Raw genomic sequence first — 57,091 nt, forward strand, 5'->3', positions numbered from 1 at the left:
CGTCCGCAGGTTCAGGCCCGCAGGGATCTCGCGCAAGCCGTGGAGGGCAAACTGGTCCTTTACGTGGGGGCGCTCAAGGTCACCAAAGGTGTGCGCGAGCTGTTCGAGGCCTTCGCGTCACTGGCTGGGGCGCGCCCCGATCTGCGCCTCACCCTGGTAGGGGGAGGTGAGTTGCGCGCAGAAGGAGAGCGTTTAGCTACCCGCCATCCGGGCCGCGTGTACCTGCCCGGCCCGCTTCCGGCGCGCGAAGTTGCGGCGTGGATGGCCGCTGCAGATGTCGTGACGCTACCGAGCTGGAACGAAGGCACCCCCAACGTGCTCATCGAAGCCATGGCTTCGGGACGGCCCGTGGTTGCCACACATGTAGGGGGCATTCCCGATCTGGTTCGTCATCCGGGCCTCGGGTGCCTTGTTCCTCCGCACGACTCCGGCGCGTTGCGGTCCGCCCTCGAACGCGTTCTCTACGGCGCGGGCGAGACCTCCGCCGGGGCGTCCCTCGATCCGCAGGAGATTGCCTCGTTTGCTCCCGGCGATTGGCGGGACAGCGCACGACAGCTGCTGAGTGTTTTGAAGGCGGCCGCCCTCAGCTGAGCGCGAGACGCGCTGAATGCCCTCATTTTGTGACTTTCGCCGAGCCCGAATTAACGTCAAACTTATTCGCCTATGCGCGTACCCAGGTCTTTCGTTGTGGGGAGGTTGTTCAGGTTCGGGCTTGCGGTGGCCGTGCTGGCGAGCGCAGGCGCGAGCTGTCGCACGGATGGCGACGCGAAGAAGGATACCGACACGGACGGCCCGCTCATGCCGGAACCGCCGGGGGATCCGGGCGCACCGAACCGGCCTTCTCGGCTCATCGCCCTCGGGGCCTCCAAAACCGCCGTCGAGCTGGCGTGGACGGATGCATCCACCGATGAAAGTGGCTTCGTCGTCGAGAGGGCTTCCGCGCGCAATGAGGATTGGTCGAGCGTGGGTACGGCTGCGGCGAACGCCACCAGCTTTTCAGACCCATCGCTTGCCCCTGCCACGACCTATCGCTATCGCGTGTTCGCGCAGAACGCCAAGGGCAGGTCAGCGTCATCCAATGTGGCCACGGCCACGACTCAGGTGGATGTAGCGGCACCGCTGTCGATTCCCACGCAACACCCTCGGTTGTGGTTCACGCCCGAGCGCCTGGCCAAGGCCAAGGCCTGGTACGCGAAGAACCCCTTCGAGCCGAAGGACGACGAAAAGGACGAGCTGGCCTTCAAATACCTCATGACGGGGGACAACGCCCTTGCCCGCAAGGCGATCGATTGGCTCAAGACCTTCACGCTCGACGTGGGCCGCAGCGTGAACGACGACGCCCGCTGGTCGGGAGAACGTGCCTTGCTGGTCTTCGACTGGTGCTTCGATGAGATGACCGAGTCCGAGCGGGCCATGCTCATCGAAAGATGGAATGGGTATGTGGAGACGTTGAACGGAAAGGACTGGGGCAGCTCAGCCACCCCCGGACCCGCGAACAACTACTTTTGGGGCTACCTGCGCAACGGCATCGAGTGGGCGATTGCCAGTTGGCACGAAAACGACAAAGCGCCGGCGTTGCTCAATCACGCGATGAACGAACGATGGGAGGCCTTCAAGACCTACGGTGCGGGTGGGGGGGCGGGCGGCGTGCCGGCCGAGGGCTCTCAGTACGGTCGTTACATGTTGGCTTACGCCGCCGTTCCCCTGACCACGGCGATGCTTCTGGGACGCAACATGTGGGAAGAAACGCCGCTGTTCAAGTCCTCGGTGTTCTACCTGGCGCACTCGCTCAGCCCCGATCTCACGACGTCGAAGAGCGGAAAGACCGGCTACGAAACTTTTCCTTATGCGGACGACGACGGTTTCAAGAACGGTAGTTCTGCCTCTTCGATTTACGCCGGGGCGTTCATGGGAACGGCGGTGGATGTATGGCGGGATACGCCCGTGGGCGGTTATGCCCAGCGCTTCTTGGACATCGTGAAGCCGCCGATGCCGCACTATATCGAAGCGGTGATGCCGGCAGTGCCTGCCCGTAGCTTCGACGACATGCCGGTCGACTATTTCGCGCCAGGCATTGGCTTCTTCTATCTGCGGAACAAATGGGACAAGAACGCCATGGTCCTGAACCTCCAGCTCGGGTGGCCCATCGGCGCCGACCACCGTCACCTCGACGCGGGCACGTTCCAGGTCTGGCGCAAAGGGCGATGGCTCTCACGGGAGACGGCGGGCTACGATGCCAGCTGCGCGATGCCGGGGTGGAAGGGCCAAAAGGAGGTCCGTTGTCCCGCGACCGTGCTTCACAATGGCTTGCTGTTCGAGGGTTATGGCCTTGCCAACGCCTATCACAGGGGCGATCCCAAAGTGCTGCGTCTCGAAAGCACGCCCGAGCATGCGTTTGCGGCCGTGGACTTGACCCCCGTCTACCTCGCTGACAGCAACCACCCCGAACGCGACTTGAACCCGCATGCCGAACAGGTGATTCGCGAGTTCGTCTTCATCCGGCCCCTCGAGACCCTGGTGGTGTTCGACCGCATGAAGGCCACGGCGTCCCCCAAGAGCGCCGAGGAGGTCAATAAGACCTTCCTACTACACTTCGAGGCGAAGCCCACGGTGGCGGGCAACGTGGCCGAGATGAAGCTGGGGGGGCAGATCTTTCGTGCCACGACCCTGCTCCCAAAGACCGCTGAGAGCCGCGTGATCGATGAAGGGGAGGCTGGACAGTTCCGCTGGGAGGTCGACGCCCGGGGCGCAAATCCCGGCTTCCTGTTGCACGTCCTGCAGGGCAAGGACGAAGGTGGCGACGATGTCGTGGCCAAGCTGACCGAGACGCCGGACGGCTACGAGGTGTTGCTCAAACACCCCAAAAACGGGCAGGCGAAGGTGGTGTTTCAAAAGGGCATGACCTCAGCGGGGGGCAAGTTTGGCTTCTCCGCGTCGGGAGATCCCGCCGTCACCGATCTGCCGGTCGGCGTGCAGGAACAACTCGTCACGGACGACGGTCCGGTGTGGCGTTGAACGGCGCGGGCGGCGAAGCTTCGTGAGCCGAGAGCCAACCCGGGTCTATTTGACCTTCGACGTCGAGTGCGCCGAGGAGCGGCGGGGCCCGCGCGGCACCGTGCCGGCGATGGACTACGAGCTGCGCGCGTGGGGCTCCTTCAGCAACCAGCCAGAGCCACTCGGCGTACCGCTCGTGATGGACATTCTCGAGCGGGAGGGGTTGCGGGGGACGTTCTTCGTCGAAGCGCTGGGCGCGGCCCACTTCGGAAAGGCGGGGCTTGCCACGATCTGTGGGGCCGTCAGGGAGCGTGGCCACGACCTGCAGCTTCACCTTCACCCCGTCCTGGAGCGACCCCTGTGGGTCTCGGAAGGGCGTGAGCCCGCAGCCGACGATCTCGGCCTGTACCCGGAGGCCGAACAACGGGCGTTCCTCGAGCGCGGGATCGGTTGGTTCGAGGCTTGCGGCGTTCCCCGGTCGTCGATCGTGGCGTTTCGCGCCGGGAACTTCGGCGCGAACAACGATACCTGGAAAGCCATGGCGGCCTGCGGCCTGCGGGTTTCGTCGAACCAAAACTTGTCGTTTCTCAATCGTTCTTGTCACATCAAGGGGCACCCGCATGCGAACGATGCGTTCAACACGGGGCAAGGGGTTCTCGAGGTGCCGATCACCAACATGGAAGAGAACTCTGGTCAGCCGCGCTTGCTGCAGATCTCGGCCATTTCTTTTGCGGAGGCCTGCTGGACGCTCGAAGAGGCGCACCGTCTCGGATTTGCCGCTGTGACCTTCGTCTCACATCCTTTCGAGTACTTTTTCATCGACGATGTGGTCACCCGACGGGCTCGCCCCAACTGGCCGAACGTGCTGCGGCTCAGGCGCCTGGCGCGCTACCTGCATGAAAACGAAGACCGTTTCCAGGTGCAGACCATGAACCAGCTGGCGCAGCGGCCGCTGTCTCAGTTCCCGATGGGAGGCGACCCCAAGGTGCAGCGCTTGCCGAGGGGGCGCAGGCGGCTTCGCTATTCGCGCTTACTCGAGCAGGGTGTAAAACGGCTATTGTCTCGCCCGTTCTTTTGAACACCCCCTCGCGCGGAGACGTTGGCGACATCCCAAGGCGGCCCGAAGGAAGTTTTCCATGATGCACGGTCAGAACATCATCTGTTTCGCGAAAGACTGGACGGAGGATCCGACCAGCAACAATCACGTGATGAAGGGGTTGGCCCGGAACAACAAGGTGCTGTGGCTCAACAGCATCGGCATGCGCACCCCGAACTTGGCGAACAAGGGAGATGTTCAGAAGATCCTCCGCAAGCTGAAGAGCTTTTCCCAGGGACCGGTCGAGGTCGAACCCAACCTGTGGGTGTACACACCGATCGTTTTGCCGTTGCCTCATTCGCCCTGGGCCACGCGCGTCAACCGCGAGATCCTGCGGGGGACCCTGAAGGCGCTTCGCTACAAGCTGGGCATGAACGAGTTTCAGCTGTGGACGTTCCTGCCAAATGCCGTCAGGCACGTGGGTCGCCTGGGAGAGTCCTCGGTGGTCTACTATTGCACCGACGAGTTTTCGCAGTTCTCTTACCTCGATGGTGCCCGTCTTGCCGAGATGGAGCGGGAGCTGTGCGCTAAGGCCGACGTCGTCTTCACCACGGCCCGCAGTCTGTGGGAGGCGAAGAGGGGGATGAACCCCGAAACGCACTTGGCCCTTCACGGTGTGGACCAAGGTCACTTTGCGAAGGCCCTCGCGCCGGCGACGGAGGTCCCCGCAGAGCTGCGCGATGTCAAAACGCCCATTCTCGGGTTCTTTGGCCTGATTCACGATTGGATCGACCAGGACTTACTTGCCTTCGTCGCGCAGAAGCGCCCGGATTGGACCTTGGCGATCATCGGCAAGGCCCAAGTGGACACGAGCCGCCTGCAACGCTTGCCGAACGTGCGGCTGTTGGGGCGCAAGGCTTACGAGGAGCTGCCGGCCTACTGCAAGGCTTTCTCCCTGGGTTTGCTCCCCTTCGCCATCAACGAACTCACACGCAACGTGAACCCGATCAAGCTGCGCGAGTACCTGTCCGCAGGGCTTCCCGTGGTGTCGACGGACTTGCCCGAGGTACACACCTTCAGCCGGTGGGCGGCCATCGCGCACACGAAAGAGGAGTTCCTTCAGGCGTGCGAGGCGGCCCTGGCGACCGATGGAGCCGCGCTTCGCGAGGAGCGGTCGCGGGCCATGACGGAGGAGACGTGGGACGCCAAGGTGGCAGAGATCGGTCGCGTCGTCATGGACGCGCTGGCCCGTCGCCCGGCGGCAGGCGCGGCGGCGTGAGCCTTTACCGGCAAACGCCTCGAGGCTCGAGGGTGGCAGCCCGCCCATGACGGAACGAAAGACAGACCCGGTGATTGACGACGCAAGCCCCGAGGTGCGCATGCGGGACGTGTTCGAGACGCCTTTGCCTTCCGGTCGGGTCGTGGGCAGCCACACGACGCGGGGCCAGCGGCGCAGCGGAGCGGATCGAGAGAGCACCCTCTCGGTCGACGGAGGCGCTTTGCGGATCGCCCCTCTCATCGACGCGGGCTGGGGTCGGTCCTGTCTGGCCTACCCGGCGCACGCAGCGACCCCGGGACTCATGTTCGCGGTGTCCGTGCTCGATGGGCACAACACCTCGCAAGCCGAGCCTTTGTCGGAGCGCTTCGGTCGGCGCTTGATCCGCTGGCTGCGGGGGCCCTACGAAAAACCCGATCTCGCCACACGGCTGCAGCGGCTGCGCAGGTTCATGGACCCCGCGAAGGCGCCTCGGCTCACCCGCCAGATGCTGTGGTGGCTTCGCACCGATGAACGGACCCGCAGCGTGCGCGTGCTCGATGAGAACCTCGCCGTGGGCCTGCATCCCTTCGACGTGGTGAACGATCCCCGGCTGGGGGCTCACTTCGTCATGCGGGCGCTCGGGCCCGACAACGGCGGTTTGTGCGTCAATCTCGGCGCCGAAACACCAACGCAGGTGGTGGCCGGGGTTCAGAACTTGCCGCTGCTGCTCGTCGTGGCGCTTCGCGAAGGCTCGTGCGTGTACTACGCAGGATCCCTTACGGGCGCGCGGGGGCTTGGGCCGGGGTGGCCGTGGCTTCGCCCGCTCGGCATTGGCCCCTTGCCCGCGTCACCCACGCTTCATCCCGTGCTGGCGCAGGCTGTGCTTGGGCAGATCGGCTTTCGGGCGGACACTCGTGTCTTCGGTGCCGAGGTGGCTCACGACCCTCGCTTTCGGCCCTGGTGGGGCGGGGCGCTGTGGGCCGATTCCTGCGCGGAGACCACCGCCCGCCGGACCGAAACGCTTGCGCCGCCTGCGCTGTTCTCGGAGGCCCCCCTCGGCTTCGTGCGGGGCCCCGAGGGCTTGGCCGTCAAAACCCAGGAGGCCGCCTCCGCCTGGCGTTCGGCGTGTGACCGGGCGCCAGGTCTCGTGTCGTTCATGCTGCGAACCGATGCCGATGCGCAGGGAGCCGTGGGGGTGTCGTTCCGAGGCGTTCACGCTTCGTCGTTCGCGCTCATCTGCGAACCCCGGAGGTGGCGTTTGCAGCAAAGCGTACCGGGCGGCGGAGCGGTGACGCGTCTCGAGGGCACGCGCCCTCCCGCCGGGGGGGATCGGTGGTCGCGGCTTCAGATGCTGGACGACGGCCGCCGCATCACCCTCGTCGAGAACGCAACGGTCCTGGGCACCCTCGAGGACGACGCGCAGGCCGAGGCCGCCGCCTTGTCCCTCGAGGCCCACCCACACACTCATGGCTTCGTGGTGGCCGGCTTCGAGGTCCATGCCCGCGCCTTGCGCCTGGAAACGGCGACGCACCTGCCCTGGCCTGTCACCGTGGCCACGACCGGCGAACGAGGGCCGCTCCATGTGCGCGATGCGCTCGAGGGCCACGGGCCGCTCGAACGACATCGAACGCTCGAGGGTCTGCGCTGGCGGCGTACCTTGGGTCAGGGGCGTATCCATCTCGAGGGCGGGGCCGGTGCACGGGTCGATGCCTCGCCCACTCGGCCGAGTCCGGATCGTATGATCTACGCGGTGCCGTGGCGGGTGCCCGGTGCCGATCTCGCCGTGGAGATCCTGGCGCCTGGCTCCGGCCGTGACGAGGGCGAGAAGACCCGCGGGGGCTTTGCGTTTTGGCAGGACCATCGCAACTACCTCACGGTCTCCGTTTACCTCGACGACCACTACGGTGGTGCGTCCGTCTCGTCGTTCCTTCACCTCGATGGCTACGAAGATCTTTACGACGCCATCTGGACGAACGTGGGAAGCCGCATCACCTGGGGGCGGCCTTTCAAGTTTCGGGTGGCCTTCGACGGCCAGACGTATCAGGCCTTCGTCAACGACGAACCCGTGTTGTTCCGGCGGCTCTCGGACGTCTACCCCGAGCAATCTGCCCTGCGCTTGACCCGCGTGGGTTTGGTGGCGAACTGGGAGTGGGGCAGAGACACGGGCACACGCTTTCGCCACTTCGAGGGCCGCGAGCTCGTGGCGGGGGCGCATCCGCCGTCAGTCGCGTCGTCCTGATCCGTGGCAGGTGTGTGTCCGTGTAGGACTTGTCGCCTTTTTCCCTCCCAATCGCGCCTGTCCCTGCGAGTTGTCATATCCCTCGGCGCGTTTGCTCGATACCTTTCAGAGGGTCTGGAGCGCGAAAGTCCCCGTGAGCAGACCCCCGAAAGCTACGCCGCCGCCTCGAAGTACCCGCGCCGGAACGTTCGACGGTTTGGAAAAGCTCTTTTTCGAGAAGGCTCGCGCCATCGAGTCGGGGGAGATGGCCGCACCGCCCGAGGCAACAAAAGTGCCCCGCAACGCGCTCGAGGCGGGGTGGGCGGGCTGGCGGCAGCTCGAGCGGTACCAAAAGGTGGGTCTCGGTGCCGGGGCGGGCTTCCTCGTCCTGGTCGCCGCGGTGATGATCTTCGGCGGTGGCGGGCCTGCGGCACCTACCCCAACGGGCGCGGTGGTGGCCCCGCCACCGGTTGAAGCGCCCCTTGCGCCGGCTCAGCCCGTTCCGCAGGTGCCCGCACCCACCGCCCCGCTTCCCTTGGCCACGCCGCCGGGCGCCCCGGTCGCCGCGCAACCGGCGCCTCTCAACGCCAAGTCCAGAGCCGATCACTCACCCCCACGACGAAAAGGGGCGAAGGCCACGACGCCCAAGCGGCGTGCAGGGACCAAGCGGGCGGCCCCCCCGAAGTCACGCCCGTCCCAGCACCGCGCGAGGCGCTAGCGCGCGTCTCTGGTGAGCCCAGGGCTCAGCTCGAAAACGGGCCATCCCGGCGTGGGGGCGCCTTGGACGCTGGGTCGCGGGATCTGCGCGTCCGAAGGGTCCGCAGGAGCAGCGAGAACATGGACTCCTTGCTCGAACTCCACATGGCGGGACCCATGAACAGAAGCACCACCAGCACGAATCCCAAGGCGTAGAGCAGGATTTCGAGGTCCCAGCTGCTCGAGGCGTTTCGCATCGAGGCTCAGTGTGCGCCAGAGCTCGGCGAAATCAAGGTGGCGTAGGGCGCTCAACCGGGCGAGGCTGGGGCCGGGGCCGGCGTGATCCAATGCAGCGCCCTCATGTAGGGCTTCCGGATGACGGAGGGCAGTCGCCCCTGCATCTTGGTGAGAAACTCGGCGTCGTCAGGCGCCAAGGTGCGCGTGAGTTTGACGAGCACGAGGAAGACGGCGGCGCCCACCGGGATGCCCACACACAATCCGGCCACGGGATGAAGCGGCGCCACAACGGCTTCCACGGCGAGGAACATGCCGACACCCGACGCTGCCAGGCGCGCGAAGCGCCCCAGCGGAACGACCAGACCCGTGTGGCGTACAGCGAAGTACCACAGGCCGATCACGGTGAAGAGCTGCGTGACGCCCTTGACCCAGGCCGCCGCGACGGCGCCCCCGCCAGGAATCCACCAAAATCCAAGCGCCAGATTGACCACCAACATGGCCAGGCTCCAGCGCACCACGAAGAGCTGCTTTTCGGTGGCGAAGAGGATCTCGAGCAAGGGAAAGCTGAGGGCGCGCGCCAGGCCGAACAAGCCCAGGATCGTGAGCGGTGCGATCGAGTCCACGTAGCGGATGCCGTAGAGCGTTCGCAGCGCCGGGCTGGCAAGGGCGGCGAGGCCGAAGGTGGCGGGCAGGGCCACCACGGCCACCACCCAGACCGCTTTGCCACCCAGGTGCCCCACCTCTTTGGGAGAGGCGCCCTGCTTGACCATCAACGTGGCTCCTGCGGCTGCTGACAAGAGCCGCGGCAACAGCATCAGGTTCTGTACGAGATTGAAGCCCTGGGAGAAAAAACCAACCTGCGCGATCGTGGAGTAGTACTGGAGAAAGAGCATCTCGCTGCGGTTCCAGATCACCACCTCGATCGCCAGAAGTAAGCTCTGATGCCAGCAAAAGCGCACCAAGCGGCGGCGCAGCTCCGGGTCCATCCGAGGCGCGTTTTTCGGCAAGCGCGCCACTTCGTCGCGGTAGTAGTGCCGCCGCACCAGGTAGTCGGCCGTGCGTCCCAGGAGCAGGGCTGCCGCAATGCCGGGAAGCTCAAGGTGCAGCACGAAGAGCGCCGTCATGAGAGCGATGAAGTTCACGGCGAGGCCGATGAGAGATGCCTTTGTGGCGAAAGAAAGGTTCTCGGTGCTCCACAAGAGGGACGTGGGCACCCCCATCAAAAACGCCGGCGCCAGGCTCAGCGACGCCAAGGCCGCGTAAAGCCTGTGTTCGGGGGCCACGACGGAGAAAACGAGGCCGAGACCCGCCGCCGGGATCAGCACGGCCATGGCAACCTGGAAGCGGTGGGTGGCGCGAATGATCGAGGCCACGCGCTCCATGTCGCCGCGCCCCCGCGCTTCCGAGGCAAATTTTCGGGCGGCGAGGGGCACACCCATCTCGCCCACGATCTTGGCCATCGCCGCGACCCAGAGGACGTACTGGAGGTGGCCGTATTTTTCAGGACCCAGGAGCCGTGCCACCGCGACGGAGGTCACGAGCGAAATCACGGTGCCCCCGACGTTGTCGAGCAGCAGCCACAGGCTGTTCCGGGCGATGGTGGTACCTGCGCTCCGTGGCATCAGCGGACGAGCTCCCGATAAGCCCGGGTGACCTGCCTGGTCACATGGCTCCAGTCGTAGGTGTGCCGCACGTGCGCCGCGGCGGCGCGGACCCAGGGGCGCACCCGGGCAGGTTCGCGAAGCGTTTCGATGAGGGCGTCGGCCAAGGCCCTGGGATCATCGGCGGGCACCAGCCGCCCTGTGCCTCCGTCGCTGACGATCTCCGGCATGCCCCCGACCTTCGTGGCCACCACCGGGACCTCGGCGGCCATGGCTTCCACCAAACTCATTCCGAAGGACTCGCTGAGGGAGGGATTCACGAGCACGTCCGACGCGGCGTAGATTCGGGGCAATCGGGCGGGAGGCACTTCGCCCGCGAAGGTGACCCGCGTCTTCAAGGCGGAAGGAACCAGGCGTGTGAGCGCGCCGAGGTAATCGTCGTTCCCCGGCTCGTAAAACCGGCCGAGAGCCCTGACCTCGGGGGCTTCGTCGAGCTTTGCCAGGAAGTCGAGGGGCGTCGGCGCATGGGGGCCCACCAGCTTCAGAGTGGCCCCGGGGAGGACGTGGGCCACGCGGGTGAAGGCCTCGACCAGCGTGTGAACACCTTTTTCGGGTGACAGACGTCCGACGAAGAGGATGCGTTGCCCCGCGGGGCGCCGGGTGGAAGGCGCGAACTCAGCCACGTCGACGCCGTTGGGCACCACCCGGCAGCGGGTGCCGAGCGGAGGAAACCGCGCGACGACAGGGTCCATCAGGTGTGCGCTGCAGCCCCAGATCCCGTCGGCCTGTGCGATGCGAGGTTCGATGAGGGCAGCAGGCAGCTGCGCCAGCCACGAACAGTGCATGTGAAGCACGATGCGCGCCTCGGGAAGCACGCGACGCACGATTGGCACGAATTGAGAGAAGTTATGCACGTGCACGACCTCGGCGCCATCGCGCCGGGCCCACGTGCCCGCCCAGGCGGCGAAGCCCCGATGAAAGGCGTCGTGATCGAAGGGGACGTCTTGCCAGCCAAGGGCATCGAGCCCCCGACGCAGCCACGTGTAGCCGCGCCTCTTCGGCCAGTAAGGCAGGCGGCGGAACGTGAGGCCGTCTCGTACCTCGAAGGAGGGCTGTCCGGCGTCGTTGCGTGACAGGAACGTGACGGACCCCTGGCCCGAGGCCACGAAACGACGGGCCGTCTGGTAGGACCAGATGGCGATCGAGTCGGCCCGGTCGACGGGAGGCCGAAAGCGGCTCCAGGGCTGATTGACCAGGGCGATGCGCATCGGTGACAGTGTTTGCAGGGTAGTGGCACAGTGCAACGTGGGCAAGAGCTCTGCGAAATCCGTGCCTCGGCAGAGGCGCGAGGCACCTCGGCCATGCATGACGGCGTTCAGTTGCGAACGCGGCCTGGTTTCTGCTTACATCACGAAGGACGCCATGACACCAAAGCTCAGCGTGGGATTGCCGGTCTATAACGGCGAGACGTTCCTGGGGGCCGCACTCGATTCGTTGCTGGGACAGACGTTCGGTGATTTCGAACTCATCGTCTCCGACAACGCCTCGACCGATGGCACGCAAGACCTGATCGCTGGATACGCTCGCAAAGACGCCCGGATAAAGCATCACCGCAACGCAAAGAACATCGGTGCGGCGCCGAACTTCAACCGCGTTCTCGAACTGGCACGTGCGCCCCTTTTCAAGTGGGCCGCTCACGACGACCGTCTCGAACCCGGCTTCCTGGCCGCCTGCGTGGCTGCCCTCGATGCCGACCCGGGTGTGGTTTTGGCGTACACCGAGGTCAAGCTGACCGGAGAGTCTGGTGATGAAGGTATTTACCGGAATCAGCTACCTACGGACCACGACGACCCGGTGGTGCGGTTCGAGGCGTTGCTAGCGTCGCACGAGTGCTACGAGATCTTCGGTGTGATTCGCCGTGAAGCGCTGGAGCGGGCGGGCGCCATGGGAGCTTACGCGCACGGCGACGGCGTGCTGCTGGGCCGCCTTGCCTTGCGGGGGCGCTTCTTCCAGGTGCCCGAACCGCTCTTCATCTGGCGCCGGCATGCCGCGCAGTCGATGTCGCGCTTCAAGGGCGATTACCGTTCGTACGCCGTCTGGTTCAACCCCTCCCTCAAAGGCAAGCGCGTGTTTCCCTATTGGAAGCTCTATTGGGAGCAGGTCCGCTCGGTAGACCAGGCACCGCTTTCACCGCGGGATCGCCTGCGCTGCTACCGGCGGCTCGCGCGCTCTGCCCGTCACCGGCGTCATCGCTTGATAGGCGACGTGAAGTTCCACGCACAAGATCTCCTCAGGGCCACGTTGGGCACGGGCAAGCCTCCCGCAGCTCCCATGATGTAGGTCCGAGGGGCGGCGCGTGTCACCACCCTTTCGGTGCGTGTGCTGCCGATGTTTTCGGTGGGCAACGCCTGAAAGGGTCACGAAGATCCGCTACCCTTTCCGCTGCCCCGGGGGCGAGGTGGTCAATGCAAGCGCGAAAAGTTCTCCTGCTCGAGTTCAACGAAATCAACTGGATGGTCGTGGATCGGCTCCTCGAACAGCGCGGGGCTTCGGCTTTTCCCAACTTCGTTCGCCTGCGCCGCGAGGGCGCCTGGGCAGCGCCGGTGGCGCAGGAGGTTTCGCCCCACCTCGACCCTTGGATTACCTGGGTCTCGGTGCATACGGGTGTCCCCAGGGAAGTTCATGGGGCCACGGTTCTCGAACAAGACGGCGCTACCATCAACGCGCGCCGCATCTGGGACTACGCCGTTGAAGCGGGTCGCTCCGTGGGGATCTTCGGCAGCATCGGGGCTTATCCCCCGCGACCCGTTCCTGGCTTCGTGGTGCCGGGGCCCTTTGCGCCGGGAAACGAAACCTTCCCGGCATTCCTCGAGCCCGTTCAAGCCCTGAACCGCAGGTATACGCAGGTGCACAACAAAACCGGGGAAGAGGGTGGCCTCGTGGACATGGCCAGGCAAGGGCTCGAGCTATTCGGACTGGGGCTGCGTCCGAAGACCTGCGCCCAGGCGGCCTGGCAGCTGGCGCGCGAGCGCACCAAGCCCCATTCGAAATGGAAGCGCGTCAGCCTGCAGCCACTGGTCAATTTCGACTTCTTTTCTCAGCTCTACCGGCGCTACCGGCCCGAGTTTGCCACGTGGCACACGAATCACGCTGCGCACTACATGCACCATTACTGGCGCGCGTGGGACGACTCGCAGTTCCTGACGAAGAGCTCTCCTGAAGAAAAGGAACGGTACGGTGAAGCCGTCGAATACGGCTACCGCGTGTGCGACGAGCTTCTCGGCCGCTTCCTCGAGCTCATCGACGACGATACGGTGATGGTTCTGGCTTCGAGCATGGGACAAAAGCCCTTCGTGACCGAGCGCTACAAATCCGGAAAAGTCGTGGTCAGGCTCAAGCATACGGAGACCTTTTTGCGCCGCATCGGCGCCGAAGGGGTGACCGAGATCGTGCCCACCATGATTCCGCAAGTGAACGTTCGTGTGCCGGATCCCGAACGCCGTGAGCGCTGCAAGATGCTCGTCACCCAGGTGGAGCGCATCGTGGGGGGAAAGGTCGAGCCTGCCATCAATTTCGCGGAAGCCGCCGACATCCTCACGCTCACGCCGCGGGGATTGACCGAGGTGCCCGACCAGGTCACCGTGCGGCTGCCCACGCCCGAAGGGCATGTCCAGGAAGTACCCCTCGAGGAGGTTTTTGCCTGTGATACCCCCACGCCCAAGCAGGGCATGCATGACCCGCGCGGCCTTCTCGTTTTTTTTGGCCGGGGCATCAAGCCTGGTCTTCATCTTCCGGACACCACCAACCTCGACATCGCGCCCACCTTGCTCGAACTGATGGGTGTTCCCGTGCCTCAGATCATGACGGGGCGGGTGCTGAGGGAAGCCTGGGAGAGCCGGGCGGCTGCGACCGCCGCCGCCTGAGTCCCGCGCTGACCGGCGTACGGGACACTAAACGACGCGCACGTCGACTTGGTGTCCCAAGGCCCGGAGCTGGCTCCTGATTTCGGCTTCGTAGACGGGGTTCATGACCAGGACCGTGTCCAGACTACCGGCTGCGTGCGCGGTGGGTGACGTCACGACATGCCCGGTCCCTGGAACGTGCCGGCCGTGCTTGTTGGGATTGAGGTCGATGATGGCGGCAAGCTGCCGTGCCTCCGGAATCACGTTGATGAACGTAACTCCCTTCGAGCCCGTGCCCCACAATGCCACGCGCTTGCCCTCAGAGTGCCATGCGGCCAGTGCCGAACGCCAGGCGGCGATCTTGGCAGCATGGTGCCTGGCGAATCCGTCCACCAAGCCTGACAGGGCAGCAAGTTCAGGCCCCGGGAGGGTAGCCACCAGATCCGGACCTTCGGCCCGGGCCTCCACGCACAGGAACTGATCCCCGTACGCGGTGTAGAGGCGCGCGAGCGAAAACCCACAGCGGCGGAAGAGCCGCGCGAGTGAGTGGGGAGAGAAGTACGAGCAGTGCTCGTAGATCAGGTCCCAAATCCCAAGGTCTTCGAGCGTGAAGAGCACATTGGGCACCTCGAAATACACCGCAGATCCGGAGCGCAGTCCTGCCGCCTCGCGTACCCAGTTGGTGAAGGGCAAGGGCTCGTCGATGTGTTCGAGCACGTGTCGACACACGATGAGGTCGGCCAGCCTGTCCCGGTGAGCGCGTGAGTAGTGGTCGCGGATGACCTCGAGCCCCTCCGGGGCGGGACCAAGCCGCGCGGGATCGAAGCTGGCGTCGAAGCCAAGACCTCGGTTGCCCCCGGCCCGGCAGAGCAGCGCCAGGAACTCTCCTTTCCCACAGCCAATCTCGATCACGTCTTTTTCGTGAACGTCGTAGGTCTCGACCAGCCGGTGAGCGAGCGCCTCGGCATAACTTTGGAAGTGCGGCGAGAAGTGCAGAGAGTTTTCGTAGTGGGGGCTGTAGGCGACCCGCCGCGGGTCGAAGGCCGTATTGTAGACGTGACCGCATCCCGCACAGAATCCGAGCACGATGTCGCCCCGGGGCGCGGCCTTGGCCTTTGCTTCGCTGTCCCACAGCACGTTGCAGAACACCGGGACGTCCGGCATCTCGCAGAAGACCCGCAGAGGCCCTGCTTCGCAGGCGGGACAGATGACAGGGGCGGTGAGCTTCACGGGCTGCCCCCCCCTACGCAGGTACGATCTGTGGCGAAAGGCCCATGTCCGAAAGCGAGGCTGCGATCTCTTCGCAGTAGATCGGATTCATCACGAGCACGACGTCAGGCTTGTATTCGGCCATCTTCGCGGGAGGCACGATCTCGTGCCCGGTTCCTGGCATAAACTTTCCCTGGCGAAAAGGGTTGATGTCCACGACGTAGCCGATCTCGTCGCCCAGCCCCAAGGTGGTCAAAAAGGAAACGCCCTTCGAACTCGAACCCCAGATCACGACGCGTTTGCCTTCCTTGGCATAGCCGCCGATCTGTCGTTTCCAACGGGCCAGGGTGTCCCGGGCGATGGTCTTGAAGCGATCGACCGTCGCCGCAAGCTGCTTCAAATCGTCCTCGCCGGGAAACAGCTGCGGTGCCGCCTCAGGCGTCGCGATCGGACGGGCCTCGATGACCAGGTACTGATCCTCGAAGTCCTTTTGCAGGTTCAGGACCTTGAACCCACACGCCCGGAACAGGCGCCCCAGGGATCCCAGGCTGAAATACGAGCAATGTTCGTAATAGATATCCCAAAAGGCCACTTCGCTGAGCACGCGCTCCACGTCGGGAATCTCGAAGAACACGATGGTGTCCGGGTGCTTGTCGATGGCCCGGCGCACGATGTTCACGAACGCCTTGACCGGTTGGATGTGCTCCAGCGTGTGCCGGCACGCCATGAACTCTCCGGTCAGCTCCCCGTAGGCCTCGGAGTAGAAGTCCTGGATGAAGCGGATGCGTTCCCAGGCCTCGCTATGTTGTTGCCGTTCGGGAATGATGCCCGGATCGATGCCGATGCCGCTGTTGTGCCCGAGGGCACAAATCAGCTCGAGAAAGTCTCCCTTGCCGCACCCGATCTCCACCACCTTCTTGTTGCGGACGTCGTAGGTCTCTATGAGGCGCAGGGTGAGCGCTCTCAAGAAGGCGTTGAAGCGGGGCGAGAACCCCTGGGACTCCTCGCACTTTGTCGAGTACTCGTGGACCGAAGCGTCGAAGACAACGTTCTGCACGAAGCCGCACGTCCGACAAAAGCCCAGCTTCAGGCTGCCTTGAGGGTAGCGCTGCGCTTCCTCGCGAGAGTCCATCAGCAAGGTGCTGTGGACCGGGACGTCATCGACTTCGAAGAAGATCTCGGGCTCGGGCTCACCGCAGGCCTGACAGAAAAAGGGTGCCTGGCTTTGCGAGTTCATACGATCACCGGGGAGGGGATGGGAACGATGAACTTGCCGCCCCGAGCACGATACTCCGCTTGTTGCCCAAGAATTTCGTCCTTGAAGTTCCAGGGGAGAATCAGTGTGTAGTCGGGCTGTTCCTGGAGCAGCGTTTCGACGGGCTTGATCGGAACGTGCACACCCGGCATGTAGCGGCCGTGCTTGTGAACGTTGCGATCCACCACGAACGCGATCAGGTCCGTTCCAAGCCCCACATAGTTGAGGAGAATGGTGCCCTTGGCGGCGGCGCCGTAGGCTGCCAGCCGTTTGCCTTCGCCCTTGAGGCGCTTGACCAGGGTCAGCAGGGTCTCCTTCACTTCACGCACGCGGCCTGCAAAGTCCGCGAAGTGACTGGGCCGGTCGAGTCCTTCATGCTGTTCACGGGTCAAAAAGGCCTCTACGGAGGGCCCCGGGCTCTCCTGTTTGCCCACGTAGACGCGAAGACTACCACCGTGAATGTCGACGTGTTTCACCTCGTTGAGGTAAAGCCCGTGACGCCTGAACAGCGGGATGAGTGCGGTGACCGAGAAGTAACAGAGGTGTTCATGGTAGATCGTGTCGAATTCGCACTTCTGGACCAGGTCGCGCAGGTAGGGGAACTCGAGCACGCCCACGCCGTCGTCCTTGAGGATGTGTGCGAGGCCCGCCACGAAGCCGTTCGTGTCAGCCACGTGCGCCAGAACGTTGTTGGCATGAACCACGTCAGCAACCCGTCCTTGCGCGCGCAGCGACTTGCCGAGCGCCTCTCCGAAGAAGTCGCAGAGCGTCGGAATGCCGCGTTCGTTGGCCGTCTTCGCCTGACCTTCCGCCGGATCGATCCCCTGCACGGGGATTCCCCGCTTTTGGTAGAACTGCAAGAGATAGCCGTCGTTCGAGGCCAGCTCGATGACGAGGCTCTGCGGGCCGAGCGCCCGCGAAGCGATGAGAGCCTCCACGTTCTTGCGGGAATGCGCGAGCAGGGCATCCGAGAACGACGAGTAGTAAACGTAGTCCTTCGAGAAGAGCTCTTCAGGAGGCACCGTCTGCGTGATCTGTACGAGCGCACAGTCGTGGCAGATTGCCGTGTCGAGGGGATATTTGTTTTCCGGCTGATCCAGCTGGTCAGGCCGCCGGAGCGCATCTGAGGGGGGCATCAGGCCCAGGTCCAGGAAAACACCTACACGCTCTGAACCACACGAGCGGCAGCGAAAGCCTTCCGGAGGCTTCGTGAACCGCGCAAATGCCGCGTCCTCCGTGGCCGAGGCGTGAAGACCGCTGGGCTGCATCGTCATGAGAGGTCCCCCTTGAAGCGCAAGTCGGCGTCGAGCTTTCCGGCATCCTGAAGCTCTTTGACCCGCTTGATGCGCAGAAATCGAGACGTAAAGAAGGTCTCTTCGGTGATGCCATGCGCTCGGTAGGCCTCGAGGCACTCTTCGACGCCCTTGCGCACGGTCCACACGGGGTTGAATCCGGGGAGAACGCGGCGAATTTTGTCGCAGTTGACGCGGTAGTTCCTCTTGTCGGGACTGGCGTCGGCGGCGTAGGTGACTTTGCTGTTCGGGACGACCTCTTGCACGATGTCGCCCACGTCACGGATGCGATAGTTCTCCTCCGTGCGCCCGACGTTGAAGGCTTCGTTGTGGATCTTCTCGCGAGGCGCTTCGAGGACGGCCAGAAACGCCCGGCTGATGTCCTCGATGTGGACGAGCGGACGCCAGGGCGTTCCGTCACTCTTGAGGAACACTTTGCCGGTCGTATACGCATAGGCGGTGAGGTTGTTGACGACCAGATCCCCCCGAAGCTTCGCCGAGATGCCGTAAGCCGTGGCGTTGCGAAGGAAGGTGGGGGAGAAGCGCTCGTCCGCCAGCTTGGCCACGTCCACTTCGACCTTGACCTTCGACTCGCCGTAGGGGGTTACGGGGTTGAAGGCCGCCTGCTCGTCCAGCATGTGGTCGCCCGCGGCCCCGTAGTTGCTACACGAGGACGAAAAGATGTACCGAGGTACACCGGCCTCCTTGGACAGGGCGGCGAGGCGAACCGACGCGCGGTGGTTGATGTCGTAGGTGCACGCGGGATTCAGGTCTCCGAGGGGATCGTTCGAGATTCCGGCAAGATGCATCACACAGTCGAAGCCCACCAGCTTTTCGAGGGGCACGTCCCTGACGTCCATTTTCAAGGCCGGTACGTCCGGGGGAGGCGTGTCCAAGAGGCAGTCCTCGAAAAGGTAGTTGTCGAGGCCCACGACCTCATGCCCCGCCTTCTCCAGCATTGGCACGAGCGTGGTGCCGATGTACCCACGGTGTCCGGTAACCAGTACTTTCACGTCTTCATCTCCATCTCGTGCGAGGGTGCGTGGCAAGCCTCACTCTTGCCAGGTCTTCCAGGGCGCGCGGCCTTCGTTCCACAGCGTCTCGAGCAGATGCTTTTCTCTCAGAGTGTCCATGCACTGCCAGAAGCCGTCGTGCTGGTACGCCATGAGCTGTCCGTCGGCGGCCAGCCGCTCCATCGGCTGACGCTCGAACATCACGTCGTCGCCAGAGATGTACTCCATGACGCCCGGTTCGAGCACGAAGAACGCTCCGTTGATCCAGCCTTCACCGAGCTGGGGCTTTTCCGTGAACTCGACCACCCGACCTCCTTCCATGACCATGTGCCCGTACCGCGCGGGCGGTCTCACCACCGTGACGGTGGCGAGTTTACCGTGTTTGCGGTGATAGGCGAGCAGGGCCTCCAAGTTTACATCCGAAACCCCATCTCCCCACGTCAGCATGAAGGTCTCGTTGCCGATGAGGGAGGCCAGCCGCTTGATGCGTCCCCCTGTGAGCGTCGGCAAGCCCGTGTCGATGAGATGAACCTTCCAGTCGTGCTGGCAGCGCCCGTGCGTCGTCACCTCGCCCGAGCTCAGGTTCACGGTGAGGTTCGTGCTGAGCGTGGCGTACTCTGTCATGAAGCGCTTGATGTACTCGCCCTTGTATCCGAGGGCCACGAGGAACTCCTTGTGACCGTAGCGGGCGTAGTGGTTCATGATGTGCATCAAGATCGGAATGCCCCCAATCTCGACCATCGGTTTGGGCTTCACCACCGTTTCCTCAGAAAGGCGGCTTCCGAGTCCTCCCGCTAAGATGGCAACCTTCATCGCTCCCCCCTATCTAACCCTGCAGTTTCCGACGATAAGAACAGGTAACTAGTTAACAATGTCTTTGCGCGTCGTCAAGCCAACGCTTCGCAAGCACGCCGAGCGTCTCGCGGTGAAAATCGCGCGAAATCTGCCGGGGCGCCCCGCGCTGCGGAGCCTTCTGCTCGCACGCTGGCAGCGGCGCCTGGTTCCCTTCGATCTTCACGAGTTGGCGCAGACCACGTTGGTGGTTGCGCCTCACCCCGACGACGAGACTCTGGGGTGTGGTGGCACGATTGCCCTCAAACGCCGACACGGAGCTCGGGTGGTCGTGGTGGTCCTGACGGACGGCGCCCGCTCTCACACCCGCACCACACCCGCGGCCGAAATGAAACGACGCCGAGGCCACGAATGTGAGGATGCCACCTCGACGCTGGGGGTGCCCGCCCGGGATGTGATCCAGCTCGATTTTCCCGACGGTGCGCTCTGGTCTCACCGCGCCGAAGCGTCTCGGCGCTTGGGCGCCGTGATTGCGGATCTCGCGCCGACCCAGATCTTCCTACCCCACGCCGACGAGCCGCCCGTCGATCACAGGGCGGCTCATGACGTGGGCCTTGCCGCCTTGACCTCTGCGCAGTTGGCGAGGTCCCCGGCCGTGTTTGCCTACCCCGTTTGGCTTTGGTGGCAATGGCCGTGGGTCTCCCTTAGCGCCGACGAAGCCACGGGACACGAGATCTTGCTGGCTTCGTGGCGCTCCCGGTTGGGCACCACGTGGCTGCGCACCTTCGACCGAGCGGTCCTCACGGACGAGGTCCTCGAGGTCAAGCGGGCTGCCCTCGGCGCCTACGTGTCTCAAATGACCCAGCCCGCGGGCGCACACGATTGGCCCACGCTGGGTGCCGTGTCCGACGGCACGTTCTTGCAGTGCTTTTTCGAGCGCTGCGAGCCTTTCGCCACGTTGTCCCCGGGCGCCTCGGGAAAGCCATGGGGTGCCCTGGCCGCGTCGGCCTCGATCGTCCTGTAGACTTCGGCGCTCATGACCATCGTCGGCAAGACACGCCTGACGGCAACCGTTGGGATTTGGGGACTGTGGGTGGCCACCGGCGAGGCGAACGCCGTCACCCTTGGCGCCGAAGCCGCGGCCACCGTGGGTGCCACGGACAACGCCAACGCTTCGCTTTCGGGAGAAGCCAAGGCCGATGCGTTCATCTCGGGCCGCGTGGGGGGGCGGGCGTTGTGGGTCTTGCCAAGCGGCTCCCACGCACTCACCGCCTCGGCAGACGTCAGCACGTTTTTGCGGGGCACGCGCGGCACCTTCACGCAAGAGCAGGTGGGGTGGACCACGAAGATCGAGCCCACCGGCCGAAGCACGTTGGCTCTCTCGGCGGGGTTGCTTCACGGCCGTTTGGGGTTTCTCGACGCCGCCCCGTCGGTCAACGCCGCGCAGCCCGATTCGCAGGCGCGCCCCGCGGGCGCGATCAGCTACGGGGCCCTGCTGCTGCGCGAGGAATTTGCGTGGGCGCCCACGCCGAAGTGGCGGAGTTCTCAGGCGTTGTCCGCGGCCGGCTTCACCCCGCTCGAGGAGAACGCGGGCCGTCCGCACAGCTGGGCCGTCGACAACGAACTCGGGTTGTTTCGGGTTTTTGGCCTCAACCAGTTCGGCGCCAACGCGCGCGCGGGCTACGCACGGAACTCCGGGGTCGAGCGCAACGGCGTTCAGCTAACGCCCGAACGGGGGCTCACCTACGGCGACGCGAACGGCGTGTGGAAGCGTTCGTGGACGGAGCAGTGGAGCTCGGATGTGGGGGCCGGGCTCTTTTTGGCCAAGGCCGACGGACAAGACGTGATCGGGGGACCGGGAGGGCGTGTGCAAGGGCAGTACCGTGATCCCGATCTCATCACCGTGACGGCCAGCGCAGAGCGCAGGGTGCAGGCGAACGTTTATCTGGGTGACGCCCTCGTAACGGAAGGCGTGAATCTGCAGCTACAAAGAAGTATCGGAAAGTTCCAAGAGTGGTCGTTGACGCTCTTCGGCGGCTACCAACGCTCGCGCGCCGTTTCGGAGGACAGCTTGTACGGCAACCTTGCCGTGCTTTATGCCCGTGCGGGCCTTGCCTACGATAACCAAGGCTCGTTCCGCTGGTCGATCGATTACCTGCTCTCCGACCAGAGCATCGATCGCAACACGCCGGAGGCGATGGCCGCGGTGAGCTTCTCGCGTAACATCCTCTCGGCCACGCTCGTGTATCGATGGCCTGCGCCCCGTTCCGTTCGCGGGGTGCCCCCTTGAAGTGACTGAGGCCTCGTCCTACGCTTCCCCTCATGTGGATGGGTATGTTGGTGAGTGGGAAGGGGAGATCTCGGGCGGCGTGGGCCATGGCCTTGTCGTTGGGGATGACGGTGTGGACAGCGTGCGGTGGCGGCGACGAAGACCCTGCGCCCCGGGATGGCTCGGCGGTCAACCCCGACGGGAGCCCCGGCGATGCTAGCAACCTGCCCGGGACGGGAGGCTTGGCGGGCGGTGCAGACGGCGCGCCTGATGGTCTCGGTCTGCCTGACACGGGTGGGGTCGCACTTGATGGAGGGGGCGTTGGGGGCGGAGGGGGCAACGTCGTCAACACCTGCCAGGGCACGGGGCTGGCGATCAGCAATCAACCGGGCGCTTCGCGGGCTCCCGCCCTTTCTTGGGACGGCACACAGTACGCGGTGGTTTGGGGTGATGCCCGCGCCGATGCGCCGGGTGTTTATTTGGCCCGGTTGACGGCGGCCGGAGTCCCCGTGGGTGGCAGCGTCCCCCTTCTGGTGGGCGCGGGCAGCGTGCTGACCAAAAATGCGGAGATCGCCGCCTTGCCAGCAGGGGGCTTCGTCATCGTGTGGGAGGATTGTGAGGCGCCGACCAACGATCCCAACATGCCGTGCGCGGCTTGGAGCGTGAAGAGCCGCACGCTCGACGCCAGCTATGCCCCACAAGGGGCCGTGGCGAACACCTTGAGCGCAGGTAAAGCGGTGGAGCGACGGCCGTACGTGCACACGGCGCTCGGTCGCACGTTCGTGACGTACCGGGACGCCCAGCCGATGGGCGGACTCACGCTCGAGGTGGTGCACGTGGCGGTGCTCGATGCCGCGGGTGCCGAAGCCACCACACCCGCACCGGTGGTGCTCAGCAATCCCGGAAGAAACACGGCCTTCCCGTATCTGAGCGGGAACGACAGCGCCCTGGCCCTTGCGTACGTGGTGGGCGGCGCCTCGGCCGACGTGAAAGTGGCGCTTTACGATGCCAACCTGACGAACACAGCCGATGTCTTCGTCCGGCAGGGTATGCCCGGCGACGCCACGAACGTGCAGGCGGCCTGGGCCGGTGACGCCTGGGTTTTGGCCTGGGAAGACCGGCGCAGCGGAACCGAGGTGGTGTGGGCCGCCCAGGTCTCGGGTGATGGCGCCACCGTGAGCCCCGCAGTGGCGTTGTCAAATGGCAACAGCAACTGGCCGTCTGTTGCATCGGACGGTATGAATGCCGTGGTCTTGTTTTACAACTTTCCAGACGGGGCGCAGGTGGTCAGGCAGTCACTCGACGCCAACGGTGCCCTGGCGGGCCCTGCGCAAGGCATCACCGTGGCGGGCAGCCAGGACGCGCGCTTTCCAGACGTGATCTTCAACGGCACCACGCAAACCTATGCGGTGGTGTACGAAGACCGAAGGTGCGGCGAGGTTGTCTTCCAGCCCCTCTGAAACGCAGGCCGTGCCGGTGCGTCTCGCGAGGCCGCGGGGGCGCGTGTGGTGGATTCGTCTGCTGCTCGCGCTCACGGTGCTGAACGTTGTCGCGCTGTCTTTCGTGGGGCTTTTCGTGTCGCGGTTTTCAGACGCGCACTGGCTGGGTACCGTGCTTTCCTTCGCACCGAAGTGGCCCTGGCTGTTGCCCACGGTGGGGTTGTTGGTCGTCTGGTCGTTGTCGGCTTGGTTTGCCCCCCGACGCTTGCTCTTCGTGGGGGGATCGGGGCTCTTGCTCTCGGGCGCTTTGTGGCTGTTCGCGGTGGCTGGCTTCGTGGTGCCTTTTGGGGGCGGAGGCCGCGGACCCCGGGTCCGCATTCTCACGTACAACCTCGGCGCGAAGCCTCCTATCCCCTCGGCGTCTATCGTGCGGATGCTGGACCAAGAGCGCGTGTTCGCGGCCACTTTCCAGGAGTGCACGCTTCCTTTCGAGGACCCTGCCTGGCAGGGGTGGTTCACGCAAAAGGCCTTCAGCCAGTGTTTCGTGGCGCGCAAGGCGCCTTTTGCGGTCAACGTGCGCGATCCGAAGAACTTCTGGGACGTGGGGGGCAGCGGCCTGATGAGCCGCTTCGACTTGGATACGCCCGCGGGACCTCTTGGCCTGGTCAACGTTCACCTCGAAACGCCGCGGGACGGGTTCGAGGCCCTGTACACCAAGCGTCGGGCGGGCATCCCCGACCTCGAGGCGGTCAACCGTGCACGCCGGACCGAGGCGCTCACGGTGCGAGACTGGATAGGCCCGCAAACGGACCGGGTGGTGATTGCGGGAGATTTCAACGCCACGGCACGCAGTGACATCTTGCGGGAGGCCTTCGCTGGCTTTACCAATGCATTTTCCGCGGTGGGGTTCGGCTTTGGCAGCAGCAAGCACACACGCTGGCATGCCGTGCGTATCGATCACGTTCTTGTGGGGCCCGCGCTTGCCCCCGTGGATGTCGAAGTGCTCGCCTCCCTCGGGGGAGACCATCGGCCTTTGCTGGTCGAGCTGTCTGCCGCGAAGTAGGGCTCTCGGCCGTTTGCAACTTACGAAGGCCTCGCCACGAAGTGCCGCACGAACCAACCGCTGTGCGGATAGCTATCTTCGAGCGGGTACGTGGTGTAGCCGACCGCGAAGAACGCTGCCTCCAGCGCGCGTACTTTGGCCTTGGCGTCTTCATCCGTGGCCGCATCGACCTCGACGAGCCAGGTGCAGCGCTTCGCCTCGCGCAGGCGCGCCGCTCCTGCCAGAACCGCGGCCTCGGCGCCCTCCACGTCGAGTTTGACGAAATCCGGGGCCTGCCAGCCGTACTCGTACACGAGCGCGTCGAGCGTCGTGGTGGTCACCGTGAGCGCGTCTGTGGCGTCGGGAGGCCGCCCGAAGCGGGTGAGCATCGCGCCCCCGGCATGTTCCGCCAGGGCGAGCACAGCCTGCCCCGGCGTGTCCGAGAGCGCGGCCTCCACCACCTTGACGTTCCCAAAACCGTTCGCCCGGGCGCTGTCACGCAGGCGTTGGGCGTTGGCCGGCACGGGCTCGAATGCAAACACGGCGCCTCCCGCACCCACGAGGCGCGCGGCCAACAGGCTGAGAAAGCCCATGTTGGCGCCGATGTCGTAAACCACCTGGTCGTGCCGCAAGAGCTCCGTGAACGCGTCCTGCACAGCTCTTTCGTTGTGACCTGCGCTGTAGCCGGGGTCGCTTGGACCCGGCTTGATGAAGAGACCCTGCGCGGGCCCGGCCCCGATGCGCACCAGACGGTCTGCCGAAGCCGCCCACCGGGCGAGCCCCGGCACCTGGGCCGCGTGAGCCCGCACCCGCGCGCGCCCGGCGCGCACCCCCTTCGCCAACAACGTAAGCATGCGGAATGACCGTACCGCGTCCTCTCCCGGCGCTCAACGCACCTTGCGGCCCCGGCGCCCCTGACAAATGTCAGGTGTTGCGGCTGCCGAGGCGTGCTTCCGAACGGCCCGTTGCCGGGTTTCAATTGCCCCTCAGATCCCCAAACCCATACTAACAAGTCATCTTTCACCTATTCAGAGGGAATTGCCGCATGTCGTTTTTCGGTCCCCGTACGAAGCCGTTAGGGAAACTCGCATTTTTCGGGGCGCTGGGTGTCGTGGTGAATTTGTGGGCGCCCCCGCCTGCACAGGCCAAGCCGAACGGAGTCGGCGCGCTCACCTGCTCCAGCTGCCACCCAGGGGGCCAAGAAGCCACGGTCAAGGTGGTGCCCAACACGATGGCGCCTGCCTTGGGCGAAAAGGTGCGCCTTACCGTCACGGTTGAGAAGTCGGGCTCTCGAGCCGGTGGCTTTTTCCTGGAGAACGAACGAGACATTGGGAGCTTCGCGCTGGTGTCAGGGCAGGGCACACGTACCGAACGGACCGGGGTAACGCACGCGTCACCGAAGTCGGCGACCGGTGGCAAAACCACGTTCCTCATCGACTGGGTCGCACCGAACACCACTGACTACGTGGTCTTCGAGGTCGCGGGCACGTCCTCAAACCTGGACAACAGAGCGGCCGGAGAAGCCACGGGCACCGATCGCCTCGCCTTGGCCGTGGGCTGCAACGGCGGAACTCAGTTCTGGCGCGACTTCGATGGAGACGGGTTTGGTCTCGACGATGCCGACACGATCGCGGCCTGCACCCGGCCCGAGGGCTACGCCGACAAAAAAGGCGACTGCGACGACAACGAGCCGGAATCGTCGCCCGAAGGCATGGAAGTCTGCAACGGCCGAGACGACGACTGCGACGGCGAAATCGACGTGGGCCCCAACCTCTGCGCCACAGGGCAGGTCTGTCGCGACCGTCGCTGTGAGGGTGGCAGCGGCACCGGGGGACAAGGCGCGGGTGGCAGCACGGGCCAAGGCGGTGCTGGTGGCCAGAGCTCGGGGGGAAGCGGAGGCCAAGGCGGCGCAACCGGACAGAACATGGGGGGCAGCGGCGGCAGGGGCGGTACCGGTGGCCAGACCGCGGGCAGCGGCGGCCGGGGTGGGTCCGGCGGCTCCAACGTGGGGGGCCGCGGCGGCGCTGGCGGCGGCATGGGGAGCGATGACATGGGATCCGACGACGAAGAGAACGAGCCCGAGGACGAGGGGTCTCGGGGCGGATGCCAGTTCGGCGGCGGCGGTGCACCTCCGGCGAGTCTTCTCTTGACCGTGGGCCTGACAGGCTTGCTGCTCAGGCGCCGCCGTCGTTCACTCCTCTAACGAAGCCACCCGAAGGGCCGCCCCAACGAGGGCGGCCCGCCCACGCCCGAACGCCGCCCCAACGAGGGCGGCTCGCCCACGCCCGGATCGAGATGAAGAGCGCGCGCTCAGGGGTAGATGCCGCGGTCGATGTACGTCTTCGAGACGCGGTCGAGGGCGATGCAAAACGCCGCCGTGCGCCAGTCGCAGCGCCTGCGGTTGGCATATTCCATGACCGACAGGTACGTGCGGCGCATCCGTTTTGCCAGACGCTCCTCGACGTCTTCCAAGTCCCACAGCTCCGAGCGTTTGTTCTGCAGCCACTCGTAATAGCTGACAGCCACGCCGCCCGAGTTTGCAAGCACGTCGGGAATCACGTCGATGCCCCGGTCGTGCAAGATCTCATCAGCCTCCATGTCCGTAGGGCCGTTGGCGGCCTCGACGATCACCTTGCAGCGGACCGCGCGGGCTTCTCGTTCACCGATCTCGAGTTCCAACGCCGCGGGCACCAGAATATCGGTTTCGAGCGCGAAGAAGTCCTCTCGCGAAAGGGGTTCGCTGCCGGGATAATCGGCCACCGATCCCGTTTTGGCCACGTACTCGGACAGCTTGAAGGGGTTGATCCCCTGCATGTTCACGATGTAGCCCTTCCAGTCGCCCACGGCGACCATCGCGGGCCCCCGTGCGCGCCAGGATTTTGGCCGTGTTCGAGCCCACGTTTCCGAAACCCTGAACGGTATAGGTCGCGCCGTTGAGCTCGAAGCGCTTGTCGCGGGCCCATTCGGTGATGCAGTGGACAACCCCCTGGCCCGTGGCCGCTGCCCGGCCGTGAGAGCCTCCGCAGGCCAACGGCTTTCCCGTCACCACGCCTCGGTTGGCCTGCCGGCTCGCCGCTGCCGTGAAGCTGAGGTAGGTGTCCATCATCCAGGCCATCGTCTGGGCATTCGTACCCACATCGGGCGCAGGAATGTCGTGTTCGGGGCCGATGTTGCTGCCCAGCTCGAAGGTGAAGCGCCGGGTGATCCGTTCGAGCTCGGCCACGGAGTAGGTGCTGGGGTTGAACTTGATGCCCCCTTTGGCTCCACCGAAGGGAATGTCGTGCAGGGCGCACTTGAAGGTCATCCAGGAGGCGAGCGCCTTCACTTCGTCGAGCGAGACGTCGTGGTGATAGCGGATGCCGCCCTTGTAGGGCCCGAGCGCGTTGTTGTGCTGCACGCGGTAGCCCTTGAAGAGCTGGAAACTTCCGTCGTCCATGCGGATGGGGAAGTTCACGATCAGCTCGCTCTTCGGCTGCGAGAGGATCAGCCGAATTTCGTCGGCCAGCCCACTGAAAGCCGCGGCTTTCTCGAATTGGGCCTTGGCAACTGAGTAGGGATTCGGTTTCACGACCTTGGCGTCGGTCGCCGGGTGGCTCATATAAGCAAGGTAGCACAGGCCGCTCATGACAACACAATCGCCCGATTTCTCCGCCGCCCCTTCCTCGTCTTTTGCCCCACGACTCGGGGGTGAAGCCAGGACGTTGGCGCTTCAGATCGCCGCGGAGGTCCGCTCCGAGTGGTCCTACGCAACCGACATCATCAGCCGTGCGTTCAGGACCCACCGCGGCCTACCCAGCCGAGATCGGCGTTTGGTGGCGGAAACCGTTTATGCCCTTTTGCGCCTGGATCGCTGGCTGGAAGCCCAGGTCGACGAACTCCCCACGTTCAACCGCGGCCCGACCCGGACGATGTCGCCGGTGACCCGGGACCAGGCAAAGCTTCTTCTGTGGGAGCTTTCGCAGGGCGTTCCGGTCGAGCTCGTGGCCACCGAGCTGAAGAAGCTTCTGGGGTATACCGTTTCCGTCGAGCGGCTCGCCGATCCCGAACTTGGCCTGGCTCGCAAAACGGGCCTCGACCGGGAGGCGGTGCGCCTCTCGTTTCCCACGTGGCTGCTCGAACGGTTTGTGCTGGACCTCGGTGAGGAGAAGGCGTTTGCGCTGGCCGCCTCCATGAACGAGCGTGCACCGCTTACCCTCATGACCAACACCCGCAGCGTGGAACGCCAGGCTTTGGTCGAGCGGCTCGCCACGGAGGGCGTGGTGGCGGAACCCACGCCTTTGTCATCCACGGGACTGTCGCTGCGCACACGGGTCAACGCCTTTGGCTTGCCCTCTTTCCAGGAGGGTCTCTTTGAGGTCATGGATGAGGGAAGCCAGCTCGTGGCCGAGGTGGTCGCGCCTCCGCCGGGTGGTCGTGTGTTGGATGCCTGCGCGGGGGCGGGCGGAAAAACTTTGGCCCTGGGCGCGCTCATGGAAGGCAAAGGGCGCCTCTTCGCCATGGACGTCTCGGGCAAAAAACTCGAAGAGCTGCGCCGGCGCGCACGCCGGGCAGGCTTGTCGAACGTGGCCGCCCGCCCGATCGAGAACAATCAGCTCCCCGAAGAAGCACGACCCGCTGCCTGGGACCGCGTGCTGGTCGATGCACCTTGTTCGGGGTTGGGCACGCTTCGTCGCAATCCCGAAGCCCGCTGGCGCACGTCGCCGGCCGAGCTCGCCCGCTTTCCCAGCCTGCAGCTGTCTCTGCTCGTGCAGTACGCGCCCCTGGTGGCCGTGGGAGGACGCCTCGTCTACGCCACGTGTACGGTCCTCCGTGACGAGAACGAAATGGTGATCGAGCGGTTCCTGAAAGAGCGACCCGAGTTTGCTCCCGTACCCCTAAAGGAGGTGCTCGGAAAACCCAGGGCCGAAGGCCTCGGCGACGGCGACACGCTCAGGTTGTTTCCTCACCAGCACGGCACAGACGGTTTTTTTGCCGCCGTTCTTCGGCGCACCCGCTAGCCGCTCAAAAGCAAAAAAGCGGAGCCGCAGGTGCGTTCCGCTTTGCCGGCGAAGCCAGCTCCGCCAATCTGAAAGCGGCGACGTGGGGTTTGGAGCCCCTCCCCCTCGAACCTGCCCCCGCACCTCACCCGCGCGTCGCGCTCTCACCGTCGTCGTTTCGCCAATTGGCTCCGTCCTCCCTCTCGGTTGTCCTCCCCTCTCCGCGAATCTGCACCCGCCTTTCCTTCCCTTTCCCTTTCCCTTTCCCTTCCTTCCGCCGCCTTCGCTCCTCTTCGCCCGCTCCCTGCCGTCCGCCAACCCTGCGCCCGCCGCCTCACCACCCTGGCCTCGCGCCTCACCCCTCGACCGCGTCGCCCCAGCCCTCCCCGCACCACCTCGCTTGGCTCATTTCACCTGCCCGACCTACCTGCATCGCCGCCCCGCGCTTCCCCCTCACAAGTATGAAGATACCTTGTGTTTGTTTCGGACGTATGGCGGTCTGGGAACAACTAAGTAAAACGCAACCCTTTGAAAGCATTGCATTTTGTGTTTTCGAGGGGTGACAGTGTGGGTTTTTGAAGGTGAATTATTGCCGTATATGCCGACCGGGCTCCTGTTGTCCTTCAGGGGCATACATGTACGTCCGAGGGCGGATGTTCGGAGCTCAGATCGGTCAGGGTGTGTCGAATTGCACTTCGGCCCCCATGAGCGCTTCGAGAGTGCCGAGTCCTCGGGACAGCCCTGCGTCGGCGTCATGAGAGGCAAAGCCGAGTGTGCTTCCGAGCTCGACCCCGAAGCCGAGCCAGTCGTAGACGAAATAGCGGGCGGCCACCGATGGCCTCACTGCCAATCCCATGGCGCTCGGGGCGGAGTCGGGGAATACGAACACGAAGCCGCCCGCCAGCGTGCCTGAAAGCACAACCGGCACATCCATGCGCAGCCTGTACGTGAGCCCCGCCATGGAGCTGGCGGCGCGGCCGCACGATGTGCAGCGCCGGGTGTCCGCGGGCTCGTCCGAGCCGTCGACAAAGGCCATCTGCAGGTTCAGCCAGAAGCTGCCCAGGAGCTCGTACTCGTAGGCTCCCTTGAGAAGAAGCCCGCCCATGGTGCCTCCCGTCGCCGTGGCGTAGCCGCCTGTCAGTGCCAATGCGTTCGGTTTCAAGAAGGGGTGGGGACCGCGTAGCACGCCTCCGTCCTGGGCCTGCGCTGCACGTCCTCCTCCCGCCGTCGAACCGAAGATGAGCGACAGGACCACGAGCCCGGTTCCTAGTTGTGCGCGCACGGCGCGAGAATAACCGAAACCCTGCATGGGCGCGGCTTTTGCGGCAGAATCGGCGCCCATGCTCCCTGATCCCAGGTGCCCCGCGCCCTCGCCCCCGAAGGCGTCGTCGCGCCGGACGAGCAAACTCGGTTGCAAACTCGGTCGGGTGCTCACCCTGTGGGGGCTTCTCACCGGCTGCGCGTCCCCCTATCGGACTGCACGCACCGTGGGCGCCACGGGGGGGGGACTGGCCGCCGTGGGGGGCGCCCTCTGGGTCGTGGGAGACGACGTCGATCGTGACGCCGTAAGGCTTCCTGGGGTGACAGCCGCCATCGTGGGTGCGGCGTGCATCGCGACGGCCGCCGCCCTGTTCGCGGCGCAGACCTCTTGCCAAGCTGACGCCGACTGCCCTAACGGCTACGTGTGCAAGGAATTGCCTGCCCCGGCAGGACTTCAGCCCTACCGGCAATGTGTACCGCGGTGAGGATTTAGCGCTTCGCCTCAGTCGCACGTGTTGGCACAGCGGCCAACCGTCGCATTGCCGATCTCGAGGCGACAGCACCTCCGCCCCGGTCCACACTGCACGCTGTTGGCGCAAAGGACGATGGTATCGTCGTCGTCGAGATCGCAGCCGTTGAGCGGTTCGCACGTCGACGCGAAGGTACCGTCGCGGCGCACACCGCAGCAGATCCGGTTCAAGTTGCAATCACTGCGGTCGTCGCAGGTGCGCACGCGTTCGCCACCTGCGCAGGGACGGAGCCGCTCGACACAACGTTCCCCTTCCTGCTTATCGACGCAGCAGCGGGCGTTACCGTCACAGGTCGCGTTCCCACAGGTGACTTCGTCGACGGTCGGAATCCTCTCGTACGTAGAGGACGAGGCGCCTCCCATGCCCCCCATCCCGGTCCCTCCTTCGTTGCCCCCCCCTCCTGCATTGGTGTTGCCGCCCATGTTGGTGCTGCCACCCATGTTGGTGTTGCCGCCCACGTTGGTGTTGCCACCCATGTTGGTGTTGCCACCCGTGTTGGTGTTGCCACCCGTGTTGGTGTTGGCACCCATGTTGGTGCTGCCACCCATGTTGGTGCTGCCACCCATGTTGGTGCTGCCACCCGTGTTGGTGTTGCCACCCATGTTGGTGTTGCCACCCATGTTGGTGTTGCCGCCCATGCCTGTGCCCGCATCCGCGGTCCGTCCCCCGCTCCCCGGGGCCCCACCCGTTCCGGGCGGGCGGCCCGCATCCCCACCTCCCGTTACGGGGCCGGCGGGTTGGTCACCAGGCCCATCGAAGAATTCGATCCCCGTCGAGGATACGCCGCAGCCGAAGCTGCTCACGAGGGTGCCGAGCCCTGCAAGACACACGAGCGAGACCACGGGATGCTTCCGAAACTGCATGATTCCTCCTGGAACGCCGCGTGTTGTCACGCGGGCAAGTCAATGCCTTCCCTCCCGCCCGTCCGTTCCCAACGCCGACCTCCCCTTGCCATGGTACGTGCCGCCGGGGTGGAGATCTCGTCGATCTTTTTTCGCCCTCTTTTGGGGATGGGTGGGCGTGGGTGGGTCAGGGGGGGGTTAGGGGCCTTACGTGCCTAACTCTCAAGTCATCGATCGTCGTGGGGTTTGTTGGGATCCGGCGCCGCCGGGGCGCGTCCCGTCGGAGCAGGGGTGTAGGGCCAAGTCTGGTGCCGCTCTGGGGACGATCCGAGTGCCTCGGGCGCGGGGGTGTTTGCGCCAAAGGGCAGGGTGCGGTGCCCCTTTTTTTTCGTGAGCAGCAAAGGGCGGCCCTCTCCGGCAGACGGCGCGCTGACGGCGGCGTTGCCGCGAGGCATCGAGGGACCTGCCAGGGCGGGGGTGTGTCGTGGCTCTGGGGGCTTCGCGGTGGGGGTCTTGGGATGCACGAGAAGGCGGGGGCGCATGATCTCGGCCTCGGGGGTGAACTCTTCGGGGATGGCTTCGCCGATACGGCGAAAGCGCACACTGCCGTAGCAGCGCTGAAGGTCTGCGTAGAAGGACTCCATGCGCTGGTGGCGTCCATCGGGCTCTTTTTCGAGCGCCTTCATGATGACCCGCTCTGCCTCGGGCGTGATCTCCACCGCGTGGTTGCGGCGGGTTGGCGGCTCGACGGGGTCGTGCACGTGGGCGAGCATGATCTGCGCCGGATCCTGTCCATCGAAGGGCAACGTCCCCGTGAGTGCACGATAAAGAATCACGCCCAGGGCGTAGATGTCTGAGCGCTGATCGGCCACGCCGATGCGCGCTGTTTCAGGTGCCATGTACTGGGGCGTTCCGATTACGACATCGCCTTCGCAGTTGTGATCGTCCAGGGCGCCCCAGAACACGGCGGCGCCGAAGTCGAGCACGGTGGCGAAGTCGAAATGGCGCTCGGGCTCGACCACCTCGAGACTGCCGTGGGCGTCCCGGGTGGTGCGTACCAGCTCGCGACGGCCGGCACGCGTCTCAATCATGATGTTTTCAGGCTTGAGGTCCCGGTGAATGACGCCCTTTCCGTGTGCGGCGCCCAGGGCCCGGGCGACCTGGCCCAGGATGACCAGTGTCCGGAACAAGGGTAGCGGGCCCTCGCGGACCAAGAGCTGTTCCATGGACTCGCCCTCGACGTGCGACATCACGAGGTAGACCGTGCCGTCCTCGGCTTCGCCGAAATCGGTTACCCCTACGATGTTCGGGTGGTCGACGAGGCTGGCGGCGCGGGCTTCCTGGAGAAAACGTTCGCGCGCGTCCTTGTCGTGAAAAAAGCGCCCGTCGAGCACCTTCACTGCCACTCTCTTGCGGATGTAGAGGTGCTCCGCCTCGTAAACCACACCCATGCCACCGCGTCCGAGCACCGCCTTCAGCGCGAAATTGCCGAGGCGTGTTCCCAAACGGGCTTCGGGGTCGTCGGACGGCCGATCAGAGGACAAGCGCTTCATGGTCGCACGGCCCCACGCTGCGGACAACTCGAGCCCGCTTTGACGCTTCGTGCTTCGCGTCCGCCCGCCCGAGGGCCTGGCTGGCGGCCCGCCGTTGACACGGCGCCGCGCTTCGCCCATTTTCGCCGGATGCGACCCGACGGACGTCGACCCGAAGAGCTGCGCGAGGTGCGCATCACCCCTGACGTGAACCGCTACGCCGAGGGCTCGGCCCTCATCGAGTTCGGCCACACAAAGGTGCATTGCACCGCCAGTGTCGACAACCGCGTTCCGCCTTTTCTCGAGGGCAAGGGTGTGGGGTGGGTGACGGCCGAGTACGCGATGCTGCCACGTGCGACGCATGCGCGATCGGGGCGAAACCCCGGAGGGCGTGGCACGGAGATCCAGCGCCTGGTAGGCCGGGCGCTCCGGGCGGCCGTGGACACGCGCGCCTTGGGGCCGCGCCAGATCACGGTCGATTGCGACGTGATTCAGGCCGACGGCGGGACACGCACCGCCGCGATCACAGGAGGCTGGGTTGCCCTGGCGCTGGCGGTGCGGCGTTTGCGGGCCCAGGCCGGGTTGGCCAAGGATCCGATCGTGCGTGGGATCTGCGCCATCTCGACGGGTATCGTTGCCGGCGAGGCCCGCCTGGATCTTGCTTACGAAGAAGACGCAAAAGCCGACACGGATTTCAACTTCGTGATGACCAGCGACGGCCGCTTCGTCGAGCTGCAGGGCACGGCCGAGGCGGAGCCGTTTTCGCAAGAAGAGTTCGAGCAACTGAGCGTTTTGGCCCGCGCGGGTGGCAAGACCTTGTTTTACCTGCAACAGCAGGCGCTTCTGTCTGCGCGACCCTGAGGTGTGCCATGAAGATCGTGGTCGCTAGCCGCAACGGGCACAAAGTGAAGGAGATCGCCGCGCTCTGGGCCGATCTCGGCGTGGAGCTCGTGTCCATCGACGTGGTGGCGCCTGGCACCCCGCTGGTGGAAGACGAGGACACCTTCGAGGACAACGCGCGCGTCAAGGCCGAGCAAGCCGCGCGCGCTACGGGCCTTCCGGCGATCGCCGACGATTCGGGGCTCGAGGTCGACGCGCTCGACGGCGCGCCAGGCGTGCGCTCTGCCCGCTACGCGGGCGAGCCGTGTGACGACGGCCGCAACAATCAGAAGCTGCTCGCCGCGCTCGCGGGCGTGGCCGCGCCGCGCCCGGCGCGTTACCGCTGTTGCGCCGCTTTCGTGGATGGCGCGCGGGGGCTTTGCCTGGTCCGGGCGGGGGCCTGCGAGGGGGAGATCCTCACGGCGCCTCGAGGTGAGGGTGGCTTCGGCTACGATCCTCTTTTTTGGCTGCCTGCTTTGGGCAAGACCATGGCGGACATCGATCTCGAGATGAAAAACCAGCTGTCGCACCGGGCGTCGGCCTTCCAGGCGCTGGGCGCGGCGCTGCACGCGCAGGGGCTCGTCAGTCGTTGAGGGCTGGCGGCGGCTCGCGGGGTGTAGTATCAACCGTGTCCCCGGTCGTCACGGCTGGGGGATCGGGGTGTAGCGCAGTCTGGTAGCGCGCCTGCTTTGGGAGCAGGATGCCGGCGGTTCGAATCCGTCCACCCCGACCCACGGGTCCTTCCGTACGCAGATTTCGATACCTGCGCGGGCTCCTTTCCTTGGAGGAAGCTAGCGCTCGATGCGCAGCAGCTCCACCTCGAACACCAAGACCGCGTTCGGGGGGATGTCGGGAGGGCTTCCTCGGGTTCCGTAGGCGGTTGCTGCAGGGCACACGAGGCGGGCTTTTTCCCCCACCTTCATGACCGCAACCCCTTGAGTCCAGCACGGAATGACATCGCTGAGCGCGAAGGTGGCGGGCTCGTCGCGGTTGTAACTACTGTCGAACTCCGTTCCGTCGGTCAGCGTTCCTCGGTAGTGGACACGGACCGTGTCCGTCGTGCGTGGAGAGCGCCCGTGCTTGACCTTGCTGAGACTCTTGAAGACGACGCCCGAGAGTAGCTTGCGGGCACCCTCTTCCTTGGCAGCGCGGTTCAGGAAGTCCTCACCGGAGCGGTCCGATCCGTCGCGCGGAGCGGACGTCCCTTCGGCCGTCGCGAAAACCGGCGACCCACCGAGCGCCAGCGCGAGGGCCGCCGCCGTGGTCAGCTTGGGGGAGTGCCTCGAGTTCCTGTGCATGAGGGGAGGATAGTTCGTCAGAGCCCATGAATCCAACTGTGGCGGCGGGCGCTCGATCGACTCGTCAATTGTCTGACAGTGAGATTGCTGACGAACGACTCATATAGAGCACTTCGAAAGCGTGTGTTCATCTCGTCGTGATGAACCCTTGAAAGGCAACGAGCCTGTGTCTTCAACCTAGGCTTTTTGTCTGCAAGTAAACGTAGGAACGCTTGTTCGTGTCCTTTGTGATGCCAGGTGAGCTCGCGTGAGAGAATTGCGCGACAAATTGCGAGTTCGGGTTGCGCCTTGGTTCATGAAGGTCCACGGTCTTGGCCACTGAAGTTCGACGTCGCGGTGTCTTCCGCACGAACCAAGTCAATCATCATCGAGGCAAAGCTTGTTCAAATCGCCTTCAATGTTTTTCCCCGTGGCTGGCTCGCGAGGGGCCGTGCCCCGTGCAAGCGCACCGCTCGTGCGCGGGGTCTTGGTCTTCGTCATGCTCGTGGCGCCCTTGGGGTGCGAAGGGGAGATCGTCACCACGACTGACGATGCACCTGCAGGCGAGCCCGGCGCGGCGGTCGACGAAGCCGGTGGCGCCGCAGGGACGGGCGGTCAGGGCGGAAAGCCTTGGGGAGGAGCAGGTGGTGGTGGGGGGCGGGGAGGTTCGGGCGGCGTTGGGGCAGCCGGGCAGGCCGGGGCAGGTGGCCGCCCCGCAACCACGCCCGCGAGCGGGGGCGCGGCAGGCAGCGTGCAGGAGCCTGACAACGCCGGCGGTGGTGCGGGAACGAGCGCGCCCGACCTCGACGACCAGGACGAGGCGGCGCGGGTGGTGCCTGTGTTCGTCGCGATTGGTGCAGGGCGCCGGATCGCCGTGTCGTGTGACGACGGCCGAAGCTGGTTCGACGCCCAAGAGGGCGGCGCCGGGGATGAGCACCACAGCGATGGCGTGCCTCAAGGGCTCGCCGCCGGGAACAACCGCTTCGTGGCCGCGTTCGGCTGGGGCGCCAAGGGGCGCGTCCTGACGAGTGCGGATGCGGTCGCGTGGAAGGAGGTGGCCACCAACACCGAGGGATACGCGGGAGCGGGCTTCGATGGCACGGCCTTCCTGACGGTCGACTCACGTCGGCCGATGCGCTCGGCGGACGGGGTGACGTGGGAGTCTGTTGCGATGCCTCCCTGGACAGTGCATGTGCGGCGCATCGTCGGGCTGCCTGCCCCCGCGGGGCGCGGCGATGTGTTCATCGTGGGTTACGCGGGCGCGGGAGGAAGCGCCGAAGAGCGCCAACTCGCACGCTCCGACAATGGGGGGGCGTCGTGGGCCGTCACCAACCTTCCCGACTGTGTTTTTGCGCAGCAGCGGGAAGGTGGGCTCGCGTGCAACGGAAGCACCTGCGTGGCGGTAGGCCGCGACGGTAAAACCTGCCGATCCGTCGATCGTGGCCGCAGCTGGCGTTCCTCAGGCGCCACTGGCTCCGATGCGCGGTCGCTCCTCTGGACGGGAAACGCGTTCGTGGTCTACGAAGGCGATCGTATGCATGAGAGCGCTGATGGCCTCACGTGGGCTGAAAAGCGCTTGGAAGGGGGCGAAGGCAAAGTGGACCGCGTGGTGCGCGCCCCCGACGGAACCTTCGTCGCCGTGGCGGCGGACGGGACGCGCTTTTTCAGGAGCACCGACGGGCGAGCGTGGATCAGGGCGAACGGTCCCGAGGGCCGCTGGCTGCGCCACCTCAGCTTCGGGCTCGTGCGCCCCTCGACCCGCTGTCCGTGAAAAAGGGAGGCTTCAATCAGCACCCGGCTTCGGCTATAGTAGACGCCGCAACGGGGCGTCGCGTGCCCCGACAACCCGAGACGGAGGAACGACGCCATGGGACTGCTGGGACGATTGATGGGGGCTACACCCACGAAAAAGCCAACCGACGACCTGCTCTTGCTTCACAGCATGATGCTGATGGCCGGCGTCGATGGTGTCGTCGAAGGGTCAGAGGGCGCGACGTTGACGGCCTTCGTCAACACCCTGCCCGAGTTCCGGAAGCTGGACGAGAACGGCTTCGACCGCTTGATGGGCGATGCCCAGAAACTGCGCGCGAAATTCACCTCGGCAAAGGAGGCCGTGGGGGCTCTGCGGGAGATCTCCAGCGAGGCGGTGCGGAAAAAGGCCTTCGTGCTGGCGGCGGACATCGCCATGTCGAGCGGTGACATCGACGAGGCCGAAGAGGAGCTTTTGGAGGCCATGCAACGAATCCTGGGGATCGACGACGCGTTGGCGCAAAAGTCGCTCGAAGTGCTCGCCATCAAGTACCAAACCTGATGGGTTTCGAGGTCACCGAGATCCGCGCCCGGCGCGACCGCGAGCTCTTCGAGGCGCTGCGCCGCGATCGGGGCGTGGAGAAAGCGCTGGCTCGCTACGAGGAGAAGGCGAGCGGGTACGGGTTTCGTCACAGGCGGGCCTTGCTCGCCGAGTCGATTCGTTTGTCGCGCCACATGGCGCCCCAGGTGAGTGCGGCCCTGGCCGATTGTCGGGACGCGCTGGGCTTTCGCGAACCGGTCGAGGTGTTTTTGCGCCCAGAGCCCGTCTACGGCGCGTTCTGCGCGCGCGGGCGCTCGGGTCCCCTGGTCGTGGGGCTCACGGCGCGCCTGCTCGACGAGTTTAGCCCCGAGGAGCTTCGCTTCGTGATGGGGCATGAGCTTGGGCATGCGCTGTTTCGCCATCACGACCTTCCGATGCCCATCACGGCAACCATCGAAGACATCGGAGGGACGTTGGTCTCACGAGCGGCGCAGTTGAAACTTTACGTGTGGTGCCGCGCGGCCGAGGTCTCGGCCGATCGCGCGGGGCTTTTGTGCTGCAGGGATGCCGACGTGGCAGCCACTGCCTTCTTCAAGCTGGCGAGCGGGCTGGCACGGCCCTCCCTTCAGGTGGATTTGCAGGCCTTCGCGAGCCAAATCGAAGCCATCGCTTCAGCCCCCTCCGCCACCATCCGCGAGCACGATGACGACACCCTGGACTGCTTTTCCACGCACCCCTACACCCCGGTGCGCGTACGGGCGCTGTTGGCCTTCGCGCGTTCGGCCGTGCTGGCCCGGGCTTTGGGGCGCACGGGGGGCGATATGGAGATGGAGGAGGTCGAGCGTGTGGTCGAAGCCGATCTGGCGCTCATGGAGCCGTCTTACCTGGAAGAAACCACGCCCGAATCCGAACGGCTGCGGCGTGCGCTCTACCTCGGGGGCGTGGCCGTGGCCCAAGCCCACGAGGGGGCGTCACCCACGGAGCTGCACGCGCTGCGGGCGTTGCTGGGCGCGCGCGCGGTGGCCGCGTCTTCCGGAACTGACGCCCGCCCGGGCGAGCTCGAGATCGTGTTGGCCGAGGTCAGAGGTTTTCCCCTGGCCAAGCGGGCGCAGCTGGTTCAGCACCTGACCGTGATCGCGGGCGCGGATGGCCAGGTCGACGACGCGGAGTACGAAGTCATGGCGGGTGTGGCGAGCGCGCTTGACGTCCCTCAAGAGGTGATCGATCAGACCTTGCGGGCAGCGGCAGCGCCGATGGATTGAAGGCCGCCGCCTGAGGGAGCCGGCCGCTGCCCCCGGGCAAGCGTCACGCCTGGGCGCGCGCGCCTCCTCGAAAATCTGAAGCGGCAAGCCCTGGCCTCTCAAAAACCCGAGGCCGCCGCCTGCGTTTCCAAGCGGAGCCCCGGCCCTGCGGCGGCCCTGACGTGACTGGCGCCCTCTTTGCAGACTAAAGTGGACTTTCGCAGGGGGAGTTCTCATGCACCAGACCGAGACGTTCGTTTTGCCTTTGTTCCGATCTTTGTGCCCGCCCGTTCGTGGCGGCGGCCTGCTCGCGCTCGCCGCCTTGGGCGTGTTCGGGGCGTTGGCCTCAGCGTGCACGCCGCCCGCCGATCCGGTGTGCGTGCTGCGGGGAAAGCTCTACCCGAATGGTGGCGCCCCCTTCGCTGCCGAGGACGGCTGCAACACCTGTGAGTGCGTGGGCGGAAGCCTGGTTTGTACGCGGAAGGCCTGTAGCACTGATGCGTGCTCCTTGAACGGGGTGCACTACCCGAACGGCAGCCGCGGGATCCCGGCGCCCGACGGCTGCAACGCGTGTTCGTGCACCTCAGGGGCGCTCGCGTGTACGGAGAAGGCCTGCTTGCCCCCCACGGGCTGTCTCGTCGATGGCGTGGTTTACGGCGCAGGTCAGACGGTCCCCACGAAGGAAGTTTGTCAGGCCTGCCGTTGCGAGGACGGCGTGGTCACCTGCTTGGCAACGCCCTGTGCGCCGCCCCGTACGTGCGGCGGGATCGCGGGGCTTTCCTGCGAGGACAACGAGTACTGTGATTATCATCAAGGCGAGGTGGGGGCGTGCCGCCTACCTGACGCCGGTGGAACGTGCCGCGTTCGTCCCGAGCGCTGCCCCCAGGTGTACGCGCCCGTGTGTGGCTGCGATGGCAAGACGTATGGCAACGCCTGCGAGGCCCACGCCCGTGGCGCGGCTGTTGCCGCCGAAGGCGCGTGCCAGGCAGAGCCGAAGGGCTGCGGTGCACGCCTCGGCAACACGTGCAGCCCCAGCGAGTATTGTGCGTACGAAGAGGAGGGCATCTGCGGCTTTGCCGATGCCACTGCGGTTTGTAAACCGCGTCCATCGGGCTGCCCTGATGTGTGGGACCCCGTGTGTGGCTGCGACGGCCAGACCTATGGCAACGCCTGCGATGCCGCAGCCGCGGGCACGGGGTACCTGGCGCGTGGCGCCTGCAAGGGGCCGTAGACCTTTGCCCCTCAGTCCCGCTTGAACTTGAACTCGGCCGCGTGACTCAACTTGCGGTTTTCGGGGTTGAGGCGCGGCGAGACCAGGAAGAGGCGGGGTGCGAGCTCGGGCGCTTGCTTGGTCATGGTTTGCTTGACGGCAAGCGCCCTGCGGGTGGCGAGCCGCTCCAGCTCTCCGTCGTCGATGCGGATGTGGTCGGCGATCGCCTTCTCCATGACGTCGACGGGCGCCTCTTTCACCCCTCCCCAGAAGGTCTTTGGTTTGGTGAAGGGCTCCTTGACGTAGACGCGGCGAACGAGCTCCGTGTGTTCGGGGCCGGCCAGCACGACCTCATCCGCCGTCTTCGGGGCCTCGCCCTGTTTTTCGAGGTCCTCGAACTTCGCTTGCTTCAACTTCAGCTCGACCAGGCGCTGCCGCAAGGCGGAACGGTCTTTGGCGGCGTCCGCGTGGCCTTCGAGCTCGAGTGAAACGCCGGGCCTGTCTTGCAAGGCCTTCGAGAGCATCGACAGCTTTTGGATCGCCTTGGCCGTCAAGACATCCGCGCCGGGGTCGAAGACCACGAACGAAGATTCGTCGTCTCCCTCGAACGCCGAGGCGATGAGCGAAAACGGGGAAACCGCCGCTTTGACGATCAGGTTGCCGAGAACCTTGAAGATCGCCGCGCCTATCTTGAAGTTGGGGTCGTCGAGGGACCCCGAGATGGGAACGCTGAGATCGATGACGCCGTGGCGATCCTTCAGCAGCGCCACGGCGAAGCGCACCGGCAGGTTGGTGGCATCAGGACTTTCGACCTTCTCCCCGAACGAGAGCTGGTCGACGATCAAGTTGTTTTGGGCCTCGAGCTGCTTGTCCGCAAGAGTGTAGGCCAGCTTCAGCCCGAGCTTTCCCTTTGCGATCGTATAGCCGACGTACTTTCCCGAAAACGGGCTGGCAGGAGGCAGCTCGACTTCCTTGACCTCAACCTGCAGGTCGAGCGAAGGCGCTTTGGCGAGAGGCGTGGCGACGCCGCGCACCTCGAGCGTTCCCGACTTGTCGATGACGCCGAAGAGGGTAAGGCGGGTGCGTGCTTCGGGGCTGGTCGACAGGTTCTCGAGCGTGGCGTTCAGGTTGGTGAGCTCGGTGGCGTAGGCGGGGCGGACGCTGCTGTCCGTGTACCTAATCTTTGCGTTGGTGAGGGCGAAGCGCGCTACGGAGAGGGGCATCGGCGCTGCGGACGCTTCGGGGCTGGGTTTGGTGGGTGCCGCCGGGGCCGGGGTTGTCGGCGCGTCGGGCTTGGCCTCGGCGGGGGTCAAGGCGGTGACGTTCAAGGTGCCCTCGGGCGAAAGCTCCACGTTGGCGGAAAGCCCGGAGAGCACCCCTTCGGCCATGGTCAGCCGGAGGGGAGGCTGTGCGCTTTCGTCGAAGGAGGCGTCGATGCGGCGCAGGTCGAGTCCGAAAAAGCTGAGAAGCTCGCGTGTACCGCTCGGGTCGACCGTGGCAACCTCGGCAATGTTCACGTCGCCCGTGAAGCGAAGTTTGGGCCCCGTCTCGGGCACTTGCAGCTGAACCCTGCCCTTGACGCCCAGGGCGCCTTCGGTGAGCTTCAGGTTCACCGCCTGGGCGGCGTAGGGGAAAAACGGCACCAAGGCCAGATCGCTCAGGGTCAGCCTGGCATCGAGCGCGAGGGGCTGAATCGCGGCGTCGCCGGACACCTGGAGCCGGCCTCGCTTGTTCAAGGCCAACTGGACCTCGAAGCGGCCCTTGCGGTTGGCTTCGGTCGAAAAGCCGCGGGCCGAGGCCTCACGCAGGTCGAGCACCAGCCGCGCGGCAGGGCGCGTGGTTTTGTCGACGAGGCGCACGTTCCAGTCCGACACGAGCGCTTCACCAAGCGCAAGCGACCAGGCGGGCTCGGCGGGTGGTGCGGGCTCTGTCGCGGGGGCAGGCGGGCCTGCACCGGCTGTGCTTCCCGCGCCCTGTGGTGGTGCCTTGATGAGCGCGAGCAGGCTCGAGGTTCCGTCCGCGGCCCGCTCGGCATCGAGGCGGAGGGATTTCGAGGCCAGCTTTCCCACCGACAAGCTGCGGGCTTTCGGGTCGAGTTTGACCTGCTCGATGGCCAGCGTCTCGAGCTCGAAGAAGTTTGCCTTGGCGCCGTCCGCCTGCAGCGCCACGTCTGAGAGCGTGAAGAAGGCTCCCTCGAGCCCGAGCGCCGGCGCGCCGCCTTGGTTCATGAGCTGGTAGGTGGCGCCCGCTCGCACTGCGCCCCGGCGCACTGTGAGCGCTGCGAGAGGGGTCACGTAGGGCGCGAAGGCTGCAAGGCGAAGCGCTTCGAGCGTGACACGGCCCTCGAGCGCCAAAGGCTCGAGCTGAATCGAGGTGCTGCTCGCCAAAGAGACGCCCACGCTCGATGCCAGCTGGGCTTCGAGACGGCCCCGCTCTCCCGGGATCGTGGACAGATTGTGCACGGTCAGGGTGGGCGCGAGGTCGACCTCGAAGGCAGGTGTGACCGTGCGATCGCGAAAGTGAATCTTGGCATCGGCGAGCGCCCCGCGTGCGACGGTGATGCGAGCAAGCGCGGCTGTGGGCGTTCGGGAGGGCGCTCGTGGCGGCGCGGCGGGGGGCTTCAGCGTCTCCAGGTTGAGGCGTCCGTCAACGCCCCGTTCGACCTCGAGCCCTAGACCTGTGATGTTGACTTGGTCGACCACGACGTCGAGCGCCCCCACGTCCGCCTTGCCCACGACCACTTCCAGCTGGGAGAGATCGAGCAGGGGCGCGCCCCGCTGGTCGCGGACCGCGATACGCTCGAGGGCCACGCGGCCCTTGACTACGAACGTGGGCGTCTTCGTGCGTGCGAAGGCCGCGTGAAGATCGAGATCGAGAAACGCCGAAGCGACCACGGCAGGTAGGGGCAGGGGCACATAGGCGAGGTACTGGGTGAGGTCGAGATCGTCGATGCGCAGGTCCACGTTACTCTCCTGGGTTTCCTTGAAGGGCTTCGTTTGACCCTTGATCGCGAACGGCGCCCCGTCGACGCGCACCCGCAGGCCAGGCTGAACGAGGTTCTCGACGTGAACCGGCAGATTCGAGACGAAGGGGATCGCCAGGTTGAGCTCGGTGAGGCCGTGGCGCTTGCCCGTGGGCCGATCCTCGAAGGTCAAGGCGGCGTCGACGAGCTCGATGTTGTTGAACGAAAAGCGCGCGGCGGGCTCTGCGGCGCGCGTTGGGGCGACTGCGTCCGCCTCGTGCGGTGAAGTTTTGGGTAGGGCGGCGCCGTCAACCGGGGCAAGGCGGCGGAAGAGGTCGGAGACGTTGTACGCATCGAGGTCAGCGTAGGCTCCGGGGGTCGCGTGGAGGCGCGCCACGTGAAGGCGCAGCCCGTCGAGGCGGATCTGCCGCAGGACGGGCGCCAAGCGAAAAGCCGAGGACAGTTCGGCGTTGACGTAAAGCTGCCTCCATTCCACGAAGGGGGACTGCCCATCGGCTTCGAGCACCCTGAACCCTTCGATCGTGACGGAAAGCGCGAAGGGGTTCATGCGCAGGTGGTCGATTTGGACCGTTCTTCCCAGGCGCTTCGAGAGCTGTGACGAGGCCAACCGTCGGGCGACGAGGGGCACGAGCCCAAAGCCCACGGCCCCGTATGCGGCGGTGGCGAGTACCAGGATTTTGGCCAGCCTGATGATGACGTGGCGGCGACCAAGCTTGGAGAAGCGCGTGACGATCGACATGATGGTGCGGGGATGGCCACCCGGTATATCGCTCCCGAGGGGCGCCGTCATCGGTCGTGATGAGGCGAAACCCGTCGGAAACCAGTCTGCCGTGCACGTCTCAGCGGGCGAGCGGACGCACCGTCGGAGGGGAATTCCGCGCGTCTGCGGGCGCCGCCGGCGGAGGCTTTGGGGCGTACGGGCGCAACTCCAATGCCTGTTCGTCGAAGAGTCGTCTGCCCTTGGCGGTGAAGGGCCACGCCGCAAGACCCGCCACCACGAGCGCTGCCAGGCACAGCGTCAGCCTGATGCCCCGCCGCGCCGAGGCGGCGCCAAAGGAGGTGTGGCCGTCGCGTGCGGGTGGAAGGCATGCGGCTGCGCGTCGTGGGTCCCCCTCTGCCAAGGCGGGGGCTGCCTCGGTAAGGGGCGCGCCTTCGATCGTCTTGTGGAGCTGTTGCGCATCCAGAGGGTGAGCGATCAAGATCGCCTCGAGGTCTTTGACCATTGCGTGCGCGCTTTGGTATCGCCGCCCGAGAGATCGGGACAACGCGCGCTGCACCACCACCTCGAGCGTGGGAAACACGGTGGGGGCAAAACGAGAGACGGGGGGGATCTCCGCGCGCATGAGCCGCGAAACGGTGGTGGCATGATCGCCTCCTCCGAAGAGCCGCTGCCCCGTGAGCATCTCCCACATGACGACCCCCAAAGAAAAAACGTCCGAGCGGTCGTCGATGATGTCGCCTGCCACTTGTTCGGGAGAGCTGTACGCCGCTTTTCCCTTGAAGGTTTTCGCTTGCGTGATCGAGCGCGGCGACCTTTGATCGAAAAGAGCGATGCCGAAGTCGAGCAGCTTCACCCGGCCATCGCGCAAAAGCATGATGTTTTCGGGGCTGACGTCGCGGTGAATGAGGTTCATCGGCTCCCCCGATTCGTCACAGAGCTTGTGAGCGTAGGCGAGGGCACGGGCCACTTCACAGGCGATGAAGGCCGCAACGGAGGGAGGCACCTTCCCGTTGAGGCGTCGCAAACGCACCAGGATCGTGCCGAGGTCGACCCCGTCCAGATGCTCCATCGCAAGGTAGTCGATGCCACCGATGACCCCGCGGCCGTACACGCGCACGACATTGGGATGGGTGAGCCGCGCGCTCAGCCGGGATTCGTCCCGAAATAGACTGACGAAGTAGGCGGAACGGGCGAACTGGGGAAGGATCTTCTTGATGACGAGAAAGCCCTCGGGATTTTTGACGTCTCCCACACAGGCCTTCCACACCTCCGCCATGCCGCCCCGGCCAAGCCGTTCGAGGAGCCAGTAGCGCCCGAACTGAGAGGCGAAGCTGCCGGAGGCGGGCGCGGCCGCCGTGGGGGCGAGATCCTTAACGAAGACCGTACGGGCCCGCTCGTCGTCCACCGATGTCTCTGTGTCAGCCTGGGGCATACGTCTCGCGCTCCGAATGACCCTTAGTGCCCGCAATAGCCCCACAGGCATCATCTTTCGCAGGCCGCCCCCCCCAAAACACCCCGGGTGGGTTGCCCGAGGGCTTTTGGGGGGCACAGAGTTTCGACCGGGCTTCCACCCGGGGTTTTGTCGGGTGCCTCCGCCGCGGTTTAGGGCACGATGCCCGCGCAGGTCGTGGCGCACGAGAACGTGGCGGAGGTGCACGACTCGTCGTCGATGCAGGACTCGCAGGCGTTGACCTTCTCTTCGAATCCAGCTTCCTCATCTGACTGCGTCTCGCAGCGAGAGCGGCACGCGCCCACGTCGTAGTCGTCGTCGAAACATGATTCGTAGCGGGCGCACACACGCTGGCAATTGATGAGTTCCTCCGTCTCGCCACAAGACGCCAAGGCCCATCCCCCAAGACCCACCAATCCCACGAACATCATCCCCAGAGCTTTTTTCATGTCGCCTTCTTTCTGTGTTGTTGCCGGACGCCGGGGCGGCTTCAAACGACGTGCCAGCGGCGCGAGGCCCTGCGGGTGCCGTTCTCGGCCTTGTGCCGACGCACGCGGGGTTACCCCTGCGTGCCTGCAGCCACGGCCCGGTGACCCCCGGGGCGCCGCCCCGAGCGGGGCTTTGCCGGTCAGCCTTTGGCATTTCGCCTGCAGGGTGACCATGCGGGGCGCCGCAGGGCGCGCAGAGAGATACAGATGGAAACTTCCCGTGACACGAGGTCTCGCGATCGCGCCGAACGCACGCAGGCGAGGCGGGCGCGATGGCCGAGATGGCTCGCGGTGGCCGGGCTGCTCGTCCTGTCGCTGCTCATCGTCGTTCGTATCGTTCTCGATCCCCTCGCCAGCTGGGCGACCCGCAAGGCGCTGCGGGATGCCCGGGGGATCGACGGGGCCTTCGCAGACGTTTCGGTGGGGCTCTTTCCTCCCCGCTACGAGATCACAAGGCTTAAGGTCGTGAACGCCGCCCGCGAAGACTGGGACGAGCCCTGGGTGTTCGCCGAGCAGGTACGCGCGACTTTGGACGGAAGCGCGCTCTTGCGAGGCAAGCTGAGGGTGACGGCGGAGGTGCGAGGCCCAAAACTTCGTGTGCCTGGCGGGCCTGTGGCACAAGTCGAGCCGGACGCGAGCGACAAGCCCCTTGGGGAGGTGCTGGAAGCGCTGCCGCCGGTCAGTCTCACGCGGCTCGAGGTCCATGATGCGGAGGTCCTGGCGAAGGTCCCCGCTCGGCCGGAGGAGGACAGGGCGAAGGCGCGTCGAGATGCAGGGGGGCAGCGCGAGGTCGCTCGCATCTGGGTGCATGACGTCGACGTGGTTGTGGAGAACGTGACGACGCACGCCGCTTTGGCCGATGGTCAACCCGTCAATGTGTCGATGGCGGGAACGATTGAACGCTCGGGGCAGATCCAGGGCTTCGGAACGATCGACTTGTTCAGTGAAAAGCCGCGCTTTGCGGGACGCTTCGAGATGCGCGAGCTCGCCCTGACGCGCCTCTTCGATCTGCTGGCGCCGCGCACCGGTATGCAAGCCAGCCAGGGCACGCTGGACCTCTTCGTGCAAGTCAAGGCTGCAGACGGACGCATCGAAGGCGGTATCAAGCCTGTGCTGAAGAACGTCGAGGTGGAGCAAGCCGAAGAGGGGTGGACGAACGCGCTCAAGGCGTGGCTCGTCGACCAGGGGATCGACCTTGCGTCCGATCGGGTTCCCGGTCGAAACGCCGTGGCCACCACGATCCCGATTCGGGGCTCGCTCGAGCGCCCTGACCTTCAAGTGTGGCCTGCCGTGCTGGGTGTCGTCCGGAATGCGTTCGTTTCGGCGCTTGCGTCGGGCTACTTCAACGTGCCCCCGGACGTCGCCAAGGAAGACCAGGGGCCCTTGGAACAAACCGTGGATGCCGTGACGGGGCAAGACCCTCCGAAGGCGCAACCGAAAGCCAAATGATGCTGACGAATACGCACCGTACGCGCGGGCCCGTGCCCCACGACCCTGACCGAGCCAGGCGAGGGGGAAGTCCAGGGAGGCTGCTCGTGCAGGGGGGCGTCTGCGCGGCGATGCTCCTTGGATGCGGCCACACGGAACGTGTGAAGGCCCCAGAACGCACGACGACGTCCTCGAAAGAGGCCCCTGAGCCCGGGCGTGAGGGTGGGCGTACCGAAGAGTCGAAAGCCTCGTCGCCCGAACAGGGAGAGCGGAGCCAGCCGCCGTCCGAGCCCCGTGTCCCTCTCGCGGCATCACCGGGGGCGCTGATGCAGAAGGAGGCGGTGATGGCTCTGCAAAAGAGCCTGAAGAGCGCAGGCTTTCTCGAGGGCCCGGAGCAAAGCCTGTCCGGCCGCCTCGACGCAAAGACAGAACAGGCCCTTCGCGCGTATCAGCGCGCACACGATCTCCCCGCGACGGGCCTCCCCGACAGGGCCACCGCGGCGTCTCTCGGACTCGACCCCGAGCAGCTCTTCAAGTCCGCTCCCACCGACGAGTAGGTCGCTGGGCGCACCTTTGGTTACGAATGCGTCTCTTTCGGCCTAATTGGGCACCTGACGAATAGCAAGTTGCCGTGAGGTCGGTGACGATTTGTTAACCCGAACGGTGATCGCCTCGCCTCCTACCTCTTCATGACAACTCGGCTCCTTGCTGTTCACCGGCGCCGCCTCGCGCGTCACGCCTCGTGGTTGGGCCTGGCCGCGCTCTTGGGCCTGGCATCCCTCAACCCCCCTGCCGCCCAGGCCACCGTCATGGTGGACGTTCCCCTGGACGACCTCATCGTCCGTGCCGACTTGGTCGTGCGCGGTAAAGTCCAAAGGATCGGCAGCCGTGTGCATGTGGTCGATGGCGCTCTCGAGGCGAGGACCCATGTGTGGCTCGAGGTGAAGGAAGTGTTGGGCGGTAAGGCCGAAGGGCGGCAGCTCGTTCACTTGTGGGAGCTCGGCGGGCGGTACGCCGACACCGAGACCATCGTGGCCGGCGCTCCCCACTACACGGTAGGCGAAGAGGTGGTCGTGTTCCTCCAGCGCGATGCGGAGGGCAAGGATGTCTTCCGCACGCTCGAGATGACTCAGGGCAAGTACCACATCCTGGCTGATGGCGCGGGCCGAGACACGATGGCCATCAGAGACCTTTCCGAGATCGCCGTGGCCAGATGGAACCGACGAGGCGCCATGCGCGTGGTCGAGCCGCCGGCGGAAAAGGCCGTGAGCCTCGACAAGCTTCGTACCCGCATCAAGGCGCTGCGCCTGACGGAGCCGGGTGTGAAGGCTCCCGCTGTCAACAAGCTGGGCGCGGAGGGGGTCCGATGAAAACGTCTCGCATGGCCGTGGGACTCTCGCTGGTGATGGGTGCAGCCCTCACGTTGACGTCAGCCAACAGCTGGGCGTATTCCTGCATCACGAACAGCTGCTCGCGCTATTGCGACAACCCCGTGCCTTACAAGCTCGGAACCCCCTCCGCGGACCTTGGTGCCCAGAGCTCGGAGGCCGAAGTCAAAAAGGCGATGGAGCTTTGGACGAAGCCCGCGTGCTCGAGCCTCAAAGTCCAGTACGGCGGCACCACGAGCGAAGCCGCCGGCAACGCCAACGCGGTGGTTGCGTGGGTAGAGTCGGGCTGGTCAGGTGGCAATGGCACCATCGGCACCACCACCTCGCGCATCTCCGGGGGATGCTTGCGGGCCCACATGCGGCTCAACGGCGTCAACTTCCGCTGGGTCCCTGGCAACACGGCCAGCCGGTCCGAGGTGAACGCCGTCACGATTTTGGCCCACGAAGGCGGGCACTACTTCGGCCTGGGGCACTCGAGCGTCAATGGGGCCTTGATGGAAGCTAGTTACGGTGGCGGCATCATTCCCTTGAGCGCCGACGATGAAGCTGGCATTTGCAAGATCTACCCCGGTGGGGGCGGCGCTCCCACGCCGGATGTGCCCGGTACGGGGGGGGCTCCGGGCAGTGGGGGTGGGAACGGGGCCGGTGGGTCTCCCGGGACCGGCGGCTCGAACGGCGGGGGCACGGGCGATGGCACCCTCTGCGCGCCTTGCCAACGGAAGGCCGATTGCTCCACGGGCTTCTGCCTGTCGAACAATCAGACGGGAGAGCGCTTCTGCAGCGTCGCTTGCGGAGGCGGATGTCCCAGCGGATGGAACTGCGTTCCCGCCGACAACACGGGCGGCGTCGACGTGTGTGTGCCTCCTTCGCTGACTTGCTCCGGGTACATGCCGCCGCCTGCGCCGAACCCAGGCTCGGGCGGCTCGAGCGGTTCGGGCGGCTCGGGAGGGGGTATGGGTGCAGGAGGATCGTCCGGCGGGGCAGCTCCCATGCCGGGCGGGGGCGGCATGACCGCAAATCCGTGTGACAACGACGACGATTGCGGTTCGGGGCAAAGTTGCAACGCCTCGGGCCAGTGCGTTGCAAACGACGGCGGCGAGATCATCGCGCCGGATGGCGAAGCATGTGACGTCAATACGGACTGCCAATCCCGGCTGTGCGTGGAGGCCGATGGCAAGTCCTTTTGCACCCGCGTGTGCGCCTCGAACGCAGACTGCGTAAGTGGCTTTGCTTGCCGGCAACGTGGAAACGAGCGCGTGTGTTTGCCCGTCGACGAAGAGGCCGGCAGCGGGGGCGCAAGTGGCACGGCTGGTCAAAGTGGCGGTGGGGGTCAAAGTGCAGGCGCGCAGGGGGGCGCGGGTCAGCCTTCGGCTTCGGCAGGAGACGAGGGCGGCTCGGGCTGTACGATGGCCGGTCGATCGAAGCCTGTGGGGGGCGCGTGGATTTTGTTCTTCGCGTTGGTGAGTGGCGCTCTGGTGTATCGACGCCTTCGCCGCAGCGGCTTGGCGGCGCGCGTTTAGCAGCGGCTCACTGTCGAGGCGGGGGTCGCTTTCAAGAAGAAGCGACCCCCGTTTCCTTTTCGAAGCTTGTGACCGTCGCGAGGACCACCATTTCCAGAGCCACCTGGAAGTCTGGAAGGTGGGTACGGCCGCCTCGAGACGAGTTGCAGCGTAGGCAAACATGGGACAAAAAAAGCCCAGCGCCCGTGTGGGGCGCTGGGCCTTGGGGGACTAGGGTGGTCCTCAGGGGGTGCAGGTCACGCTGACCGTGCGGCTATCCACGCACTTGCCGTCCGAGACCGTGAAGGTCAGCTCGTGCGTTCCGGCGACCGCGCAAGCAAAGGACGTGCTGCCCACGTTCGTGGCTGCGAACGTGCCACCGCCCGAGGCGGTCCAGGCGTAGGTGAGCGTGTCCGCGGCGTCGCTGTCGGACGCAGCGCCGGAGACCATGAGCTTGCCGCCCACGCCCACCGTGCGAGGCGCCACGACGAGGTCGGAGGCCACGGGGCAGTTGTTGAAGACCGCCTCGACGGCGACAGAGCCTGCGCCCTCTTCCCCTTGGCATTGCAGGACGATGGCGAGCGAGGTCGTTTGCCCCGCGACCACGTCGAAGCCCGCCTCACCCAGACAGGTCGTGCCGAGGTCGGTGGAGACGGCCGCCAGCTCGATGGTGTATCCGACGCCTGCGGGCACGTCGATGAGGGCGCTGATGGTGGCGCCGGGATCGCTCACCTCGATGTTGCCCTCGAGCGGTGCCAGCGAAGCACCGGTGATCGAGTAGCGCACGGTGTTCACCGTCACCGTCTCCGACAGCTTGATGGCAAGGCCCACCGCGCCGAGGTCTCCCGGACGCCGTGGCTTCTCTCCAGAGCAGGCACCCAGCGTGGCGATCACCACCAGGGCGGCAAGGGCTCGAAACATAGACATGCGAATCATGGCATTTCTCCTGTAGTCGCTCAGCTGCCGATCTTGCGATTGGCGAGGTGCCGCACGGCCACGACGGCCGGACGAGGGGGGGTGTTGGTGTTGTCGGGCCAGGACGAAAGGGTATTGGGCAAGCCCCCGCCTTCTCCTGGGTGCTGGATGCAAGCGAACAAGGTGCGGTCATCGGTCGAGTGTTTGAGGCTGGCCACCTCGGCGCCGGGAACGCTGCTCAAGAACTGGCGCACGTACCCGCGGTCGGGCCCCTCCACCGGCACCGCGAAGATGCCGTCGTTCAGGCCCGTGAAGCCTGGGCTGTTCGGCATGCCGTCGGTGGCGATCCAGAGGTTTCCGTCCTGATCGAAGTCCAGGTTGTCCGGGCAGGAGATCTTGCTGACCCGGCTCGGATCGAACCCGGCGAAGTAGCTGCCCTGGCTGGCGATGGCGGGGTCGCCACAGAGCAGCAGGATCTCCCAGCTGAACGTCTGGGAGCCGTTGTCGGCGTTCGCCTCGCTGATCTCAATCACGTGGCCCCAGCGGTTGCCGAGGCGCGGGTTGGCCTTCACCTCGCCCGCATCGGCAGCCACGGCGTTGCGCGCCGAGTTGTTGGTGCACGCCATGTACACCTTGCCTGTGACGGGGCTGACGTCCACGTCTTCCGGGCGGTCCATCTTGGTCGCGCCCATGAGATCCGCGGCCTTCCGCGTGTTCACACACACCTCGGCCTGGGTCGGGAACCCAGCGGCCGCGGTGAGCGGGCCCTGTCCGGCCACGAGCGGCAGCCACACACCAGAGCCATCCGCGTTGAACTTCGCCACGTAGAGCGTGCCCTCGGAGAGCAAGCTCATGTTGGCGTCGCGATCGGTGGGGTTGAACTGCCCGGCCGAGACGAACTTGTAGAGGTACTCGAAGCGGGCGTCGTCGCCGCTATAGACCACGGCGTTTCCGGCCTTGCTGAGCGTGGAGCTTGCGGCTTCGTGCTTGGTGCGGCCAAGGGCCGTGTGTTTGACCGGCGTCGACGTGGGGTCGTAAGGATCAATCTCCACGACGTAGCCGAACTTGGCGTACTCGTTGGGCTCCTTGCCGAGATCGAAGCGATCGTGGAAACGCTCCCACTTGCGCTCGGAGGCGCCCGAAGGGGCGGCCAGGCGCGCGTAGAGCGCTTGTTTGTCGGCGCTGGCGCCGGCGCGGTTGGCGAAGTACTGGTCGAAGTTTTCTTCCGCGGTCAGGATGGTGCCCCAGGGGGTGAAGCCACCCCCGCAGTTGTTCAGCATGCCCTTGACCGAACGGCCCGTGGGATCCGTGCTGGTCTGCAACAGCAGGCTGCCGGCGGCGGGGCCGTCGATCGCCATGGGGGTCTCGCCCGTGATGCGGCGGTTGAACGGGGAGGTCTTGTCGACGACCCAGCCCTGGGCGGTGTTCTCGATCGTCACCAAGGAGCCACCGTGCGCGGCCAGCTCGATGTTGACCTGGTCGGCGGTGGGGGCGGCATCCGTGTAGCCGGGGAACATTTCGAAGCCCGAGGTGTACTCGTGGTTCACCCACAACAAAGCCCGACGGGTGGGCTTCGTGAACAGGCGCCGGAACTGAACGCCGAGCGCCCACGAACGCAAGCGCGAGGGGCGTGTGAACCAGGGCGGCAGGGGCATCTGCACGATGAAGTCGCAGTTGAAGCCGAACTGCTGGGCCTGCACCGCAGGCGACTGCGCATTGACGTCGAACCCAGGCACGCCCGGGAAGAGCGGATCGCCCCAGGCCACCACCACGTTGTGCGTGTAGCCGGCGGGAACGGTGATGGCGTCGAGACCGTTCGGGAGAATCGGCGAGAACGTCAGGCGTGCCCCGTGATCGGCGGCCTGGGCTTGCTTGGCCGAGAAGATCGCGGGCACCATGGCGGCACCCGTTGCTGCGCCGAAGCCCTTGAGCAGCGAGCGGCGTGCGATACGCTCCCGCATGACGTTGCCGAAGTATTCACCGTTGGCGTCTCGAGAATCCGCCTGGGCGATTGCCTGGCTCTCCTCGAGATCATGCTTTTTGTGGTTCATGAGATCCTGTCCTCCGAAGCAGTGGTCACCTGCCCCTCGCGAAAGCGCAGGGGCGTACGGCGCATACTGAATCAGCGCCGACGGCCCGTGCGTGACGGATCGCGGACGCTTTCGTTACGGCGTTCGTGAGGCGTCACATTGCCGACGAAGACGAGACGAAGCCGACACCGGACCGTGTGAAAGAGGGGGCTCTTTTCTCGCCGGCGGAAGCCTGGCAGTCTGAGACCACCATGAGCTGTTCCTCACTTCACGCGACCACGCGATCCCTTCGTCCTCTTCTGTGGCTGGCCCTGGCATCGGTGGCCTCCTGCGCCGGCGCGGCGGAGCCTGATGAGGACGAGGAGACGGGCGGACGGGGCGGCGCCGCTGGAGGCCAAGCGGGCGCGCCCGGAGGCTCCGGAGGCACGGCGGGTTCGACACCCCGGGGCGGCTCGGGAGGCGGGAGCGGCGGGGCGGGAGGCCAAGCGGAATCCGGACGAGGCGGCTCGAGCGAGGGCGGCTCGTCCGGCGGGGCTGCCGGGGGCAAAGCCGGGGCGGGCGCTGGGGGGGCGTCCCCGGGCGGAGGCGCAGGAGGCGGGGGCGGCGGCGCTTCGGGTCAGGGAGGCACACCTGCGGCCGTGGGCCGTCCCTTCGTCTACGTGGGCTCGGGCCAGCGGGAAGGCAAAATCTTCGTCTACGAGCTTGACACGCAGACGAAGAAGCTCCGGCAAGTGCAACGCGTGGACGGGCAGCTGCGTCCGTCCTACATGGCCTGGCTGCCGGGGGACAGTCACGTCTTCGCCAGCAACGAAGACTTTGGCAACAACTCGAAGGTCAAGTCCTTCGCGGTCAATCCGACCACGGGCCTGCTGACGCTCGTCAACGAAAGAAGTGTCAAGGGGAGCGATACGGCCCACGTGGCGCTTCATCCCACGGGTCGATGGCTTTTTGCCGCTCATCACAACTCGGCAGATACGGAGGTCTTCCCGGTGGCCGAAGACGGCAAGATCGGTGAGTCAGTGGGCCTTCACCCCTCCGGGAGGCGCTCTCACCAGGTGCTGTTCGATAAAACCGGGCGCTATGTCTTCGTGTGTTCGCGCGAGGACAAAAAGATCTCGCAGTTCGTTTTCGATGCGGTCTCGGGCACCCTGACCGCGAACAATCCGCCCGCTGTTTCCGTGGCAAGCGATCCCCGCCACCTCGCGTTTCATCCCACCGCTGCGTTTGCCTATGCGGTGGCGGAGCAAGGCACGCACGTCATCGCGTTCAGCTACGATGCGACCAAGGGAACCTTGACGGAGCTTCAGAAGGTCACGACGGCCAGCCCCGAGAAGTGGGCCGGCCACATCGAGGTCTCTCCCAACGGCAAGTTCGTTTATGCCTCCGGACGAGACACGAACGCGATCTACGTGTTCTCCGTGAACACGAGCACGGGGCAACTCACCGCCGCAGGAAAGCGCGAGGGCATGGGTGTCGCACGGGACTTCGGCATCGACGAGACGGGCCGTTACATGATCGTGGCCGGGGGCCACGCCTACTTGCTGGGCATCGGGGACGACGGGGCGCTCAGCCTGCTCGACGACGTCGACGCCGACGGCGCTCAGTTCGCCAACTTTCGCTATCTCGAGAACTGAGCGCGAACGAGCGCGCGGGGATCGAGAACGGCTATCAGAAGCAAGGCGAGCAGGATGGGAATTGCGAAAGCCATTCCCGGCGGCAAGACCAGGACGCGCGTGATCACCCCCAAAAATCCGACCAGCAGGCCTGGGAGGTGAACCACGTTGAGGGGGCCCGGCTCGGCGAAAAGTGCCACCAAGCGAAGCCCGGGCAGCGCCTGCAGCAAAACGAGACCAAGCGCTACGGCCACGGTCCTCCGCTCGGCCCTCAGACCCGGGACGGCCAGGATGAACGCTACGAGGATCGACATGGGCAAGTACGGGGTTCGTCGCACATCCAGCGCGAGGCCCTGCGAGAGGCCTTCGGTCCTGACTGTCACGAGGGCGTTCCACGAGTCGTGGCGCGCATCGGGTGCGATAAGCACGCTGGCGGGGTCGTCGACCACGAGGTTCAGGAGCGGGGCGTGAAGACCGCCGATGACGCTCACGAAGGCAGGGCCGAGGCCCTTCCAGGGCCACAACAGCAGAATGGCGGCGATGAAGAAACGGGCCGAGAACTCGCCCAACATACGCCGACGCGAGGGCGCTCGATCGCTGGCGGCAGGTCGCTGCTGCTTGCGACGCCTATCCGTTGACATGAGGGCTCGCGAGGTTGGGGGCTCGACCCGAGGCGCCCCTGCCTCGGGAGGGAGGAGGAGGTTCGGGATCGCTCGCATGGAGGAATCGTAGGCTCGCCAAGAACAGCGCCCCTGCTGAAAGGATCATGAAGAGGGGAAGAATCTCTACGTGGAACAGCTCGAAGGACGCATCCCGGTAGACCCGTACGTAGTAGAGGATCATGATCCGCGCAACATTGACAGCGGTCATGACCAGGAGCCCCACCGCGATGGCAGTGAGCTTGCGCCACCAAACACCGGGAGACGCCGCGAGTGCCGACGCCATCAGCAGCTTGGCTTCCATCGCATCACAACTCTTCACGATCTTCAGCGTGCTGCGTCCGAAGATGACTGCTTCATGCGCCCGCACATCGGGCTCGAAGAACTGCAGGGCGAAGGCGACCAGGCGGGCATACCCGTCGAGGTAGTGTTGGAAGAGGCGATCGGCAAACCCGTGGGGGGGATACGGGTACGCATAAAGGAGGAACAGCGCGCCAGCGACGAGCGAAAAGCGCGCAGCAAACCGAAGCGGTGAGCTCCGCCGGGAGGCCAGGTTCCCTCCCAAGAGGGGTTGGCGCAGGTGATCTCGGTGGTGGCGTGAGTGCTTTCCGGGATGAGTTCGCATGATGGTCGAGGGCTCTTGGGTTCTATACAACGCTTTCTGTTCCGAGTTGGCCTGAGCGATCTGTGGCATTTATGTGAAACGTCGCGGCCTTGAAAGGGGGTACGTTTCGAGGTGAATCGTGGCGTGCGATCGCGACGACCAAGGGCGATGCCGCTGGTTCGGGGCCACGTGCGAAAACGGAAGTTGCCCAGGACCTCCGTGCAACTGTCCTTGGGGTTCGCGGCAGATCCACGGTGCACGTGGCTCAAACCCGGGTGCGCGGAGCCGGGGCTTGCGGCGGCCGGCTGCTACGACAACCGCGACCTGGGTTGCCAGCCCGATACGGGGTGCGCCAATGGCCGCTCCTGCCTCGTCCGCAACATCAACCCCTGCCCGGATTCGATGAATTGCATGAGCTGCTCCGCCCCGCTCGGGATATGTTCTTGAGATTGGCCCCGCTACCGGCCTATGGCACCGGGCTGGCCAATACCTTCGGCAGTTCGCCCATCCAGAACTTCGCGATCGCCGGGGGCGGCTGATCGGCGTCTTCCGTGAAGTCGAACTTGCGGGCATCGGCCCCGACGGCCACCACCATCTGCCAGCCGGGGATGACGGCAAGCAAGGTGGACGAGCCATCGGGCCCCCGGGTCACGTGATAAACGAGATCGGCGGGGAAGGACTTCTGACGCCGCGGATCGCGCAAAAACCAGCCGTAGCCGAAAAACGAATCGTCGGGGCGGCTGTGGTCGGCGCCGGCGCTGGCAACGAAGCCTTCGGGCAAGAGCCGCTCTCCCTGGAAGACGCCCTTGAGCCGCCAGAGCTCTCCCACCCGCGCCAGATCGCGCAAGGTGGAACGCACCGTGTATCCGGGGCCTTCGCGGGTATCGGCGCAGCGCCAGCTGGTGGCGCCGAGCCGCGGGGCCAAAGACTGGCAGGCCACCGTCGCCAAGGAGATCGACGGCGTGGTGCCCGCCCGTACGAGGGGCGCCACCAGGGCGAACGCCTCTTCGTCGTAGTCCCAGT

At 65.6% G+C, this 57,091-nt stretch carries 47 protein-coding genes, 1 tRNA gene and 1 pseudogene (2 of these 49 cut by a window edge); 27 read left to right on the top strand and 22 right to left on the bottom strand.

The annotated features are described in order from the left end of the window. The 6 genes from KA712_09850 to KA712_09875 form a co-directional block, all read left to right on the top strand. Window positions 1–591: the 3' portion of a glycosyltransferase gene (locus KA712_09850; protein ID MCG5053249.1), read on the top strand. The gene continues 99 nt to the left of window position 1, outside the view; 591 of the gene's 690 nt are visible here — the last part of the coding sequence; the start codon falls outside the window, past its left edge; the stop codon is at window positions 589–591. Window positions 592–687: 96 nt separating this feature from the next. Beyond that, window positions 688–3,015: a fibronectin type III domain-containing protein gene (locus KA712_09855; GenBank protein MCG5053250.1), complete on the top strand. Its 2,328-nt coding sequence runs from the start codon at window positions 688–690 to the stop codon at window positions 3,013–3,015. A 22-nt stretch (window positions 3,016–3,037) separates the two neighbouring features. Then, the gene (locus KA712_09860) at window positions 3,038–4,072 is read left to right on the top strand and encodes a hypothetical protein (protein ID MCG5053251.1); all 1,035 of its coding nucleotides are present in this window, start codon (window positions 3,038–3,040) and stop codon (window positions 4,070–4,072) included. Window positions 4,073–4,130: 58 nt separating this feature from the next. Next, window positions 4,131–5,309 (top strand): glycosyltransferase, encoded by a 1,179-nt coding sequence (locus KA712_09865; protein MCG5053252.1) that lies wholly within the window; start codon window positions 4,131–4,133, stop codon window positions 5,307–5,309. A 46-nt stretch (window positions 5,310–5,355) separates the two neighbouring features. Continuing rightward, window positions 5,356–7,527 (top strand): hypothetical protein, encoded by a 2,172-nt coding sequence (locus KA712_09870; protein MCG5053253.1) that lies wholly within the window; start codon window positions 5,356–5,358, stop codon window positions 7,525–7,527. A gap of 196 nt (window positions 7,528–7,723) precedes the next feature. Further along, window positions 7,724–8,224, top strand: a complete 501-nt coding sequence (locus tag KA712_09875; GenBank protein MCG5053254.1) for a hypothetical protein — start codon at window positions 7,724–7,726, stop codon at window positions 8,222–8,224. Window positions 8,225–8,249: 25 nt separating this feature from the next. On the opposite strand, the gene KA712_09880 is transcribed toward KA712_09875, so the two are convergent. From KA712_09880 to KA712_09890, 3 genes are read right to left on the bottom strand one after another with little or no spacing between them, the layout of a single operon-like run. Further along, on the bottom strand, window positions 8,250–8,459 hold the full coding sequence (locus KA712_09880; GenBank protein MCG5053255.1) for a hypothetical protein: 210 nt from the start codon (window positions 8,457–8,459) through the stop codon (window positions 8,250–8,252). A gap of 51 nt (window positions 8,460–8,510) precedes the next feature. Next, window positions 8,511–10,061 carry a lipopolysaccharide biosynthesis protein gene (locus tag KA712_09885; protein ID MCG5053256.1) on the bottom strand — a complete coding sequence of 517 codons (1,551 nt, stop codon included), beginning with the start codon at window positions 10,059–10,061 and terminating at the stop codon, window positions 8,511–8,513. Then, window positions 10,061–11,407, bottom strand: coding sequence for a glycosyltransferase family 4 protein (locus tag KA712_09890; protein ID MCG5053257.1), 1,347 nt, complete (start codon window positions 11,405–11,407; stop codon window positions 10,061–10,063). The genes KA712_09885 and KA712_09890 overlap by 1 nt, the downstream gene beginning before the upstream one ends. Window positions 11,408–11,462: 55 nt before the next feature. Here KA712_09890 and KA712_09895 point away from each other — a divergent pair, with 55 nt between their 5' ends. Both KA712_09895 and KA712_09900 read left to right on the top strand, forming a co-directional pair. After that, window positions 11,463–12,380 (top strand): glycosyltransferase, encoded by a 918-nt coding sequence (locus KA712_09895; protein MCG5053258.1) that lies wholly within the window; start codon window positions 11,463–11,465, stop codon window positions 12,378–12,380. Between the two features lie 125 nt (window positions 12,381–12,505). After that, window positions 12,506–13,963: an alkaline phosphatase family protein gene (locus tag KA712_09900; GenBank protein MCG5053259.1), complete on the top strand. Its 1,458-nt coding sequence runs from the start codon at window positions 12,506–12,508 to the stop codon at window positions 13,961–13,963. 27 nt (window positions 13,964–13,990) lie between these two features. Here KA712_09900 and KA712_09905 read toward each other — a convergent pair whose 3' ends face one another. The 5 genes from KA712_09905 to rfbF are packed head-to-tail and all read right to left on the bottom strand — an operon-like array spanning window position 13,991 to window position 19,524. Next, window positions 13,991–15,172, bottom strand: coding sequence for a methyltransferase domain-containing protein (locus KA712_09905; protein MCG5053260.1), 1,182 nt, complete (start codon window positions 15,170–15,172; stop codon window positions 13,991–13,993). Window positions 15,173–15,185: 13 nt separating this feature from the next. After that, entirely contained in the window at window positions 15,186–16,388 is a 1,203-nt protein-coding gene (locus tag KA712_09910; GenBank protein ID MCG5053261.1) for a methyltransferase domain-containing protein, read from the bottom strand. Beyond that, window positions 16,385–17,680 (bottom strand): class I SAM-dependent methyltransferase, encoded by a 1,296-nt coding sequence (locus KA712_09915; protein MCG5053262.1) that lies wholly within the window; start codon window positions 17,678–17,680, stop codon window positions 16,385–16,387. The genes KA712_09910 and KA712_09915 overlap by 4 nt, the downstream gene beginning before the upstream one ends. Beyond that, complete coding sequence (locus tag KA712_09920; protein MCG5053263.1) at window positions 17,677–18,711, bottom strand: SDR family oxidoreductase; 1,035 nt, start codon at window positions 18,709–18,711, stop codon at window positions 17,677–17,679. The genes KA712_09915 and KA712_09920 overlap by 4 nt, the downstream gene beginning before the upstream one ends. Window positions 18,712–18,750: 39 nt before the next feature. Next, complete coding sequence (rfbF, locus tag KA712_09925; GenBank protein MCG5053264.1) at window positions 18,751–19,524, bottom strand: glucose-1-phosphate cytidylyltransferase; 774 nt, start codon at window positions 19,522–19,524, stop codon at window positions 18,751–18,753. Between the two features lie 58 nt (window positions 19,525–19,582). Here rfbF and KA712_09930 point away from each other — a divergent pair, with 58 nt between their 5' ends. From KA712_09930 to KA712_09945, 4 genes are all read left to right on the top strand, one after another. Next, window positions 19,583–20,527 (top strand): PIG-L family deacetylase, encoded by a 945-nt coding sequence (locus KA712_09930; GenBank protein ID MCG5053265.1) that lies wholly within the window; start codon window positions 19,583–19,585, stop codon window positions 20,525–20,527. A gap of 12 nt (window positions 20,528–20,539) precedes the next feature. Further along, the gene (locus tag KA712_09935; protein ID MCG5053266.1) at window positions 20,540–21,793 is read left to right on the top strand and encodes a hypothetical protein; all 1,254 of its coding nucleotides are present in this window, start codon (window positions 20,540–20,542) and stop codon (window positions 21,791–21,793) included. 86 nt (window positions 21,794–21,879) lie between these two features. Beyond that, a complete protein-coding gene (locus KA712_09940; protein MCG5053267.1) occupies window positions 21,880–23,232 on the top strand; it encodes a hypothetical protein in 1,353 nt (450 codons plus the stop codon). A 10-nt stretch (window positions 23,233–23,242) separates the two neighbouring features. Beyond that, complete coding sequence (locus KA712_09945; protein MCG5053268.1) at window positions 23,243–24,274, top strand: endonuclease/exonuclease/phosphatase family protein; 1,032 nt, start codon at window positions 23,243–23,245, stop codon at window positions 24,272–24,274. A 20-nt stretch (window positions 24,275–24,294) separates the two neighbouring features. Here the strand turns inward: KA712_09945 and KA712_09950 are convergent, their stop codons facing one another. Then, window positions 24,295–25,107 (bottom strand): FkbM family methyltransferase, encoded by an 813-nt coding sequence (locus KA712_09950; protein MCG5053269.1) that lies wholly within the window; start codon window positions 25,105–25,107, stop codon window positions 24,295–24,297. 191 nt (window positions 25,108–25,298) lie between these two features. Here KA712_09950 and KA712_09955 point away from each other — a divergent pair, with 191 nt between their 5' ends. Next, on the top strand, window positions 25,299–26,456 hold the full coding sequence (locus KA712_09955) for a putative metal-binding motif-containing protein (protein ID MCG5053270.1): 1,158 nt from the start codon (window positions 25,299–25,301) through the stop codon (window positions 26,454–26,456). 107 nt (window positions 26,457–26,563) lie between these two features. Here KA712_09955 and KA712_09960 read toward each other — a convergent pair. After that, a pseudogene (locus KA712_09960) lies at window positions 26,564–27,851 on the bottom strand (Glu/Leu/Phe/Val dehydrogenase). Window positions 27,852–27,876: 25 nt separating this feature from the next. Between KA712_09960 and KA712_09965 the strand changes: the two are divergent. Beyond that, window positions 27,877–29,250, top strand: a complete 1,374-nt coding sequence (locus KA712_09965; protein MCG5053271.1) for a class I SAM-dependent methyltransferase — start codon at window positions 27,877–27,879, stop codon at window positions 29,248–29,250. A 652-nt stretch (window positions 29,251–29,902) separates the two neighbouring features. Here the strand turns inward: KA712_09965 and KA712_09970 are convergent. Further along, a complete protein-coding gene (locus KA712_09970; protein ID MCG5053272.1) occupies window positions 29,903–30,511 on the bottom strand; it encodes a hypothetical protein in 609 nt (202 codons plus the stop codon). A 58-nt stretch (window positions 30,512–30,569) separates the two neighbouring features. Between KA712_09970 and KA712_09975 the strand changes: the two genes are divergently transcribed. After that, entirely contained in the window at window positions 30,570–30,974 is a 405-nt protein-coding gene (locus KA712_09975; GenBank protein ID MCG5053273.1) for a hypothetical protein, read from the top strand. Between the two features lie 17 nt (window positions 30,975–30,991). Here the strand turns inward: KA712_09975 and KA712_09980 are convergent, their stop codons facing one another. Both KA712_09980 and KA712_09985 read right to left on the bottom strand, forming a co-directional pair. Next, window positions 30,992–31,882 carry a hypothetical protein gene (locus KA712_09980; GenBank protein MCG5053274.1) on the bottom strand — a complete coding sequence of 297 codons (891 nt, stop codon included), beginning with the start codon at window positions 31,880–31,882 and terminating at the stop codon, window positions 30,992–30,994. A gap of 206 nt (window positions 31,883–32,088) precedes the next feature. After that, a complete protein-coding gene (locus KA712_09985; GenBank protein MCG5053275.1) occupies window positions 32,089–33,414 on the bottom strand; it encodes a protein kinase in 1,326 nt (441 codons plus the stop codon). 129 nt (window positions 33,415–33,543) lie between these two features. Between KA712_09985 and rph the strand changes: the two genes are divergently transcribed. From rph to KA712_10000, 3 genes are all read left to right on the top strand, one after another. After that, on the top strand, window positions 33,544–34,254 hold the full coding sequence (gene rph / locus KA712_09990; GenBank protein ID MCG5053276.1) for a ribonuclease PH: 711 nt from the start codon (window positions 33,544–33,546) through the stop codon (window positions 34,252–34,254). Between the two features lie 8 nt (window positions 34,255–34,262). Continuing rightward, complete coding sequence (gene rdgB / locus KA712_09995; GenBank protein ID MCG5053277.1) at window positions 34,263–34,865, top strand: RdgB/HAM1 family non-canonical purine NTP pyrophosphatase; 603 nt, start codon at window positions 34,263–34,265, stop codon at window positions 34,863–34,865. A 63-nt stretch (window positions 34,866–34,928) separates the two neighbouring features. After that, window positions 34,929–35,002, top strand: a tRNA-Pro gene (locus KA712_10000). A gap of 61 nt (window positions 35,003–35,063) precedes the next feature. Here KA712_10000 and KA712_10005 read toward each other — a convergent pair. Next, window positions 35,064–35,570, bottom strand: coding sequence for an FKBP-type peptidyl-prolyl cis-trans isomerase (locus KA712_10005; GenBank protein ID MCG5053278.1), 507 nt, complete (start codon window positions 35,568–35,570; stop codon window positions 35,064–35,066). 409 nt (window positions 35,571–35,979) lie between these two features. Between KA712_10005 and KA712_10010 the strand changes: the two genes are divergently transcribed. From KA712_10010 to KA712_10025, 4 genes are all read left to right on the top strand, one after another. Beyond that, on the top strand, window positions 35,980–37,320 hold the full coding sequence (locus KA712_10010; protein ID MCG5053279.1) for a hypothetical protein: 1,341 nt from the start codon (window positions 35,980–35,982) through the stop codon (window positions 37,318–37,320). Window positions 37,321–37,416: 96 nt separating this feature from the next. Continuing rightward, window positions 37,417–37,860 (top strand): TerB family tellurite resistance protein, encoded by a 444-nt coding sequence (locus KA712_10015; GenBank protein ID MCG5053280.1) that lies wholly within the window; start codon window positions 37,417–37,419, stop codon window positions 37,858–37,860. Next, on the top strand, window positions 37,860–39,101 hold the full coding sequence (locus KA712_10020) for a M48 family metallopeptidase (GenBank protein ID MCG5053281.1): 1,242 nt from the start codon (window positions 37,860–37,862) through the stop codon (window positions 39,099–39,101). The genes KA712_10015 and KA712_10020 overlap by 1 nt, the downstream gene beginning before the upstream one ends. A gap of 865 nt (window positions 39,102–39,966) precedes the next feature. Further along, window positions 39,967–40,311 carry a hypothetical protein gene (locus tag KA712_10025; GenBank protein ID MCG5053282.1) on the top strand — a complete coding sequence of 115 codons (345 nt, stop codon included), beginning with the start codon at window positions 39,967–39,969 and terminating at the stop codon, window positions 40,309–40,311. An 11-nt stretch (window positions 40,312–40,322) separates the two neighbouring features. Here KA712_10025 and KA712_10030 read toward each other — a convergent pair whose 3' ends face one another. The 3 genes from KA712_10030 to KA712_10040 all read right to left on the bottom strand — a co-directional run bounded on the left by KA712_10030 (window position 40,323) and on the right by KA712_10040 (window position 45,893). Further along, on the bottom strand, window positions 40,323–44,012 hold the full coding sequence (locus tag KA712_10030; protein MCG5053283.1) for a DUF748 domain-containing protein: 3,690 nt from the start codon (window positions 44,010–44,012) through the stop codon (window positions 40,323–40,325). Window positions 44,013–44,112: 100 nt separating this feature from the next. Beyond that, entirely contained in the window at window positions 44,113–45,426 is a 1,314-nt protein-coding gene (locus KA712_10035; protein ID MCG5053284.1) for a serine/threonine protein kinase, read from the bottom strand. A 170-nt stretch (window positions 45,427–45,596) separates the two neighbouring features. Next, window positions 45,597–45,893: a hypothetical protein gene (locus KA712_10040; GenBank protein ID MCG5053285.1), complete on the bottom strand. Its 297-nt coding sequence runs from the start codon at window positions 45,891–45,893 to the stop codon at window positions 45,597–45,599. Window positions 45,894–46,139: 246 nt separating this feature from the next. Between KA712_10040 and KA712_10045 the strand changes: the two genes are divergently transcribed. From KA712_10045 to KA712_10060, 4 genes are all read left to right on the top strand, one after another. Beyond that, window positions 46,140–47,381: a DUF748 domain-containing protein gene (locus KA712_10045; GenBank protein ID MCG5053286.1), complete on the top strand. Its 1,242-nt coding sequence runs from the start codon at window positions 46,140–46,142 to the stop codon at window positions 47,379–47,381. Window positions 47,382–47,704: 323 nt separating this feature from the next. Beyond that, window positions 47,705–47,917, top strand: a complete 213-nt coding sequence (locus tag KA712_10050) for a peptidoglycan-binding protein (protein ID MCG5053287.1) — start codon at window positions 47,705–47,707, stop codon at window positions 47,915–47,917. Between the two features lie 132 nt (window positions 47,918–48,049). Next, window positions 48,050–48,730, top strand: coding sequence for a hypothetical protein (locus tag KA712_10055; protein ID MCG5053288.1), 681 nt, complete (start codon window positions 48,050–48,052; stop codon window positions 48,728–48,730). After that, window positions 48,727–50,268 carry a matrixin family metalloprotease gene (locus tag KA712_10060; protein MCG5053289.1) on the top strand — a complete coding sequence of 514 codons (1,542 nt, stop codon included), beginning with the start codon at window positions 48,727–48,729 and terminating at the stop codon, window positions 50,266–50,268. The genes KA712_10055 and KA712_10060 overlap by 4 nt, the downstream gene beginning before the upstream one ends. 222 nt (window positions 50,269–50,490) lie before the next feature. Here the strand turns inward: KA712_10060 and KA712_10065 are convergent, their stop codons facing one another. Both KA712_10065 and KA712_10070 read right to left on the bottom strand, forming a co-directional pair. Next, window positions 50,491–51,183, bottom strand: a complete 693-nt coding sequence (locus KA712_10065; protein ID MCG5053290.1) for a PKD domain-containing protein — start codon at window positions 51,181–51,183, stop codon at window positions 50,491–50,493. Window positions 51,184–51,203: 20 nt separating this feature from the next. Then, window positions 51,204–53,213 (bottom strand): PhoX family phosphatase, encoded by a 2,010-nt coding sequence (locus KA712_10070; protein ID MCG5053291.1) that lies wholly within the window; start codon window positions 53,211–53,213, stop codon window positions 51,204–51,206. A gap of 230 nt (window positions 53,214–53,443) precedes the next feature. On the opposite strand from KA712_10070, the gene KA712_10075 reads away from it, so the two are divergent. Then, on the top strand, window positions 53,444–54,826 hold the full coding sequence (locus KA712_10075; protein ID MCG5053292.1) for a lactonase family protein: 1,383 nt from the start codon (window positions 53,444–53,446) through the stop codon (window positions 54,824–54,826). Here KA712_10075 and KA712_10080 read toward each other — a convergent pair. The 3 genes from KA712_10080 to KA712_10090 form a co-directional block, all read right to left on the bottom strand. After that, window positions 54,811–55,446 carry a hypothetical protein gene (locus KA712_10080; GenBank protein MCG5053293.1) on the bottom strand — a complete coding sequence of 212 codons (636 nt, stop codon included), beginning with the start codon at window positions 55,444–55,446 and terminating at the stop codon, window positions 54,811–54,813. The two genes, KA712_10075 and KA712_10080, sit on opposite strands and share 16 nt — an antisense overlap. Further along, a complete protein-coding gene (locus KA712_10085) occupies window positions 55,433–56,089 on the bottom strand; it encodes an archaeosortase/exosortase family protein (protein MCG5053294.1) in 657 nt (218 codons plus the stop codon). Before KA712_10085 ends, KA712_10080 begins: the two co-directional genes overlap by 14 nt. Before the next feature lie 445 nt (window positions 56,090–56,534). Further along, a protein-coding gene (locus tag KA712_10090; protein ID MCG5053295.1) for a serine hydrolase crosses the window boundary here: on the bottom strand, window positions 56,535–57,091 show its 3' portion. 484 nt of this gene lie beyond the right edge of the window; 557 of the gene's 1,041 nt are visible here — the last part of the coding sequence; its start codon lies off the right edge, out of view — the gene reads right to left on this strand; its stop codon occupies window positions 56,535–56,537.

Source organism: Myxococcales bacterium, assembly GCA_022184915.1.
Taxonomy (GTDB): domain Bacteria; phylum Myxococcota_A; class Polyangia; order Fen-1088; family Fen-1088; genus JAGTJU01.

What these genes read in the sequence shown, in the direction of transcription:
- KA712_09865 (MCG5053252.1), top strand. Translation starts at nt 4,131, where the DNA reads ATGATGCACGGTCAGAACATCATCTGTTTCGCGAAAGACTGGACGGAG.
- KA712_09870 (MCG5053253.1), top strand. Translation starts at nt 5,356, where the DNA reads ATGACGGAACGAAAGACAGACCCGGTGATTGACGACGCAAGCCCCGAG.
- KA712_09880 (MCG5053255.1), bottom strand. Translation starts at nt 8,459, where the DNA reads ATGCGAAACGCCTCGAGCAGCTGGGACCTCGAAATCCTGCTCTACGCC.
- KA712_09885 (MCG5053256.1), bottom strand. Translation starts at nt 10,061, where the DNA reads ATGCCACGGAGCGCAGGTACCACCATCGCCCGGAACAGCCTGTGGCTG.
- KA712_09890 (MCG5053257.1), bottom strand. Translation starts at nt 11,407, where the DNA reads ATGCATGGCCGAGGTGCCTCGCGCCTCTGCCGAGGCACGGATTTCGCA.
- KA712_09895 (MCG5053258.1), top strand. Translation starts at nt 11,463, where the DNA reads ATGACACCAAAGCTCAGCGTGGGATTGCCGGTCTATAACGGCGAGACG.
- KA712_09900 (MCG5053259.1), top strand. Translation starts at nt 12,506, where the DNA reads ATGCAAGCGCGAAAAGTTCTCCTGCTCGAGTTCAACGAAATCAACTGG.
- KA712_09910 (MCG5053261.1), bottom strand. Translation starts at nt 16,388, where the DNA reads ATGAACTCGCAAAGCCAGGCACCCTTTTTCTGTCAGGCCTGCGGTGAG.
- KA712_09915 (MCG5053262.1), bottom strand. Translation starts at nt 17,680, where the DNA reads ATGACGATGCAGCCCAGCGGTCTTCACGCCTCGGCCACGGAGGACGCG.
- rfbF (MCG5053264.1), bottom strand. Translation starts at nt 19,524, where the DNA reads ATGAAGGTTGCCATCTTAGCGGGAGGACTCGGAAGCCGCCTTTCTGAG.
- KA712_09930 (MCG5053265.1), top strand. Translation starts at nt 19,583, where the DNA reads ATGTCTTTGCGCGTCGTCAAGCCAACGCTTCGCAAGCACGCCGAGCGT.
- KA712_09935 (MCG5053266.1), top strand. Translation starts at nt 20,540, where the DNA reads ATGACCATCGTCGGCAAGACACGCCTGACGGCAACCGTTGGGATTTGG.
- KA712_09940 (MCG5053267.1), top strand. Translation starts at nt 21,880, where the DNA reads ATGGCCTTGTCGTTGGGGATGACGGTGTGGACAGCGTGCGGTGGCGGC.
- KA712_09950 (MCG5053269.1), bottom strand. Translation starts at nt 25,107, where the DNA reads ATGCTTACGTTGTTGGCGAAGGGGGTGCGCGCCGGGCGCGCGCGGGTG.
- KA712_09955 (MCG5053270.1), top strand. Translation starts at nt 25,299, where the DNA reads ATGTCGTTTTTCGGTCCCCGTACGAAGCCGTTAGGGAAACTCGCATTT.
- KA712_09965 (MCG5053271.1), top strand. Translation starts at nt 27,877, where the DNA reads ATGACAACACAATCGCCCGATTTCTCCGCCGCCCCTTCCTCGTCTTTT.
- KA712_09975 (MCG5053273.1), top strand. Translation starts at nt 30,570, where the DNA reads ATGCTCCCTGATCCCAGGTGCCCCGCGCCCTCGCCCCCGAAGGCGTCG.
- KA712_09980 (MCG5053274.1), bottom strand. Translation starts at nt 31,882, where the DNA reads ATGCAGTTTCGGAAGCATCCCGTGGTCTCGCTCGTGTGTCTTGCAGGG.
- KA712_09985 (MCG5053275.1), bottom strand. Translation starts at nt 33,414, where the DNA reads ATGAAGCGCTTGTCCTCTGATCGGCCGTCCGACGACCCCGAAGCCCGT.
- rph (MCG5053276.1), top strand. Translation starts at nt 33,544, where the DNA reads ATGCGACCCGACGGACGTCGACCCGAAGAGCTGCGCGAGGTGCGCATC.
- rdgB (MCG5053277.1), top strand. Translation starts at nt 34,263, where the DNA reads ATGAAGATCGTGGTCGCTAGCCGCAACGGGCACAAAGTGAAGGAGATC.
- KA712_10005 (MCG5053278.1), bottom strand. Translation starts at nt 35,570, where the DNA reads ATGCACAGGAACTCGAGGCACTCCCCCAAGCTGACCACGGCGGCGGCC.
- KA712_10015 (MCG5053280.1), top strand. Translation starts at nt 37,417, where the DNA reads ATGGGACTGCTGGGACGATTGATGGGGGCTACACCCACGAAAAAGCCA.
- KA712_10020 (MCG5053281.1), top strand. Translation starts at nt 37,860, where the DNA reads ATGGGTTTCGAGGTCACCGAGATCCGCGCCCGGCGCGACCGCGAGCTC.
- KA712_10030 (MCG5053283.1), bottom strand. Translation starts at nt 44,012, where the DNA reads ATGTCGATCGTCACGCGCTTCTCCAAGCTTGGTCGCCGCCACGTCATC.
- KA712_10035 (MCG5053284.1), bottom strand. Translation starts at nt 45,426, where the DNA reads ATGCCCCAGGCTGACACAGAGACATCGGTGGACGACGAGCGGGCCCGT.
- KA712_10040 (MCG5053285.1), bottom strand. Translation starts at nt 45,893, where the DNA reads ATGAAAAAAGCTCTGGGGATGATGTTCGTGGGATTGGTGGGTCTTGGG.
- KA712_10045 (MCG5053286.1), top strand. Translation starts at nt 46,140, where the DNA reads ATGGAAACTTCCCGTGACACGAGGTCTCGCGATCGCGCCGAACGCACG.
- KA712_10050 (MCG5053287.1), top strand. Translation starts at nt 47,705, where the DNA reads ATGGCTCTGCAAAAGAGCCTGAAGAGCGCAGGCTTTCTCGAGGGCCCG.
- KA712_10055 (MCG5053288.1), top strand. Translation starts at nt 48,050, where the DNA reads ATGACAACTCGGCTCCTTGCTGTTCACCGGCGCCGCCTCGCGCGTCAC.
- KA712_10060 (MCG5053289.1), top strand. Translation starts at nt 48,727, where the DNA reads ATGAAAACGTCTCGCATGGCCGTGGGACTCTCGCTGGTGATGGGTGCA.
- KA712_10065 (MCG5053290.1), bottom strand. Translation starts at nt 51,183, where the DNA reads ATGATTCGCATGTCTATGTTTCGAGCCCTTGCCGCCCTGGTGGTGATC.
- KA712_10070 (MCG5053291.1), bottom strand. Translation starts at nt 53,213, where the DNA reads ATGAACCACAAAAAGCATGATCTCGAGGAGAGCCAGGCAATCGCCCAG.
- KA712_10075 (MCG5053292.1), top strand. Translation starts at nt 53,444, where the DNA reads ATGAGCTGTTCCTCACTTCACGCGACCACGCGATCCCTTCGTCCTCTT.
- KA712_10080 (MCG5053293.1), bottom strand. Translation starts at nt 55,446, where the DNA reads ATGTCAACGGATAGGCGTCGCAAGCAGCAGCGACCTGCCGCCAGCGAT.
- KA712_10085 (MCG5053294.1), bottom strand. Translation starts at nt 56,089, where the DNA reads ATGCGAACTCATCCCGGAAAGCACTCACGCCACCACCGAGATCACCTG.